The sequence below is a fragment of the Empedobacter falsenii genome, assembly GCF_013488205.1.
GTDB classification, from domain to species: Bacteria; Bacteroidota; Bacteroidia; order Flavobacteriales; family Weeksellaceae; genus Empedobacter; species Empedobacter falsenii_C.
This window is the reverse complement of the sequence record NZ_CP040908.1, coordinates 3400413-3458083: the sequence shown is the minus strand read 5'-3', so window position 1 is coordinate 3458083 and position 57671 is coordinate 3400413. Positions and strand designations below refer to the sequence as shown.

Genomic DNA, 57671 nt, shown 5'->3' with positions numbered 1-57671 from the left:
TTCTCTAAACCAGTTGGAACAGTTGATTTGGTTGAATCTCAATTTGGGTTCCATATCATCAAAGTTGATGAAGCGAAAAACAAAACAGCTTATCAAGTTGCGAATATTGTAAAAACAATCGAGCCTTCTAAAGCGACAACAGAAAAAGCATTTACAAATGCAAGAACATATGTTCAGAATGTTGAGAAAAAATCATTGAATGATTTCAAAAATATCGCGAAAAAAGGTGGTTATTTAAATAATACAACTGAAGGAATCGAGCGTTATGCTGCGATTGGTCAAGATATTCCAAACGATCAGGATGGAGATATCTTAAAATGGGCTTTTGACAAGAAAACAGAAAAAGGAGCAACAAACTTGTTTACATCTTCTACAGGAGATTATATCGTTGTTCATTTAGTTGAAAAATTTGACAAAGGTTTGGCGCATCCAAGTGTTGTTCGTCAATATGTAGAGCCAGTTTTGATGCACGAAAAAGTTGGTAAATTAGTAGACGAGCAAGTTGCAAACGGTGGATTGAATGCTTTTGCATCTAAATTTGGAGCGAAAAAAGGAAATGCTACGGTTAACTTCTCTAATTCTAATTTAACTGGAATTGGTTTAGAGCCTAAAGTTGTAGGAGCTGCGTTTGGTGTAAAACCAAATCAATCTTCTAAAGCAATTATTGGTAATGCAGGTATTTTCTACGTAATTCCTTCAACTCAACAAATTCAAAAGAATCAAAAAGGTTCAATGATTTTGGATAATTTAAACCGTCAATTACGAGGACGTTTCCAACAAACATTGTTACAATCATTGATTCAAGCTGCTGATGTGGTTGATAACCGCGATAGGGCTTTACGTTAAGATTTAAAAAATTTCTTATAATAAATAAAAAAACCGCTCGAAGAATTCTTCGGGCGGTTTTTGTTTTATATTTAAGGATAAATTTGATTTATGAAAATAATAATAAGACTAACTTTTTTTATCATTTGTTTGATAGGTTTTGGACAAAATAAGAATCCTGTAGGAGAGTTTGAAAATAATCAGTTCAAAATTAAATTTAATGATGATAATACATTCAACTATACAAGTAAGTATTTTCAAGATCCGATTGGAAATATTCTTCAAGATAAATATACTGAATCTGGAAAATGGATTTCAAGAGGAGATACAATTATACTAAATCAAGATTTAGCTGAAAAAAGTTATGGACATTATGATTTTATAGAAGATGAGATTGACGAAAAAGGTAAAGTGTATTTTAAATTTAATCTTATCAGAACAAAATATAATAAAAATGATGAAATTTTATCTATTGATACATTACAAATAGAAAAGTTAGATTTAGCAATTAATAATAATGATAAAAAGAATAGACTAAGAATTTCTAATCGTCCAACAACTACATGTGCTTTTGCTGGATATATACCTAAAGAATTAATAACAGATAAACGAATTTTTGAATTTGATAAAAAAGATAGTTTAATTCATAAGATTTATATTGGAAGTTATGAATTAAAGAAAACTGAAGAATATATAATTAATAATCCCAATTCGAATAGTTTTGTTTTAAATGTTTATCAAAATATTTATGAGAATGCAATGATAAGAAATCAAAAATATTTGATGTTAAATAAAAATACAATTCTAATCGAACAGAAACCAAATGGAAAATTTAAAAAGGGAGGTATGTATTTTGAGTATTATCAGGTAAAGAGAAATAAATAATAAAATCGTCAATTACAAGGACGTTTCCAACAAACATTGTTACAATCATTGATTCAAGCTGCTGATGTGGTTGATAACCGCGATAGAGCTTTACGTTAAGATTTAAAAAATTTCTTATAATAAAAAACTCCCAAGCTGTAAAGTTTGGAAGTTTTTGGTTTATGGAGATTGATTATTTATTCTTTTTCAATTTCTGATAAAAAAGATTGAATGGAATCCATTTTATCTTTAGTTGTTATGATTTTGAAGAAAATAATATCACGATCATCATTGTCTTTAGAAATTTCAATTTTATGATAAGAATCTGCTTCGGATAATTCAAACCATATATCTTTATCAAAATTAGTTTGAAAAAGATTATATTTGATTAAATCTAAATCCTTTTGAAAACTAAATTCTTGTTTAAGGAGTTTGATAAATTCATTAAAATAAGTTGAATATATCCAAAAATTATTTTCTTCCATACTAATAGATTATCTTACCTATCAAACCCATTCGGATATTCGCTTTTTACAAGCTCTATTTTCGCCTCTACAGCTTTTTGTAAATCTTCTTGATATTGGATTAATCTTTCTTGCAAAGTTGGATTAGTCGCTCCTAAAATACGCGCTGCCAAAATTCCTGCATTCTTCGCCGCATTTACAGCAACTGTTGCAACTGGAATTCCATTTGGCATTTGCAAAATAGATAAAATCGAATCCCAAGCATCAATAGAATTTGACGATTTAATTGGAACACCAACCACAGGAAGCGGCGTAATAGATGCAACCATTCCTGGTAAATGCGCAGCACCACCAGCTCCAGCTATAATGACATTTATTCCACGTTCGTGTGCCGTTTTCGCATAATCAAACATACGTTGTGGCGTACGATGCGCTGAAACAATTGTTAATTCGAAAGGGATATTTAGTTCTGTTAATAGATCAGCAGCTTGTTTCATGATAGGCAAATCGCTATCACTTCCCATTATAATTCCTACCATAGTTGTTACTTTTTTGCCACGACTTTCACCGTTGCATTTACTTGTTTTATGTTTTGTTTTAATTGTTCTAAATCATCGTTCACTAAGGTAACGTGTCCCATTTTTCGACCTGGTTTTGTGATAGTTTTTGCATACCAATGTAAAAATGTTCCTGGAATCGTCAATAATTCTTCAATATTTTCGATTTCGGCTTGTCCAGTTTGTCCTTCAGCGCCAATCAAATTGACCATTGCAGAAGTTGTAAACAATTTTGTAGAACCAAGAGGCAATTGCATTAAGGTTCTTAACATTTGATCGAATTGTGATGAATAAGCTGCTTCTATTGTTGAATGTCCAGAATTGTGAACGCGAGAAGCGGTTTCGTTTACCCAAATCGATTGATCTTTATTCAAGAATAATTCGACTGCGAAAACTCCTGGAGATTTCAATGCTTTTACCACATCACGCGCAATTTGTTCAGCACGATCAGTGATTTCTTTCGGAAGTGTAGAAGGCATCAATAAATAATCTAACAAATTATATTCTTCGTTGATGACAAATTCTACGGTTGGATAAGTGACAATATTTCCTAAATGATCGGCAACGGTAACAACCGCGATTTCGCGATCTAAATCAGCTGGCGTTTCGAAAATTGAAGGAGCTTGTAGCATTTTGTCTAAATCAGCTTCAGATTTTAGGAATTGAACACCTTTTCCATCATAACCATCTTTTCGAGATTTTTGAAAAATCGGATAATTGATGTCTTGTTTCGATTTTAAATCTTCCCAATTATCTAATCCAAAATAAGGCGCAGTCGGAATATTATTATTGACATAAAATTCTTTTTGAATTCCTTTGTCTTGAATAATAGCTAAAGCTTCAGGATCTGGAACAACGCGTTTTCCAATTGATTTTAGATAACGCAACGCTTCAACATTTACGTGTTCAATTTCAATTCCGATAGCATCTAAATCTTTTCCAAATGCAACAACCGTTTCATAATCTTTGAAATCGCCTTGTACAAAATGATGTGCATGTAGTGCGCAAGGTGCATCAGCAGCTGGATCTAAAATACTAATCTCGCAAGGATATTGCAATGCATTTTGCAAAAACATGTATCCCAATTGTCCTCCTCCTAAAATTCCGATTTTTATCATATTGCGAAGTTAATGAATAATATAATTTCTATTTTTACGAGAATTAAAAAAGTATTGACGAGATGTTAACAAAATGGAGTAGAATTTTATTTTTTGTATTTGCTGGAATTTATTTAACGAGCAAGAGTTTTTATCAATATTTTGTGTTTGATATGTTGTCGCATTACTCTATTTATGCGCTGATTATTGCTTTTTTCTTGTGTTTGATTCATAATTATGCTATCAGAAAAGAGGAGAAAAAGAATATTTTTTGGTTGATTCCTTTGGTTGCAATTCCAATTATTACGTACAAGAATCTTGGGAATTTTTATTTTGGAGATAATGCAAAAGGAGAAAAATCGAATTTTAAAATTACTTCAATTAATATTTTTTCTCAGAATGAAGAATTTCAACATCTAAAAGATTATTTGGCTAAAGAAAAAAGTGATGTACTTGTTTTACAAGAATTAACGCCAGCTTGGCAAAAACATGTAGAGTTTATCCGAAAAGAATATCCATATTATAAAGAAGAGGTAAGAAATAACAATTTTGGAATTGCGATTTATTCTAAAATACCGTTTACAAAAGTGTCTACAAAAAATTATATTGATGAGATGCATCCGTCTATTTTAGCGGAAATTATTGTAGACGCTAAACCATTAAGCATTTTGGCAACGCATCCTGTTCCGCCTTTACCAAATCAGGCTCGTTTTGAAAGACGAAATAAACAATACGAATTGATGAAGCAGGAAATTGATGCTTTATCGAATGAAAATATCATTTTAGTTGGAGATTTGAATTCTACGGTTTATTCACCGAATTTCAAATTGGTGCAATCAGATAAAATGAAAGATGCTCGTTCTGGTTTTGGATTGAATAATTCTTGGAATGCTTTCATCCCAATTTTCCGCACAAATATTGACCAATGTTGGGTTTCAAAGAACATAAAAGTTACCAATTTTTATCGTGGAGATGATATAAAATCGGATCATTTTCCGATTGTTGCAGAACTTAAGATAGAATAAGAACAAAAAATCTGTAGACAAGTGTCTACAGATTTTTTTTATGAAAATAAACTTTGAATAAATGTTTGTAAATCAGCTTCTTTTTCTAAACCAATTTTCTGTTTTAAACGATATTTTGCCATACGTACCGTTTTCGTTTCTACTTTCATCACATTTGCGATTTGTACATTATCCATATTTAGATACAAATATGCGGCATATTTCATGTCTTGATTAGTTAATTTACTTTTAGAAACTTCGCTTAGTTTATTGAAAAAGTTTGGATGAACTTCTTTTATAATATTTTGTATTTCATTAAAATCATCATCCATTAGACGCTCGTCTTTCAAGATTCGATCAAGATTTAAGGCTTCTTTGTCTTTTATTTTTTCTTTCAGTTCATTCAAGAAAGAATTCTTCTGTTTTAATTGCAAAGAAGTTGCTAAAGCTTGCTTGTTCAATTGTTCTTGTTGTAAAGCTAGTAACTCTTGTTCGGCTTTAATACGAGCCTTTTCTTGTTTTTCAAGTTCTAAATTTAGTTCGGCTTCGTATCGTTCGGCTTTTAGTAAATCTGTTTTCTGTTTGTTTGATTTTAGCTTATAATACAACATATACATTAAGAAAATCACACCAGCAATCGCAAGCAAAATAATACCTATATAAAGAAATTTCTGTTTAGAATAAATTTGATTCTTTTCTTCTAATTGTTTTATTTGCTGATTTTTTTGCTCAGTATTATAAAAAATTTCTAAAGACTTTGTATTGTTATCAAATTGTTCTTGATCATTTTGCTGAATAAATTCTTTTACTTTTCGTTCGTATTCTAAGGCTTTATCTAATTGATCTAGATGTTCATATGTGATTGATAAATTATTAAGAATGATGATTTTATGAGCAGGAAAAATTTTGTTATCATTCATTGCTAATTTTTCTGCTTTTAGAAAGTAGTTTTTTGCAGTTTCAAATTCCTCTCTTTTAAAATAACTATCTCCAATATTTATGTAAATTAAAGCAACTATATCACTACAATTTGGAGAGTTTTTACCAATGTTCAGCGCTTGCATCGAGTATTTTAAACTCTCTTCATGAGGATATTCTTTAGAAGTTTTAATTATACTACTACTTTTATTAAGATAATGTACAACCAAACAACGATTTCTTACACTTTCTTCCTTTATTAATAATGCATATTTGTAAGCGTTATTATAGCTGGTAACAGAAGAATCTAGAAACTTTTTGTTATTAGTATCTTCAAATTGTTTCTGATAATAGTATCCCAGATTATTAAATGTAAAATTAATTTGAAGATTATTTTTTCCTAATAAAGCATGCTTGTTTGCATTAATAACGTCAGATCTAAATCCAGATTCTAGTGATTTACGTAGTTTATTACTAAACCTAAGGAAATACATTTGAGTAAGTATAAAATTTTCATTTTTATGTTTACTCATTTCATTAATACTTTTATTAATGGATTTTAAAAATAATTCTTGTTGATTAATTTTATCATAATATTGAGCATAACCATATTCAACAAAGGCAATATCCACCTTATTTTTGTTTTTCCTAGCTAATGCTTTAGCTTTTTCTAAAGCTTCAATACTTTCAACTTCTTTTTTTATACTTCTATAATAATCTGCAAGCAATACATAACCTATAATCTTATTATGTATATCATCGCTTTTTAATAAATTATTATCAATAATTGATTTTGCATTTTCATAATCTTTGCTATACAAATAGGTGTAAACCAATTGTTGATCTTTGTTAAAATCACTTTGTGCCTTGGTATATTGAGTAAGTAATACAAGGAATAATATCCATATCTTTCTCTTCATTTTTTCTAAATGATCAACTTTTTATTATAATTCTAAGGATTGAATAAATTTTTGCAAATCAACATCTTTTGATAAACCAATCTTTTGTTTTAAACGATATTTTGTCATACGAACGGTCTTGTTCTCAACTTTCAATAAGTTAGAAATTTGTTGATTATCCATATTTAAATAGATGTAAGCTGCATAATTTAAATCTTGAGCAGAGAGTTTATTTTTAGATATTTCGTTCATTTTCTTGAAAAAATTAGGATGAATATCTTGTACAATGGTTTGTAATCCATTGAAATTATTATCAGTAAGACGTTCGTCTTTTAAAACTTTATTGATATTGAAATTTTGATCATCTTTTATTTTTTCTTTTAATTCACTGATGAAAGAATTTTTATGATTTAATTGCAATGATGTTGCTAATGCTTTCTTTTGTAATTGTTCTTGTTGTATATCAAGTAATTTTCGTTCAGCTGTTAAACGAGCTTTTTCTTCCAACTCTAATTTTAAAGTTAAAGCTGTTTCTTGTTTTTCAGCTTCTAATAAATTGGTTTTTTGTTTGTTTAATTTTTGTTTGTAAATGAACATATAAACCATTAGCACAATTCCAATTATTGAAATACCAATAAGAGATAAATACAAAATGCGTTGTTTTGAAAAGATTTGATTTTTTTCTTTTAGTTGTTTAATTTCTTCATTTTTGCGCTCAAAATTATAAAAAGCCTCTAGTACATTACGTTTATTTTCATACGCTTTTTCATACGCTTTTTGTGTATAAATCAATGATTCTTTATTGAATTTTAGAGCTTTTGTAGGTTCATTATTTTTTTCATAAAAATTTGAAATTAGTTTTACAATTGTATTAATTGTACTGATGTCTCTTAAATTACGTACAGATTTGACAATTTCATAAGCTTTCAAATAATATTCTTCAGCTTGTTTATTGTTTCCATTATTTTCACTGATTTCAGCATATGTTGAATAACAAGTAGATTTTAAATCAGGATTATTAATTTTACTTGAATAATCTAAAGCTATTTTAACATATTTTTCGGCTAAATTATACCGCTCATTTTTGTCTAAATTTCTATAAGGGTATGTGTTTATTAAAGAAGCTAAATTATTATAGGTAATAGAAGCGGCTTTAATAGGAACTATATCAATATTATTTTCATTAATGTAACTTAAATTTATTTCAGCATTCTGAAAAATTTTCTCTAAATCCTTAGGGTTATTACTTTTCTGATATTTATGATAATACATTAATGTAGTTGCTGAATAAGCAGATAATAATTCTAAAAGAGATTTACTTTTTCTTGCATAAAAAAGTGCTTTAGTAATATAATTATTATATTCTTCAGAGAAGACGCCTGTCCTAGAATGAGTCATAGACATCAAAAGATAGATCTTTGATCGTAATATGTTTTCGTTAGGATAATTTGTAAGTGATTTTAAAGCATTATTCGAATAATAGATTGTTTTATCATACATACTATTCAATAAATACAATTTTGCAAAAGCATAAGATGTATATGAGTCATCTAACTTATCAACTGTTTTATCAGCTATTTCTTTAGCTAAATTAGCATATTTTAAAGCATTGTCGTAATCATCTTTATTTGCATAAAGATTAACAAAGTTTATATAGATAATTACTTTATTTAGTTGATTATCATTATTTCGTTTTAGTAAAATATTTAATTCTTCTTCAGCATCATTAAATTTTCCATCAATAGTGTTTTTTTCAATGTTATTAATGCTTTTTTGAATATCATTTTGAGCAAAAACGGGAAAAATTCCAATGAAAAGGATAAAAAAGGATAAAAAAGGTTTTAAAATTTGCAGTTTATGATTCATAAATTTGCAGTTTTGGTTTTAGGTAAAGAGTTTAAAATTAATGAGTAAAGATACAATAAAATAGTTTGTAGACAATTCGTAGACGCTTTTTTTTGTCTGTAGACATTATGAGGCGTCGATTTTTTTGTGAAAACTAATTTCTACTGTTTCTTTGCTTCAGATTTAATAACCAATAAATCTAATTCATACCAACTAGACCAGTTGATTTTTATTAAAAGTCAATCAATCTATCTTCTATTACTAAACCCAAAAAAACCTTCGGCATACCAACCAGAAGGTTTTTTTATGCCCGAAAGTTTCTAAAGATAATCAAAAATGAAGAAATTTTTAAATTTCAAAAAAAAGATTACCTTTGAAATTCAATCGAAAGGGGTGCTTCTTTACAAGAGGCTGAGATTATACCCAAAGAACCTGGGCAGGTAATGCTGCTAAGGGAACTGGTACTTCACCAAATTACATTCGCGCGTAAATTATAAAAGTGTAAGATGGCTCCTTTCATAATATTTTTTAAAATTAATTATGAAAAGGTCGATTTTTTTATTGTCATTATTTGGTGCATCTATTCTTTATGCACAAGAAAAAGATTCTATTCAAAAAGAAGAAATTCAATTAGGAGAAGTTTCAATTGTCGAAAAACTTCCGATTACAGTTGAAAAGGTAACTGATAAAATGTTACAAAAGAAGAATTTGGGGCAAGATGTTCCAACTTTGTTAAATTCTGCTACGTCTGTTTCTATAACTTCCGATACAGGAACGGGAATTGGTTATTCGTCTATCAAAATTCGTGGACTTAATGAACAATCTATCAACGTTACATTAAATGGAATTCCGCTTAATAATCCTGAATCTCAAGGTGTTTTTTGGGTGAATATGCCAGATTTGGCTTCGTCAACAAGTTCTATGATGATTCAGAGAGGAGTTGGAACTTCATCAAATGGAATGGCTTCTTTTGGAGCAAGTGTTAACATCGAATCTCAAAATCCGTCTACCGTTCCTTTTGCAGAAACAAATGTTTCTTTCGGAAATTATAAAACGCAAAAATATACAGTTCAGGCTGGTACGGGAAAAATACTAAACAATAAATTGAGTATTGATGGACGTTTTTCTAAGATAAATTCGGATGGATATGTAGACAGATCTTGGTCAGATTTAATCTCTTATGATTTTACAGCTCTATATGAATTGAATGAAAAAACAAAGTTTAGATTTCAGAATATGTTTGGAAAAGAACAAACGTATCAAGCATGGAGTGGTGTAGATGCCGAAACTTTGAAAAATGATAGAACATATAATTCTGAAGGAGAGATTTTAGACGAAAATGGAAAAGTTGAAGGTTTTTATAAAAATCACACTGATAATTATCGTCAAAATCATTATTTTCTTTCGTGGTTACAAGATTTTGGGAATAATTGGAAATCAAATTTAACAGTTCATTATACAAAAGGTAAAGGTTATTACGAGAGCTATAAAAATAATCGCGGTTTGAAACGCTATAAATTGGATTATTTAACTTCAGATAAAAGAAATTTAATCAATCGAGAATATCTTGATAATGATTTTTATGGTTTTAATCTTGAAGTTGAAAATCAAAAATTAAACAATTTCAAAGTGTTTTTCGGATTATCTGCAAACGAATATGATGGCGATCATTATGGAAATGTCTTATGGGTAAAAGGAACAGATTTTAAGGATAAGGATTTCAAATATTACAACAATCGTTCTGTAAAAAAACAATTGGCTGCATATGCGAAAGTATTGTATCAATTGAATAAGTTTGAATTGTTTGGTGATTTGCAATATCGTTATGTTGATTATGATGCGAAGTATTTGCCAAATGGAGAAAATTATGACGAAGATTTTAGACCATTTTCGGATAAATTCAATTTTGTGAATCCAAAAGCTGGGTTAAATTTTAAAATTAATTCTTCAAATGTGATGTATGCTTCTTATGGAATTTCGCATCGTGAGCCACTTCGTGTAGATTATGAGAATAATGGCAAGCGTCCGACGGCTGAATTTTTACAAGATTATGAATTGGGTTATAAAAAGTCAGGACAGTTATCATTGAGCGTAAATGTATATTATATGGCGTACAAAAATCAATTGGTCCCAACTGGGAAATTGAATGATGTAGGAACGCCGATTCGCGAAAATTCAGGAAAAAGTTATAGACGAGGAGTCGAATTTGATGCAAACTATAAGATTATTCCGAATCGTTTGAATGTTTTTGGAAATATTACGTTTAGCGAAAACAAACATGATAATTACAAAGAGGAAGTTTGGAATGTTGACGGAAGTTCTTCTGTGAAAGAGTACGGAAAGACAAAAATTGCGCTTTCGCCAGATGTGATTTCTGCTTTCGGTTTTGAAGCTGTTCCTTTCAAAAATGTATTGATTAATTTGACGAATAAATATGTTGGTGAACAATATTTATCAAATACAGAACCAGCAGATGGAAAATTAGATAGTTATTTAGTTTCGGATCTTTTGATTCGATATTCGCCAAAAGTAAAAGGAATTAAAAACCTTGAATTTTCGTTTTTGATTAATAATTTATTTGATGTTAAATACGAATCGAATGGTTATTATTACGAAGGTGGATATTATTTCCCTCAAGCCGGAATTAATGTTTTGGGCGGAGTTGGAATTCGTTTATAAAAAGTTAAAAGCTCGAGATACTTCTCGAGCTTTTTTATTCTTCAATATAATCAAGAGGAATATGCCAAATTTCATTTTTATTTTTTTCTCGAAAGAAATCTAAATGTCCAATTTCATCCAATCCATATTCTTTAGGAATGATATTCAAACGTTTTTTCTTCGCATTCTTCAAAACTAATTGTGCAAATAAATCTACAGATTTTGGCGTTGCCATAAAATCATCATCCAAACTAATGATTAAAACAGGTTTTGTAATTTCATCATACAAATTATGCGTTTCATCTGCATAACCTAAAATCGAAGTTTCATTCAGAATTAACTTTCGCCAATCTTTCGCAATTCCAATTGGAATTGGTTCACCCATTCCAACCTTTTGAGAAGGAAAAAATCCGTAAAAAGCAGATAAAATAGGAATTGCAATACGAAAAAAGAAATTTACTTTTGGTTTATCTTTTTGATGAAAATTTTTGATATAACCATATTGAGAACCAATCGTTACAATTTTATCATAAACTTTGTAAGCGCGTGTCAAACCAATCATAATTCCACCGATACTATGACCAATTAAAAACTTTTCGTGATAGGGATAAAATTCTTCGATATATTGTGTCAAACCTAGAAAATCTTTATCTGCCCAATCTGTAAAATGCGCTTCAAAATCTTTTAATTTTTTTGGTTTAGAGTCGCCGATTCCGCGATAATCATACGTGAAAACCAAATATCCCTTATTAGCTAAATACGTTGCGTATTTAGCATAAAAAGTTTGTTTAACACCAATTGCAGACGAAATGACAATGATTTTTTTGGTTGCATTGTTTTCGCCAAAAGAGGTTACGGCAATTGGATATTTGTCGGAAGTTTCTAGTATGAATTTTTTCATTCTTTTTATTTGATAAGATAAAAATATACCTTTACAAGGTAAATCAATCTTATGAAAAAAATTATTTTAATTCTATTAATCTTATTCTCTTCAAAAATTTTTTCTCAACAATTAAAACCTGATAATGTGATTGGTTTTTGGAAATTACAAGAATCTGGCTTTTATGAAAATGGCAAAAAAGTGTCTAAAGAATTTGATGATTGTCGGTTAATGAGAAATTATACAATTTGGGATAATGGATATGCTATTTATAATTATGTAGAAGGAAATAATGGCAATTGTTTTCCTAGTGAGCCTCGATTAACATTGTGGCGAATTGTTGATAATAGAATTCAATTTTACATTGATGATTATATTTTTGAAGATAGAATTGTGAAAATTAATCAAGATAATACGATAACTTTTGAAACATATATTGATAAAAAAATTGTAGATTCAGATAAAGAATTCGAGAAAATAGCAAACACAATCAGTTATGATATTTTACGTAAACAATAAATAAGGAAAATAAGTTTTCAGGTTTATTTTTTATATTCACTTTACGTCATTCAAAATCTTTATTTTTACCAGATAATTATTGAACCGAATGAAAAATATATTCAGCCTATTTTTAGTATCAATTTTATTTCTTTCAATTTTTTCGTGCAAAGAAGACGATTCATTGGCAATATCGCAAGATCAATTATTGCGATCTGGAAAATGGCAATTGAAAGAAATTAGAGAAACGAAAGGAAATATAACGACAACAGACAAACTATTGGCTTGTGAACGTCAATCTATATTAGATTTTTCGGATGTTAAGAATTATAATTCTAACATGTATAAAACCGAAAAAGGGAATTGTGTGCAAGAACAAACGACAGGAACGTATGTGTATAATACGTCTAAAACAAAACGTTTGTTGACAATGGAAACAAAAGATACAACGTACAATTATTATGTGAAGCAGTTAGATCCAAAATATTTGGTTTTGCAAGATACGTTGAGCAAAGTTGATACGATAAAGCTTCGTTTGCAAGTTTTTGAAATTGTAAAATAATAAAGAAAAATACCTTCCATTTTGGAAGGTATTTTTTTATTCGAACATTTTTCGAGTAATAAAATCTTTATCTAAACTCCAAGCGCGTGCGGGAGAATATTCACGTCCATAATAAATGATTTGAATATGTAATTTGTTCCACAACTCTTTTGGAAATATTTTTTTTGCATCTTTTTCTGTTTCCTCAACATTTTTTCCTTTTGTCAATTTCCATAACTTCATCAAACGATGAATATGTGTGTCGACAGGAAAAGCTGGATGACCAAACCATTGCGACATCACAACCGAAGCAGTTTTGTGTCCAACGCCAGGTAATTCTTCTAATTCTTCAAAACCTTCGGGAACTTCTCCATCGTATTTTTCGATTAAAATTTCGGATAATCGTTTGATATTTTTGGCTTTTGTGTTTGATAAACCAATCTCACGGATATAATATTTTATTTCATCTACTTCTAATAACGACATTGCTTTTGCATTAGAAGCTTTCGCAAATAATTCGGGTGTTACTTGATTCACTTTTTTATCTGTTGTTTGGGCAGATAATAAAACGGCGATCAATAATGTAAAAGCATCTTGATGGTCTAATGGAATTGGTGGAACTGGATATAATTTTTCCAATTCATCAATCACAAATTGGATACGTTCTTTCTTTAACATCATAAGTTCTGAGACTTTTTGTGTAAAAATAGAAAATCAAATTTATTTAAAAACTAAGAATCAATTTTAACACTTTTGTTCATAAATTTATCGAAGATTTTTAGATATAACAAAAGTGTTAAAAAATATATTTATTGTTCTTTTCTCATTCTTCTTTTTTTGTTTTTCGAAAGGACAAGATTCTTTGCAAAAGTCATTAGAAAAACGATTAGTAGAATTTTCAAATCAACGTAAAGAGGATTCGATAAAAAGAATTGAATTAGAGAATAAATTTGCAGGAATACAAATAACTTCTAAAGAAAAGGAATCACTATTAAAAGAGTTGAAATTCCTAAAAAGTAGGGATTCTATTGTTACAAAACGATATAAAGACAAAATTGATTCTTTAAGATTAATTAATAAAGGAGTTCCAGTTGTACCTTTTCACGATACGTTGTTTATTGTATATAGAGGGGTTGGAGGTTTTACAATGAAAGAACGCGCTCGTTCTATTGAAGAAAAAATTATAGAATTAGCAAAATCATATGATTTTAACAAAGACTCAATAAAAGTATCAAGCGATGAAAATCAATATTTAATCTATTCTGATGAAGATATAATAGCAAGTGTTGGTTTGCAAGATGCTTTATGGGAGAATACTTCTTTAGATAAATTATCTGATAAGTATGCTAATGTAATAGCGGATTCTATAGAAAAACACCGTTCAGATGTTAGTTTACCAACTTTGGCTAAAGGAACTTTATATGCAATATTGTTAATTTCTGTTGTAAGTTTTTTAATTTTTTTAATAAATAAAGGTACATATTGGCTAAAACTAAAACTATTTAGAAATAAAAGAAATATTTTATCTCCATTTACTAAAAAGAAGTTTAAGTTCTTTAACGAAAATAAACAAATAGAGTACTTGTGGTTTTTAGTAGGAATAATCCGCTGGCTTATAATTTTGATTTTAATATATTTAGCAATTCCTATTTTATTCAATTTTTTTCCTTCTACTCAAGGTTATTCAGCTGTTTTTCTAGAAAATCTGCTTACACCGCTTAAAAAAATAGCAAGAGCAGTCATTGATTATTTACCAAATCTATTAACAATCACAATTATTATTATAATATTTAGATTGATTTTTAAATTTTTAGATTTCATTTCTGAAGAATTGGATTCTGGTAGATTGACAATTAATGGATTTTATAAAGAATGGACAAAACCAACCTATCAAATATTTAAAGTACTTCTTTTGATATTTATAATGATTGTTATTTTTCCATACTTACCAGGAGCTAAATCTCCTATTTTTCAAGGTGTATCTGTGTTTGTTGGTATTTTAGTGACATTTGGTTCGGCTGGTGCATTAGGAAATATCATGTCGGGTTTGATGTTAACATATACTCGTGCTTTTTCTAATGGAGATTATGTCAAGATTGGTGACGTTACAGGAGAAATCATAGAAAGAAATTTATTAGTAACCAGAATACGTACCATTAAAAATGAGATAGTTTCTGTCCCGAACTCTACAGTGATGAATAGTCATACAACAAATTATAGTACAGATTCTTCGAATAAAGGTTTAATTATTTATACAGAATTCGCATTAGGTTATAATATTCCAATTGAAAAAGTTCATGAAGTCGCTAAAAAAGCAGCGTTAAAAATACCTGAAATTAAGAAAGATCCAGCTCCTTTCGTGTTTCAATTACGTTTAGATGATTTTTATATCACTTATCAAATAAATGCGTTTATTACAAATGCACATAATCAAGAAGTCATTTATTCTAATCTAAGAAAAGCTTTAGTTTTAGAACTAAACGAAGCAGGAATTGAAGTATTATCGCCACATTTTATGGCTTATCGAGATGGAACAGAACCTCAATTTATCAAAAAAGATATATAAAATAGGAATAAATAAAGAAGAATTTTTAAGCGACTTATTTTGGCGTTGTATAGCATTACATTTGTAGTATAAATAAAAGATTAATTAGTTAAATCAGTTATGATTCAAGATTTAATCATTATTTTTACGAGAAGTTCTAAAGATAAATCAAGATGTTAAAAATAGGAGATAAAGTTCCAGATTTTAAAGGAATTGATCAAGATGGAAACGAAGTTTCATACCAAGATTTTGCAGGAAAAAAATTAGTCGTTTTCTTTTATCCAAAAGCAAGTACACCAGGTTGTACAGCCGAAGCATGTGATTTGCGCGATAACGAAAATGCGTTGAAAGCTCAAGGTTATCATTTGGTTGGAGTAAGTGCAGATTCTGTGAAAAGACAAAAGAATTTTGCAGAGAAAAATAATTTACCTTTTCCTTTGCTTGCAGATGAAAATCACGAAATTTTGAATGCTTTTGGGGTTTGGGGACCAAAGAAATTTATGGGACGCGAATTTGATGGAATTCATCGTACAACTTTCATCATTGATGAAAAAGGAGTGATTACAGATGTAATCGAAAAAGTGAAAACAAAAGAACACGCAAAACAAATTTTAGAAAAATAAAAAATAATATAATGAGCGATTTAGACAATAAAAAGAAAGCGTTACAGCTGATCTTAGATAAGATGGACAAAGCTTACGGGAAAGGAACTGTAATGCGTATGGGAGATTCGGCTGTTGATGATAAAATAGAAGTAATTCCTTCTGGATCTTTAGGATTAGATTTAGCGTTAGGAGTAGGAGGTTATCCTCGCGGACGTGTTATAGAAATCTACGGACCAGAATCTTCTGGTAAAACAACATTGACTTTACATGCTATTGCTGAAGCCCAAAAAGCTGGTGGTATCGCTGCTTTTATTGATGCAGAACATGCTTTTGACCGTTATTATGCTGCAAAATTAGGTGTCGATGTAGAAAACTTAATTATTTCTCAACCAGATAATGGTGAGCAAGCGTTAGAAATTGCAGATAACTTAATTCGTTCGGGAGCGATAGATATTATCGTAATTGACTCTGTTGCGGCTCTTACTCCAAAAGCGGAGATTGAAGGTGAAATGGGAGATTCTCGTATGGGATTACAAGCGCGTTTGATGTCGCAAGCTTTACGTAAATTGACAGGAACAATCAATAAAACGAAATGTACAGCAATTTTTATTAATCAATTACGTGAAAAAATTGGGGTAATGTTCGGTAATCCAGAAACAACAACTGGTGGTAATGCCTTAAAATTCTACGCATCTGTACGTTTGGATATCCGTCGTTCTACTCAAATCAAAAATGGAGATGAGGTAATCGGAAATCATTCGAAAGTAAAAGTGGTTAAAAATAAAGTTGCACCTCCATTCCGTCAAGCAGAATTTGATATTATGTACGGTGAAGGAATTTCTAAAGTTGGAGAAATTTTGGATATGGGTGTTGAGAAAGGAATTGTAAACAAATCTGGTTCTTGGTATTCATACAACGATAGCAAATTAGGACAAGGTCGAGATGCTGTAAAAGAAGTATTGAAAGATAATCCTGAATTGGCAGAAGAAATTGAAGCTAAAATTGTCGCATTAATCAAAGGTGAGCCAGTAGATGGAAAACCTTCTATTGATAATCCAGCTGACGAAGCAGAATTATTTGCTGAAGATTAATTCGAAAGAATTTTTATATAATGATTTTTAAGCTCTGAGGAAACTCAGAGCTTTTTTGTTATCTTTAAAATTCACTAATATTTATGTATGAGAAAAATATTTTTATTTGGTTGTATTTTATGCTTTTTTAATTCTTGTTACTCACCAAAATATGCATTAACAGATGTATTATTAAATCCAGATAAGAAATTAGTTCATCTTGACAAAACCTTTTTATTGGTTAAAAATAATTTTCCATTTAATGCTGTAAAATTTAATGAAAAGGTTGATAATGATTTCAAATCTCTTTTTGGTTCTCAATTATATCTTCAACAAAATTTTATAGATTTTGATGTAAATGATTTTAAATATCAATTGACGGAAGATGAATTAATTTTAATAAAAGAACAGACAAATAAAGATTATTTATTACTGTTGAAAACATTATTAAAGCCTGCTTATAAAAATGGTAAAAAAGATAATTCAATGAATAATAATCAGGTGAAAAGAGAGTATCATATTATTCTTGAAGCTTATGATTTACAAAATTTAGAAAAGATTTATGCGAAAGAATCAGGATCAATTTTAGAGTTTAAACATGAAGGAGTTTCGGCTTCTACTACTTCAGATGTTCAATTGGAAAAGACTTTTCAGCTTTTATTTAATGATTTTAAAAATTTTATCAATAAATAATGAGGTTATTAAAATAAAAAACCACTTCTGCAGAAGTGGTTTTTTATGTTGAATTTATTTCAACATCGCATATTGATTATGATGAGAATCTGAAACGAGTTCAGATTGACATACTAGAATTTACTCCAACATATATTTCAATTTGTAGCCAAACATTCCACGATCTTTGATCATATCAGCAACACCTTCTGGGCATTCATTTTCCCAATCTTGTTCGGCATTGGCGATTTTTTCTAAAATTCGGCGAGAATAAGAATCTAAATAACCTCTGTTGTAATTCAAAATATCTTGAACTCTTCCGTTATACAAGAAATATTTGTACAATTCGTGCACGCTATCACTTACTTGTAGATTTTTCGACGTCAACAAAATATCTTTTTCTTTGTCTAAATATGGATACAGATAAACTTTTACATTTTTCTTGAATAATTTTCCGAAAGCTTCCATAATTCCGCCTGGTAAATCGGCATAGTATTGCTCATTGAAAATTTCGACCAAATTATTAACACCCATTGCTAAACCAACTTTGGTTTGATTTCGGGTGAATTTCGAGAAATAATCAACCAATTTATAATATTCAGAAAAATTAGAAATGATAACATTGTAACCTAAACTACCAATAATATCAGCGCGATCTAAGAAATCACGTTCATTCAATTCCCCTTCAAAACCAGAAGCAATCAAGTTAGAAAGTGTAATCTCAAATAAAATTTCGGTATTATCTGTTCGAACATCATCTTCCTGTTTGAAAATTTCTAAACCACCTTTGAACATATCCATATTTACATTCATAAAAGGACGGAAAGAGCCACGAACAGCGAAGATATTTTTCTTGTATAATAAATCGGCAGGTAAAATATTTTTTCCTTGTGGATTGAAAACCGCAACATCAGTCATTCCATTTTTAACCAATTGAAGCGACATCAAACGATTATCAACATATTTGAATTGTGGACCACGAAAGTTAATCATGTCAATTTCTAACTGATCTTTATCCAATGTATCGTACAAAGATTTGATTAATTTTCGAGGATTATCGTAGTAATAATAAGCACCGTAAATCAAATTAACACCCAAAACACCTAAAGTTTCTTGTTGCAATTGAGCTGTATTTTCTTTGAATTTTACGTGAAAAATAATTTCGTTTGCTTTTTCTTCTTCTGCATTCAATTTGAAACGTAAACCAATCCAACCTTGACCTTCATTTTTCTTCGAATAATCAATTGTTGTCACTGTATTTGCATACGTAAAAAATGCTTTTTCTTTGTAGTGATCGTGTATTAGACGCTCTTTCATCAATTCCATCTCATGATCCAGCATTTTTTTAAGGCGAGCTTGTGTCACATAACGACGATTTTCTTCTACACCATATATCGAATCGGACATTTCTTTGTCATAAGCACTCATCGCTTTTGCAACAGTACCCGAAGCAGCACCTGCGCGATAAAAAAAACGAACGGTCTCTTGACCAGCACCAATTTCTGCAAAAGAACCGTATATTTTCGGATTCAAATTGATCTCTAAAGCTTTTTGTTTAGGAGTAAGAACTTGTTCTAATGCCATATTTTAATTTCAAATAGTTTGTGGTAAATTTACCAAATCATTATGGCTAAATCAAATATAAAAATACATTTTTTAGGAACTGGGACTTCGCAAGGAATTCCGATTATTGGTAGCGATCATCCAGTGTGTTTGTCAACAAATCAAAAAGATAAACGTTTGCGTTCTTCTTTGTTGTTAGAAAAAGATGGAAAGGTTGTTACGATAGATAGTGGACCAGATTTTAGACAACAAATGTTGCGTTATAATGCGCAAAGGTTAGATGGAATCCTGTATACACACGAGCATAATGATCATGTTTTAGGATTGGATGATATTCGTCCGTTGGTTTTCAAATCGGGAGAAGATATGAATGTCTATGGTTTGAAACGAGTTTTGGATGAAATACATAATCGATTTCCATATATGTTTGCTGAACATAAATACCCTGGAGTGCCTACGGTGATTGAAAATGAAGTTGAAACGGAACAATTTTCGGTTGCCGGATTCAACATTCAACCCATAAAAGTGATGCATGGTTCATTGCCTATTTTAGGTTATTTGATTGATGATAAAATAGCGTATTTGACAGATGTAAAAACGGTTCCTGCTGAATCTCTTGAAAAACTTCGAGGCGTGGAAATTTTGATTATAAGTGCATTACGAGTAGAGCAAGAGCATTTTTCACACATATTGTTGGATGAAGCGATTCGTTATTCAGAGTTGATAGGAGCCAAGAGTACATATTTTACACATATTTCGCATCATTTAGGATTTCATGATGAAGTAGACAAAGGATTACCAAAAGGTAAACATTTGGCTTACGATATGTTAGAAATTAATCTGTAAAAAGTTTAAAAAATAGTTGGAAAAATAAATAAAGTAACACTATATTTGCAGTCCATAAAGGCTCGGATGGCGGAATTGGTAGACGCGCACGACTCAAACTCGTGTTCCTTTGGAGTGTGGGTTCGATTCCCACTCCGAGTACTAGATTAAAGCCCGAAACAAATGTTTCGGGCTTTTTTATGATCTACACTTTCCTTTATGTATAATTTTTACATCAAACTTTCTGCCTCTGTCATCTATAAAAGTAGTTTCATTTTCATAAAATTCAGGGAGCTTGTAATGAGATCGATCTAACCAGCCTCCATTTGGCCAATTAACCTCCTGAAGATGATTGTTTTTAGCAGTTATTGTTAATTGGTATATTTTGGTTTTCTCTCTCGTTTTTATGCGGACTTTTGCACAATAGGTTCCATCTTCAACGTTGTCATTTAAATTATGCGAATCTGAAATTGACGAGCACCCAAAAATTAGGGTAAAACAAAAAAGTAAAACTGTTATTTTCATAAATTGTCTATTTAATCTTGATTTAACAATCAGATAATATTTAGTTAAGCTGTTCAAAAAAATCTTGAAGTAAGTTTGCTGTAACAAAATCCTCATGTGTTAATTTATATCATTTCTCAAAATTACTTCTCTTTGCGGGAAGTTTTTTTGTTTTTTATAAATTATCATTTTATTTCTATAAAATGATTGACTAAATAAGATGACTCTTTCTTTAAAAATAAATATTTTTTCAGATGTTAATTATTTTTCAGATATAAAAAAACCTCTATAATAGAGGCTTTAGTCGTTTTATAAAGAAGTGGTGACATTTTTATTTGTAATAATATACGGCTTTGCACAATTTGAAGAACTGGTTGTGATGGTAATTGTACTTACAGCAGACCTGTATTCTTCATCTCCCAATACTCCACCATTTACACCTGTTTTTGGTTTATTTTTTATAGTATAATACATATTAAAGGTATTATTCAATGCAGCACCGTTAGAGATAGGAGTGAAAACAATATATGGATCTTGTGGAGAAAGGTTAATTCCGTTCTCTTGGTAAATATATTGGAAAGTTCCAACTCCTGGAATCGTATATAAATACTGGTTAGGTGTTACTTTTTCATATTTTCCACTTGAATTCATTGTCATAAAAGAAAATGATGAAGTATCAATATGATCCATACTTGGGGTTGAAACGGTATGAGTCATTTCTTTTAAGTCTACTACAGATGTTGTAGGCGTACCTTCGTATCTTTCAATGTATTCATCATTGTTATAGGCCGTGTCATTGATTAATGGATGACCTATAATAGTTGGAAAATTATTGCATACATTACTATATGCATCATTTATTGCATTTGGAGAATAGGGTAATGCAATATTTACATTTCGAACCAATTGATTTTGGTAATATAAACCAGTCGATCCGGTAATAGCCATTTTTAAAGTAGTTGGCGCTTTCCCATTGAAATTAAGTGAGCTAAATCCAGATGTAGTTGTCGCATTATAAGAATTAGGATCATAATAATTTCTGATAGCATGACTAGCTGTGTTTTTCGCACTTATTCTGAATTGTTCATTTTTTGCAATTGTATTTCTACCTGTGTTTGTTTCTATAATAACATCTACAAAATAAGATTCGATAACTTCATTGATGGTTGTTCTATCGGGATTATAATATTCTCTTTTACCTTTTCTGAACTGTAAATGAGCTTTGCGATAACCAGTATTTTTAATATCTTCAGTATATACTCCGCTTCGAATATTAAAAGGATTAAAGCCAGAAATTTTTCTAGTTCCATGCCCTCCATTATTATTAGCTGCTAAAGAAGCTCCGTTTGTAACACCATTTGCAGTACCATCACTGGAAACTTGTGTATTTACTGTATACAATACTGGATAACCTCTTGAATTATCAGAATTTGTCGTATTCTGAATCCATTTAGGCGAATTGGCACTTCCCCTAATTGTAAAATAACTTGCTTTGTTCCTGTTAGATGAGTCACCTTGGTAGGATAATTCTGTGAAATTTGAAGAGCCTGACTGTGGGTTAACACCGTCATATACATTAGATCCACTTACGGTATACAATCCATTTCGCCATTCATTTGTTTCTCTCCTTACCCGATGGAAATTACCAAAACTGTCAAAACCGAAAGCTAAATAACCATTGGTAAAACCAGAGGTATTGTTATTACCATTTGTTCCTTTAGAATACGTATAACCTAATCCTGCACCACTGGATCCCATTGAAGGGGTAGTTGTAGAGCCATCAAAAAGGACTAATGCTATACCATCAGCTTGGTTGCTGCCCCCCCATTGGAAATATTCGAAATCAATGTTAAATCCTCTATTTGTATTAAAGTTGATTCCGTTTAATTCAATTCCATTAAATTTACTTCTTTCTGCTGGAGTTAATAATATTCCTTTTGTTTGGGTTCCGTTAACGGTTGCATTTACAGATACACCTGTACTTCCGTTAATTAAATTATAACTTCCACTGGTTTGAAGTGAATTACTATAAGGAAAAGTTTGTGCATTTAATTGCAAACAGATTCCTGTTAATAGTGTTAATGTTAGTAAGTTTTTTTTCATATTATTTTAGTTTTTAGGAACAAAAACAATATTCATAAAAGTCTTGTCTGTAGCAGCACCGTTAACTTTATAACTTAATATTCCACTTGAATTGATGGATACATCATAAAAAACTGATTTATCGTATCCTGTAACAACATAATCCAAATCTCCTGAAGAACTATATACAGGAATAGTAGCAATTGTTCCTGTAGGTCCATAATTTACATTTGTTTCAGTTCCTGTATTTGTAAATTGTTTTTTATAATTCTCATATATATTATATGTTCTTGCAGTAGTAGTATATGAGGTATCCAATATCATACTTGGTGCATAAAACCATTTTAATTGAGAAGGAGTATTGCTTGCTGCTTTTACAGAATACCAGGCTCCGCCAGAATAAATGAACTCTTGAGCTGTTTTTGAAGGAATTTTAAATGAATTATAAGAACCTTCAAAATTTGTATCATTATAAATAACAATACGTTGTCCATTCTGTATGTTGCTTCCTACTGGAGCAGTAGTAGAAAATACAATTGTAAAATTTGCGGTACCTCCTGTGATTTTGTAAAATGCATTTTTTATATCTAACGTTGCGGTTGAACCTGATATAGCAACAGAAGATTCTCTTGTAGCGAAGCTACCATTGACATCTAAGGTAGTTTTAGGATCATTTGTATTGATTCCTACCTGTGCTACAGAAAGCACAGAAACACTTAATAAAAGTGCAGAAAATAAGGTCTTTTTCATAATGAATAGGTATTAGATTGTATTATCTCTATGTTAAAATAGAAATATAGTGTGATACTGTAAATTTTAAAAGTTTAAAAATTTACTACTCTTTATTTTGGAGAAAGTGGATTGGTTTGGTCATGATTGGTCGGTTTTAGTAAAAAGTTTGACAAATATATGTAAAATATTAAACAAGTTATCTGATTATTAAATATTTAACATTTTATAAAAGTAGATGATTAAATTATTTATAGACCTATAAAAACAATACCAAGCTGACAGCCATGATAAACATCCCAAATACAATTCCGTAAGTAGATAATTTTTTTCCTGCATATTCCTTTGCTGTAGGAATTAATTCGTTAATACAAATATAAACCATCATTCCTGCTACACCTGCGAAAATTGCTCCAAAAATAGATTCATCGAAAAACTGCAATAAAATAAAATAGCCAATTAATGCGCCAATAGGTTCTGTTAACCCAGATAAGAATGAGTATAAAAAAGCTTTTTTTCTGTTTTTTGTTGCGTAGTAAATTGGTATGGCAACAGCAATTCCTTCAGGAATGTTATGAATCGCGATGGCTGATGCAATCGAAATTCCATAAGTAGGATTTTCTAATGCAGATAAAAATGTTGCCAGACCTTCAGGAAAATTATGAATAGATAAAGCTAAAGCTGAAAAAATTCCTAAACGTAAAAGTTTTTGATCATGAGTTTCAGATTGTTTTTCATCGGGATGTTGATGAGGTAAAATTTTATCAATTAAAATAATAATCACTATTCCGGTAAAAAAACCTAATAAGGTATAGGTGTAACCCAATTTTTCTCCAAAGACAGAAGATAATGATAGTTTTGCTTTCGTTAGAATTTCAACAAAAGATACGTAAAGCATCACGCCAGCAGAAATTCCGAGCATCATTCCTAAAAATTTTGGATTGAATTTTTTGTAAAGTAAACATAAAATGCTACCAATTCCGGTGCTGATTCCCGCAAGAAAAGTTAAACTAAAGGCAAATATCAAAGGGTTTGAAAACATTAATTTAAATAAGTTAGATTAATCTAACAAATGTAAACTTTTCTTTGCTTTGAATCAAAATAAATTAACAACAGAATAATTTTTCAATGTAATTTATCAGTTGTTATCTTTTATGAAAAGGATAAACTTATTTTTGTTCCGTTAGTTTTAGACAAATGGAACTTTTAGACAAAAATATTCAAAGCGATTTGTATCGCTCAACTTTAGAATTGATTTCTACCTTTGGACTTTCGAGTTATTCGACAACAATTATTACTACACTTGTATTGTCGATTGCTATAATTATCATTTTATATGTGATTGATTTTTTATTGAGGAAAGTGTTATTGTTAGTTTTGACGAATGTCATTCGTAAGAGTAAAACAAAAGTTGACGACTTACTGGTCAAAAATAAAGTCTTGCAATTTGTTACACATATTGTCCCGATAATTGTAGCCCAAGAAGCAATTCCTTTAATTTTTAAGGGATTTCCAAATTGGATAAAAATTGCGATGCAGATAACAGATGTAGCGTTGGTTGTCGCTATAGGCTTGCTGTTTAGTGCTGTGTTTAAAACATTCAGAGATTTTCTTCGAAGCAAAAAGTCGTTTGCAGACAAGCCAATAGACAGTTATCTGCAAGTGATGAACATTTCATTATTCTTTGTTTGCGGTATTCTTATATTTTCGATTGTAACCGGAAAATCACCACTTACATTTTTAGTTTCATTGGGTGCAGCTTCAGCAATTTTGATGCTAGTTTTTAAAGATTCAATTTTAGGCTTTGTGGCAAGTATTCAGGTGTCCATGAACGATATGGTTCGAGTTGGAGATTGGATTGAGATGACAAAATATGGTGCAGATGGAACGGTAATCGAAATTAATTTAGGGTCTGTAAAAGTTCAGAATTTTGATAAAACCATTACAACTATTCCAACTTATGCACTGGTTTCAGATTCGTTCCGTAATTACAGAGGAATGCAAAATGCAGGAGGACGTCGAATAAAACGTTCAATTAATATTAAAATGAATTCGATTCGTTTTGTGACAGAAGAAGAAATAGAGGAGCTGAAAAAGATTAAAATGTTATACGACTTTATTGTTGACCGTTCAAATGAGATTGAACAATATAATCGTTCAAATAAAGTAGATCCGACAGTGTGGGCAAATGGAAGACGAATGACAAATATAGGTTTGTTCCGACAATATATTAAGACTTATACGTACAACAGTCCAAAAATTAGAAAAGATTTGATGTTCGAGGTTCGTCAGCTCCAACCAACAGAACATGGATTGCCGATAGAATTGTTTATGTTTACAAATACAACTGTCTGGAATGAATATGAAGTCATCATGGCAGATATTTTTGATCACATTATTGCAGTTGTTCCATTTTTCCATTTGGAGATTTTTGAATCTCCATCTTCAAACGATATGCGGGAAATAGCAGAAGCATTGAAAGAAAGTTAAAATCCAGGCAAAGAAGCTAAACATTAATGTTCAGCTTCTTTGTTTGGATTTGGTTTCTCCATCAAATTAAACATTAATTTTCTTAGTTTTTGGTACATGAAGGATGTCAATAAGATTAAAATTCCTAAAACAATGAATGAAACGATTCTAAACACGTTACTCATTTCCCAGACATCAACTAGGTAAAGTTTTAAAATAATCAATCCAAATAAAATAATTCCAACAATAGGAAAACCTTTTAGTTGATTCTTCAACCCGAAATAAATCATTCCAAATCCTAAAACAGCCCAAATAATAGGCAGTAATATCATTCGGAAAATATCTGCTTGATGAGTAAAATTCGCTGAAGCTTCATCAAGTGTTATGAGCATAAACGCATTATATTTCTCAAAACTAATGACATAAACCAAGATAAACATCGTTACAATTTGTAGCACTTTAGAGTTCTTGAAGTCTTTATTTTTTACAAGTAAATAGATGATATAGGCTGTCGGGAATAAGTAAGTTATGTAAATGAAATAACTGCTTATACTAAAATTTTCGCGATAAGTTAATGATGGTATTTCGGCAAAAAGCGGTAAAAGTAAGACACAAAAACCGGCCGAAATTTGCAGAAGAAGTTGTAGTGTATTGCCTAAATTGAACTTTTTGCGCAAAGCTAAAATGAATGCAATAAAGAACAAGGTGTAAATCAAAACATAACTTATCATCAGCATAAAGTTAAAATAAGGTTCAATCTGGTAAATTAATTCGAACAGAATTCCTGTATACATCAATAAAAGAGATGTCGAAACGAAAATAAATTTTGAATGCGTTAATTTGAAACCTAAAAATTGTTCTTCTGTTTCAAAATCTTTCATCAAATAAATATTTGCAATCGAACAAACTAAAGCAATAAAACTTGTGCTGAAAACAGGATTGATAATAATTGGTAAACGATTGTTACTGTCAATATAATCAAACCAATTGATACTTAGTGCAATAAAAAAGAAAGGAAATAGCGCAATGAAAAATATTTTGAAAATGTTTTGATGACTTTTTTTCCAAAGAAATAATAACAAAGTTGATTCTATTGCAAAACATACGGAAACAACATTGGCCTCAAATTCTAATCCAATTGCTGTTGTGATTAATGAAATGCTTAATCCAATGAACGTATTTTGTAACAAAGCCTGCTTTGATGATTTGTAAATGTATAAAGCTCCCAACGCAGTCATCAATCCAAATATAAAAGCAATCAAACCGTTATGATCTCCAACTTTAAAATAATAAACAGCAGAAATTAAGATGGTCGAAAGAATGGTATTAAAAATGAATAAAAGACAATTCCAGACCGAGAATTCTTCTTTTTTTAAATAATTGATGAAACTTGTTATAGTAAATATAATATAAAGTAGCGCAAAGAATAAAAATTGTACGTTAGATTTGGAATGGCTAATCCAGGCAATACTGTAAATAAAAGTGAACGAAAAAGCAATGAACGAAATAACTTGCCAGTTTTTTCGCCAGGACATATACAACATACTAAGATTTAGAATAACCAGATAGCCAAACAGAAACACGAAGTTACTTTCGCCTGTACTGATCATTAGCGGAGCGGTAAATCCACCAATAATAGAGAAAATTGCTACTACTTGACGATTGTACAACATTGCCATGACAATAGAAAAAACAGTGACAATTGTGAGTAATATAAAAGTAATGTTTTGAGAAAATAAATGATATTCACGAAAAGCAATGGTTAGTGTAAAATATAAAACGGTTAATCCACCGCCAATCAAGATAGAAGAAAATATGTCGAAGTTTTTCCTGATTTTATGAGCGGTTCCGATAATTCCTAAACCAAGAACTAAACCAATCATTACGCGGAAAGTTTCGTTGATCCAATTTTGATCGATGGCATATTTTACAAAATAACCAATACCAAGAACCAAGGTTACAATTCCGAAAATTGTCAAAAAATTGTCTTTAATAAAGGCAATAGCATTATGAAGGTTTTTATCAAAGTTACTTTCATCGGGTTGAGGATGTGATTGCGTTTTTTCAATTAATTCTTCGAGATCAGATTTTTGTATAGTTTCTTTTTGATAAGAAATTGGCTCAGGTTGAGGTGTGATTTTTTCTTCAACAACTTCTGGTTTTTGAACAATAGGTTTGGGATCAGGTTTTGTTTCCTGAGCATTTAATTGTTCTTGTAAATGTTTTATTTTGGCATCTTGATAATCAAGTTGTTTCTTCAGTTGTGTTACTTTGTTAAACAAAATCACAAATAATGTAAGTATGATGATGGCAATGAAAAAATCCATAGTCTGTTTTTTAGGTAAATTGAAGTTAAGCTTTTTTTCAGAATGCTTAAAATTTAATTCCATATATACCAAAATCATTCTGTTTTCGTTATTCTACAAAATCTTTATTTTTGCCCAATGTTTAAAAAGCTAAGTACATTATTGTTTTTTGCGCTATCGTCTTCGATCTTTGCGCAAGATGGAACGCGTGTTTACGAGTTTTTGAACATTACAACCTCTCCGCGTCAAGCTGCTTTGGGTGGAAATGCGGCGACTTCTTGGGATGCCGATCCTAATTCATCTCTTTGGAATCCTGCATTAATGAATCGTGATATGCATGGTCAGTTTGGAATTAATTATGTGAATTATATTGCAGATGTAAACTTTGGTACATTTTCGACTGTTTACGAAATTGATAAAGAAAATTTTGTCTCTGTTCATGGACAGTATGTCGATTATGGAAAATTAATTGGGACCGATGAAAATGGAAATGTAACAGGAAATTTCAAAGCAAATGATGCGGCCATTACTGTCGGTTATGCTCGAGTTTTAGGCGATTACTGGACAGTTGGAGCAAATTTAAAATATATTAACTCTACAATCGAATCGTATAAGTCATCGGCTATTGCAGGTGATGTAGGTCTTTCTTATCATGATTTCGATAAAAATATCAATGTATCGTTAGTTGTTCGTAATATTGGGGGGCAACTCCAAACGTACAACGGGAAGAAAGAAGATATGCCAACGCAAGTCAATTTAGGAATTTCACACCGTTTGGAACATGTTCCGTTAGAATTTACGTTTTCTTTGCACGATTTGCAAAAGTTTGATATTTCACAACCTTACAATAAAAATGGTCAAGAGGTTTCAGCCGGACGGAAAATAATCGATCATGTTTCAGTTGGGGCAGAGTTATTTCCGGAATCGGATTTTAATATGCGTTTGGGATATAATTTTAAACGAGGAAATGAATTGGCCGCAGAAGGAGTGCGTTCATTATCTGGTTTAACATATGGTTTTGGAATTCGTATAAATGCTTTTCGATTCGAGTTTAGTCATGCGAATTACCACAAATCTGGAGGTTCTAATCACTTTGGTTTGATTCTCAATTTAGACCGAATTATTCAAGGTCGAGATTATTGGAGAAGTAATCCTTGGTTATAAAAACTTTTCAAACAACTATAAAATCTTATCTTTGTCTTCAATTCTATATAGATGAAAGAAAATTTAATTATTGCAATCGACGGATATTCTTCTACAGGAAAAAGTTCGATGTCAAAAATTATTGCAAGAAATCTTGGTTATACACATATTGACAGTGGCGCAATGTATCGCGCTGTGACTTTGTATGCATTTCAACATCAGTATATTGTCGATAATAAAATTGATGAGCAAGCATTAATAATCAATTTATCTGACATTAAGATAGAATTTAAACAAGATCTTATAACTCAAAAGAATCTTACCTTTTTGAATGGTGAAAATGTAGAAGCTGATATTCGTACGATGGAAGTTTCTAAAATGGTTAGTCCAATTTCTGAGATTCCTGCTGTTCGCGATTATTGTGTAGCGCTTCAACAGCAAATGGGAGAAAAAGGAGGTATTGTGATGGATGGTCGCGATATTGGGACAACAGTTTTTCCAAATGCAGATATCAAAATTTTTGTTACAGCTTCACCAGAAGTTCGTGCGCAACGTCGCTTTTTAGAATATCAACAACAAGGGAAAAATATTCCATTAGATGAGGTTCTAAAAAATGTGAACGAAAGAGATTATATCGATTCTCATCGCGAATATTCACCACTTCGTAAAGCAGATGATGCAATAGAAGTTGATAATTCGAACATGAATTTAGAAGAAACGGTGAATAAAGTGATGGAGATTATCAATTCTAAAAAATAGAATCCTCTGTTGCGGTTGTAAATTCTTCCAGAAATTTCATTCCTCGGTAGGAGTTTCCTTTTAAGTTTAATTTAGGACTCCAAACTGAAACAATGTAATATTTGGGCATAATTGCAACAATTCCTCCGCCAACACCACTTTTTCCAGGTAATCCAACACGAAAAGCAAATTCACCAGATTCATCATAGAAACCGCAAGTTTGCATAATAGCGTTGATTCGTTTTGTTTGACTAATGTTTAAAACTTGATAATCATCAAATAAGTTTTTTCCTTTATTAGCCAAAAAAGAAAAAGTTTTACTCAACTCCATACACGACATTTCAATCGAGCAGATATAAACATACAAATCCAGAACATCTTCTGGAGAATTATGAATGTTGCCCAACGATTTTATAAAATTTGTCAAAGCTGTATTACGATAAGCGGTAGAAAACTCACTTTTTGCAATTTTATCAGAATATTGAATAGAATAATTACCAGAAACCTTTTTGATAAAATTTAAAAAATATGCTTTCGGATTATCGCAAATACCAATTAAGATGTCGCAAACTACTAAAGCGCCCGAATTGATAAATGGATTTCTAGGAATTCCTTTGTCAGTTTCTAATTGCAATAATGAATTAAATGGCGTTCCCGAAGGTTCTACATCAACTCTCTCCCAAATTTTCTCGCCAGTTTCTCTATAAACTAAAGCCAAAAGCAACACTTTTGAAATACTTTGAATCGAGAATTTTTCTTCACAATCACCAAATCCAAACTGAAGTTGATCCGTAAACAATAAAGAAACTCCAAATTTCTCACCGTCTATTTTAGATAATTCAGGTATATAGTTAGCTGTTTCTCCCAAATTCTCTTCTTCAATTACTTTTAGGTAAATGTTATTTATTATCTCAAAATATTCTTTTTCTTTCGAAATCATCGCGCATATTATATATAGTATGAATGTAAATCTATTTTACATGTTAAACAAAATTAAAAATTTATTTATTTTTTTGAATAAACCATTTTCGCTTTGAGACAATTCCTCCCGAATAGTTCCTTCAAAAGTATCCATTTTGCTTTTCTTGAACAAAAGAAAAGCAAAACGTCTAATCATTTTATGAGTTTAAAAGGTATTCTTGAGTAATTAACAAGTTTAATTTTCCTGTCGTTTCGAGCTTGTCGAGAAATCTATCTCGTTATAATTTTCTGCGGTAAAAACGGGCTTTTATCTTTTAAAACCTCGTATCTCACTTCTCATATCTAAAAAAAACAAAAAATATTTCCCATCATACCAATCACTTAAGAGAAGAATGTAAAATAAATGTAAAGTTGGTTTGGAAAAACGAATAATGCAGGCGTATATTTGCAACCTCAATACGAAAGACGAGTAGTATTGAAATTGACATAGGGACTTATATAGCGACAAAAATTATTTAAAAATAAATTTGCGAGTTTAGAAATAAGTTTTACCTTTGCAAACCGATTCCGAAAGGAGTTTTGGAGTGAAGGTGAAATTGACTTGTTGAAATAAAAATTTATCAAAATAAAATTTGTTAGTTAAAAAATAAGTATTACCTTTGCAACCGCAAATACCGAGAGGGTTTGCTAAGATGAGAAGTTCATTTGAAATTATAAAATATACAGAAGAAAAAAATAGCCGAATAAAACGAAGTCAATCCTTTAATAATAGAGCTATAGGAAATTCGAAGTTGTAAAAACATAGGTAGCAATACCAAAAGAAAAATTACAATGGAGAGTTTGATCCTGGCTCAGGATGAACGCTAGCGGGAGGCTTAACACATGCAAGCCGAGGGGTATAGTTCTTTCGAACTAGAGACCGGCGCACGGGTGCGTAACGCGTATGCAACTTGCCTTACTGAAAAGGATAGCCCTTCGAAAGGAGGATTAATACTTTATAACAGATTTAATGGCATCATTAGATTTTGAAAGATTTATCGCAGTAGGATAGGCATGCGTAAGATTAGTTAGTTGGTGAGGTAACGGCTCACCAAGACGATGATCTTTAGGGGGCCTGAGAGGGTGAACCCCCACACTGGTACTGAGACACGGACCAGACTCCTACGGGAGGCAGCAGTGAGGAATATTGGACAATGGGTGGAAGCCTGATCCAGCCATCCCGCGTGTAGGATGACGGCCTTATGGGTTGTAAACTACTTTTATCTGGGGATAAACCTACTTACGTGTAAGTAGCTGAAGGTACCAGAAGAATAAGCACCGGCTAACTCCGTGCCAGCAGCCGCGGTAATACGGAGGGTGCAAGCGTTATCCGGATTTATTGGGTTTAAAGGGTCCGTAGGCGGATTAATCAGTCAGTGGTGAAATCTCATAGCTTAACTATGAAACTGCCATTGATACTGTTAGTCTTGAGTGATGTTGAAGTTGCTGGAATGTGTAGTGTAGCGGTGAAATGCTTAGATATTACGCAGAACACCAATTGCGAAGGCAGGTGACTAAACATAAACTGACGCTGATGGACGAAAGCGTGGGGAGCGAACAGGATTAGATACCCTGGTAGTCCACGCCGTAAACGATGGATACTTGCTGTTGGATTTTCGGATTCAGTGGCTAAGCGAAAGTTATAAGTATCCCACCTGGGGAGTACGTTCGCAAGAATGAAACTCAAAGGAATTGACGGGGGCCCGCACAAGCGGTGGAGCATGTGGTTTAATTCGATGATACGCGAGGAACCTTACCAAGGCTTAAATGCAATTTGACAGATCTAGAAATAGATTTTTCTTCGGACAGAATGCAAGGTGCTGCATGGCTGTCGTCAGCTCGTGCCGTGAGGTGTTAGGTTAAGTCCTGCAACGAGCGCAACCCCTATCATTAGTTGCCAGCGTTTAAAGACGGGGACTCTAATGAGACTGCCGGTGCAAACCGCGAGGAAGGTGGGGACGACGTCAAGTCATCACGGCCCTTACGTCTTGGGCTACACACGTGCTACAATGGTAAGTACAGAGGGCAGCTACTTGGCAACAAGATGCGAATCTCAAAAACTTATCTCAGTTCGGATTGGAGTCTGCAACTCGACTCTATGAAGCTGGAATCGCTAGTAATCGCATATCAGCCATGATGCGGTGAATACGTTCCCGGGCCTTGTACACACCGCCCGTCAAGCCATGGAAGCTGGGGGTACCTGAAGTCGGTGACCGTAAAAGGAGCTGCCTAGGGTAAAACTGGTAACTAGGGCTAAGTCGTAACAAGGTAGCCGTACCGGAAGGTGCGGCTGGAACATCTCATATTTAGAGAACGACGAATTTTCTTCTATTGTAAGAAGATTGATTTTGATTCGGCTTTTTATTCTGTAGTATTATATAAATATATTAGAAGTTAGATATTAGAATTGAGAACTTAGATAAATCTAAATACTCATATCTCAATACTAAAATCTTACAACTAAAAAGACCACTCTTTAAGAGTATTAAAGAGTCTCATAGCTCAGCTGGTTAGAGCGCTACACTGATAATGTAGAGGTCGGCAGTTCGAGTCTGCCTGAGACTACTAATATAGTAAAGAGGGGGATTAGCTCAGCTGGCTAGAGCGCTTGCCTTGCACGCAAGAGGTCATCGGTTCGACTCCGATATTCTCCACGAAGCGATAAACGAAGTTCGAACTTCGAAATTCGTTTAAAGCAGAAGAGTTCATTGACATTATTGAAAAAAAACATACAATCAAAACAGATTTAGAGATAAATCAAAGTTTATATAAGGTATACAATTAATCAAGAAAACGAGTAAGATTAACATAACCGCTCAATAATATGACGGTTAAATCGAGAAAAAAGTTACAAAGGGCGTACGGCGGATGCCTAGGCTTTGAGAGGCGATGAAGGACGTGATAAGCTGCGATAAGCTACGGGGAGCGGCACATACGCATTAATCCGTAGATTTCCGAATGGGACAACCCGGCATGTTGAAGACATGTCACTCACGTAAGTGAGAGCGAACGTTGGGAACTGAAACATCTAAGTACCAATAGGAAAAGAAATCAATTGAGATTCCGTAAGTAGTGGCGAGCGAACGCGGATTAGCCCTAAAGACTTTATAATGATAATAGAATAACCTGGAAAGGTTAACCGTAGAGGGTGATAGTCCCGTAAATGAAATTTTTATTAAGTTGATAACGAGTAAGGCGGAACACGAGAAATTCTGTCCGAATATGGGAGGACCATCTTCCAAGGCTAAATACTCCTCAAAGACCGATAGTGAACTAGTACTGTGAAGGAAAGGTGAAAAGCATTTCGAATAGAAAGTTGAAATAGAACCTGAAACCGTACGCCTACAAGCGGTCGGAGCTCTTCGGAGTGACGGCGTGCCTTTTGCATAATGAGCCTACGAGTTAATGTTGCTGGCAAGGTTAAGCACTTCAGGTGCGGAGCCGTAGCGAAAGCGAGTCTGAATAGGGCGCTATAGTCAGTAGTATTAGACGCGAAACCTTGTGATCTACCCATGGGCAGGTTGAAGCTTTGGTAACACAAAGTGGAGGACCGAACCGGTTGACGTTGAAAAGTCTTCGGATGACCTGTGGGTAGGGGTGAAAGGCCAATCAAACTGGGAAATAGCTCGTACTCCCCGAAATGCATTTAGGTGCAGCGTTTAGTTAAGTATATTAGAGGTAGAGCTACTGATTGGATGCGGGGGCTTCACCGCCTACCAATTCCTGACAAACTCCGAATGCTAATATATGTTTCTAGGCAGTGAGGGCATGGGTGCTAAGGTCCATGTCCGAGAGGGAAAGAACCCAGACCATCAGCTAAGGTCCCCAAATATATGCTAAGTTGAAAAAACGCGGTTGGATTGCATAGACAGCTAGGATGTTAGCTTGGAAGCAGCTATTCATTTAACGAGTGCGTAACAGCTCACTAGTCGAGCGATCCGGCATGGATAATAATCGGGCATAAGCATATTACCGAAGCTATGGATTAGTACAAAAGTACTACTGGTAGGGGAGCATTCTAACGGCGCAGAAGTCATCTGGTAATGGATGGTGGAGCTTTTAGAAAAGAAAATGTAGGCATGAGTAACGATAAAATAAGTGAGAAACTTATTCGCCGTAAGACTAAGGCTTCCTCAGCTATGCTAATCAGCTGAGGGTTAGTCGGGACCTAACACGAACCCTAACGGGGTAGTGGATGGCAAACGGGTTAATATTCCCGTACCTGCACTCAATAAAAGTGACGAATGATTGTAGGAGGTGCGTACTGACGGAATAGTACGTTGAACCTACGTAAAGTAGGGATAGTACACGAAGACTTCGGTTAGAGTGATAATCCTCTGAAAATTGTTCCAAGAAATAGCGAGATGTGCAGCCCGTACCGTAAACCGACACAGGTGGTCGAGGAGAGTATCCTAAGGCGCTCGAGCGATTCATGGTTAAGGAATTAGGCAAAATAGACCTGTAACTTCGGGAGAAAGGTCGCTGACAGCAATGTCAGCCTCAGTAAAAAGGCCCAGGCGACTGTTTATCAAAAACACAGGACTCTGCAAAATAGAAATATGACGTATAGGGTCTGACACCTGCCCGGTGCTGGAAGGTTAAGGAAGGAGCTTAGAAGTAATTCGAAGGTTTTGACTGAAGCCCCAGTAAACGGCGGCCGTAACTATAACGGTCCTAAGGTAGCGAAATTCCTTGTCGGGTAAGTTCCGACCTGCACGAATGGTGTAACGATCTGGGCACTGTCTCAACCATGATCTCGGTGAAATTGTAGTATCGGTGAAGATGCCGGTTAATCGCAACGGGACGAAAAGACCCTGTGAACCTTTACTATAGCTTTGTATTGACTTCGGGTAAATAATGTGTAGGATAGGTGGGAGACTATGAAGCAGTATCGCTAGGTATTGTGGAGTCATTGTTGAAATACCACCCTTTATTTACTTGGAGCCTAACTTCTTTATAGAAGGACAGTGCATGGTGGGTAGTTTGACTGGGGTGGTCGCCTCCAAAAGAGTAACGGAGGCTTTCAAAGGTACCCTCAGCACGCTTGGTAACCGTGCGTAGAGTGTAATGGCATAAGGGTGCTTGACTGTGAGACCAACAAGTCGATCAGGTGCGAAAGCAGGACATAGTGATCCGGTGGTTCCGTATGGAAGGGCCATCGCTCAAAGGATAAAAGGTACTCCGGGGATAACAGGCTAGTCTCCCCCAAGAGCTCACATCGACGGGGAGGTTCGGCACCTCGATGTCGGCTCGTCACATCCTGGGGCTGGAGAAGGTCCCAAGGGTTGGGCTGTTCGCCCATTAAAGTGGCACGCGAGCTGGGTTCAGAACGTCGTGAGACAGTTCGGTCTCTATCTGTTGTGATCGTTAGAAGTTTGAGCGGAGTTGACTCTAGTACGAGAGGACCGTGTTGAACAAACCTCTGGTGTATCAGTTGTGCCGCCAGGTGCACCGCTGAGTAGCTACGTTTGGAAGAGATAAGCACTGAAAGCATATAAGTGCGAAACTCGCCGCAAGATTAGACTTCTTTAAAGGGTCGTTGTAGACTACAACGTTGATAGGCTATAGATGTAAAGGCAGTGATGTCATAGTCGAGTAGTACTAATTACCCATAGACTTTTTCTTAAAAAGTACAACGAATCAAAGATAATGATAGCAATATCAAAAATAAAAAAGATTAAATACTAAGATTGATTTAATCGTCATAGAGAAGGTTAGTTAATCTTATTTGGATTAATGTAGTAATACCAAAAGATTGTATATACGAAATTCGAAACACGAAAAACGAATTTCGAACTCAATAATGTCAAGATATACTAGGAACTAAAACCTATTTAAAAATATTAGGGTGACTATAGCTGCAGGGCTCACCTCTTCCCATTCCGAACAGAGAAGTTAAGCCTGCCTGCGCCGATGGTACTGTTACTTACGGGAGAGTAGGTCGTCGCCAGTTTTTATTAAAAGCCTCAAGATTATTTTCTTGAGGCTTTTTTTATGTTTATACTTTTTGTAAAATGTACAATGTAGAAAGTATTAAGTAAAATGTAAGTTTTACGTCTAACGTATCTCTAAACTATGTTTTATAAAACAAGAAGCTTCTTCTTGATAAAAAGGAAGCTTCTTTTTTACAACTAACTCAGGAACTTATTACTCACAACTCGAAAACACCCCTAAATCCGCTCAAGAGGATAGTTTTTTATTTTATAAGCTTAAATCTTACGTCTTATAACTTATCACTCAAAACTTACTACTAAAAGATTCTTCACTTCGCTATCGCTTCGTTCTGAATGACAGTTTTGCTTTTACATTTACTAGTTCAAACTACAATATTTACCAACAAAATTGTTTACAAGGATATATTGACCATTTATTGATACTATCATCAAAATTTATTTTGTAATAATTATAATATTTTTTATTCTTTATTTTTATTCTCTTGTTTGCATTAAGAAATGTAAGGTCAGTGTACCGATGTCTTTTTACTTTTAAAATTTTTATATTTGTGTCTTCTTTAAAGTTGGTATAATCAAGAACTGTATCATTGTTTATATTAAGTTTATCACCTTTTAACATTGTTTCTCCCATTACTAAAAACATAGAATCTTTAAAATTAACTGTTCTATTCTTTTCTTCTAAATAATCTGAAAATTTAATAAATGTAGAATCAGTATTTTTATAACCCTCATTATAAGAATAGATACTATTATAAGCTTTTACATTAGAACAACTATAAAAACAGATTATTAAGAGAATTACACTAATTAGTTTTATGCATTCCTTTTTCATAGTAAGTAGGGTTTTATGATGCGTTTTAATAACATTTTTCATTCTATCAGTTTGTTCTGGAGTTAATTTTATTCTCAATTCTTTCTATCTCTCTTGCTCTAGATATTTGACTTATAACCATTGATTATCATAAATATATGAATTAAAAAGAATTACACATGCAAAAAAAAGACCAACAAAAGTTGAGCCTGTATTTATCCAAAATAAAATGAATCTCTATCATTCAAAAAGTTGAAATGCTTTCGAGTTTTATCTTGTTCTTCTTTATCAATTTCAAATTGTAAAATTTCAGGATGATTGTTAATCGTTTTCAAATCTTGTCCCAATGTATCAAATAAATGCGAATCGCCTTGATACTCGAGATTATAGCCATCTACGCCAATTCTATTTACGCCAGCAACAAAAGCCATATTTTCGATTGCTCGTGCTTTTAGAAGTGAAATCCAAGCTTCACGACGCGCTTTTGGCCAACTAGCGTTGCAAAGTATCAAATCGTACGGATCTTTTTCTGTATTGCGAATCCAAACAGGAAATCGTAGATCGTAGCAAACAATAGGACGAATTTGCCATCCTTTATAATCTATCGTTACAATTTTATCTCCAGCAGAATATACGCCAGCTTCTTTTCCGTAACTAAACAAATGTTTCTTATCGTAAATGTAAATAGAGCCGCTTGGACAGATGAAATAAAATCGGTTATAGTATTTATCGTTTTCATGCGTAGAAATGCTTCCAGCAATCGCAGAATTTAATTCTTTGGCTTTATGTTGCATCCATTCGAATGTTTCTCCAAAAGGTTTTTGACCAATTTTTTCTACATTCATCGAAAATCCCGAAGCAAACATTTCTGGTAACAATATAATATCAGTTTGATAATTGGCTAATAATTCATCTAAATAAGCGTGATTAGCTTTTACATCTTCCCAGATTACATCGTATTGTATTAATGATATTTTAAGTTTATTTTGAATTTCCATTGTTAATAAATTTTTGATCTAATTTTGGTTTATTAGATTGATTGATGATGTAATACATAAAGATAAATATAAAAAAACCAATAAACGAACCACCAACTGTATCAATCGCGAAATGGCGTGACAAGTAGATTCTAGTAATTGCGATACTCGGAAAATGCAGTGCAAAAAATAATTGTAACCATCTGTTTTTGGTTAATAAACATAAAGTCATCGAAATTATTGCGGCTGTTAATGAATGTCCCGAAGGAAAAGTTGAAGCCATTTGTATCGCATAATCTTTGACTAGAATAATGTCTATTTTTTTCTGTGTAAAATAATATCCAGGACGTAAAACTTGTTCGAAATAGACATTCTTAAAAAAGACACTAATTGTTGTTGCAACTGCTCCAGAAGCTAATAAATAATAAAAATATCTTCGAGTTGTTTTCCAAAATAGATAACCAAGAAGTATAAAAAATAAATAATAGGTTCCGAAATCGGTATAAAAAACAAAGAGTTTATCGAGATAATGATTGCTGTATTGATTGAAATGCAGATGTAATTCGTCGCGTCCATAATATTGCGTCATAGCAATTGCAGCAAAATTGTAGATAAAAAATACGACAAAAAATGGCCAAATTCTTAGAAATAAATCTTTTTGTTGATTCATTTGAGTTGGGTTTTTAAATAACATTTATGATGATATTCTAAAATAAGTTTAGAATGAAATACTTCAAATTTAGGCAAAAAAAAACTTGACTAAATAGCCAAGTTTTAAAACGTTTTAATATTGTTTAAAAAAATTATTTTACTTTTTCTACGATTGCTTTGAAAGCTTCTGGATTGTTCATCGCTAAGTCAGCTAAAACTTTACGATTTAATTCAATTCCAGCTTTGTGGATAGCTCCCATAAATTTAGAGTAAGACAATCCGTGTAATCTTGCTCCAGCGTTAATTCTTTGAATCCATAACGCACGGAAATTTCTTTTCTTTTGACGTCTATCGCGGTAAGCGTATACTAAACCTTTTTCTACTGCATTTTTAGCAACAGTCCAAACGTTTTTTCTTCTTCCGTAATATCCTTTTGCAAGTTTTAAAACTCTTTTTCTTCTAGCTCTTGACGCAACTGCGTTTACTGATCTTGGCATAATTTTTAATTTTTTTGTAGTGGGCGAGATTGCTCTGCTTTAAGGCCCATCGACAGGGTTAATAATGAATTAATAAACCAAATAAGAACACGTTCTTATTTTAATCTTAATTGTTGTTTTACTGAATGAACATCAGCTTGATCAACTAAACCAGTTTGAGTTAAATTTCTCTTTTGTTTAGTCTCTTTTTTTGTTAGGATGTGGCTTTTAAAAGCGTGTTTTCTTTTAATTTTACCTGTTCCTGTTAATTTGAAACGTTTTTTCGCTCCAGATTTTGTTTTTAATTTTGGCATGATTACAAATATTTAAAATTAAAACGTTTTTTATTTTTTGTAAGATGATAAGAACCTAATTATTTCTTAGGTCCCATCATCATAATCATTCTTTTACCTTCAAGTTTTGGCATTTGTTCTACTTTTCCAACATCTTCCAATTCTTGAGCTAAACGTAACAATAAGATTTCTCCTTGATCTTTAAAGATAATAGAACGTCCTTTGAAGAAAACATACGCTTTCAATTTCGAACCTTCTTCTAAGAAAGATCTTGCGTGACGTCTTTTGAATTCGTAATCATGATCATCTGTTTGAGGACCGAAACGAATTTCTTTTACGACAACTTTCTGCTGTTTAGCTTTAAGTTCTTTTTCTTTTTTCTTTTGTTCGTATAAGAATTTTTTGTACTCTACGACACGACAAACAGGTGGAATGGCTTTTTCACTGATCATTACCAAATCTAAACCTTGTTCTTCTGCAAGTTCTAAAGCTTTAGCTATTGGATATACACCAGGTTCTATACCTTCTCCAACAACGCGTACTTCTTTCGCGTCAATCTTATCATTGATCTTGTGTTGATCTTCCTTAATTACTCTGGCTGGACCTCTGCCGCCTTTTCTTCTAATTGCGATAGTTATTCTGTTTTAAATTATTTTAATTTGATTTGTTCTTTCATGAAGTCGATAAACGCTTGAATCGTCATCTCTCCTAAATCACCTTCTCCGTGTCTTCTTACAGAAACTGTACCGTTTTCTGCTTCTTTTTCACCGATGATTAACATGAAAGGAATTTTACCGATTTCGGCATCACGGATTTTTTTACCAGTTTTCTCGTTTCTACTGTCAATCAGTCCGTTAATTTCTTCTTCGGCCAGCAAATTTAATACTTTTTCTCCATATTCCACATATTTTTCGCTAATTGGTAAAATTGTGAATAAATCTGGTGTTAACCAAAGTGGTAAATTCCCTGCTGTATTTTCTAACAAAATGGCAATGAAACGTTCCATAGAGCCGAATGGCGCACGGTGAATCATTACTGGTCTGTGTTTTTCGTTGTCTGCTCCAGTGTAAGTTAAATCAAAACGATCTGGTAAATTATAATCCACTTGGATTGTTCCTAATTGCCATTGACGTCCTAATGCATCTTTCACCATAAAGTCTAACTTAGGTCCATAGAATGCAGCTTCGCCATATTCTACAACTGTTGGTAAACCTTTTTCTGCTGATGCTGTGATAATTGCTTGTTCAGCTTTTTCCCAGTTTTCGTCAGATCCGATGTATTTTTCTTTATTCTCTGGATCTCTTAATGAGATTTGAGCCGAATAATTATCAAATCCAAGATTTGTAAATACATATAATACTAAATCAATTACTTTTTTGAATTCTTCTAATAATTGATCTGGTGTACAGAATAAGTGAGCATCATCTTGAGTAAATCCACGAACACGCGTTAAACCGTGTAATTCTCCTGATTGTTCGTAACGATAAACTGTACCAAACTCTGCATAACGTTTTGGTAAATCGCGGTACGACCATTGAGATGTTTTGTAAATCTCACAGTGATGTGGACAGTTCATTGGTTTTAACAAGAATTCTTCTCCTTCGTTTGGCGTTTTAATTGGCTGAAAACTATCTGCACCATATTTTGCATAGTGACCAGAAGTTACATACAATTCTTTTTGACCAATGTGTGGAGAAATTACCATTTCGTAACCCATTTTTTGTTGCTCTTTCAATAAGAAGTTTTCTAATTTTCTTCTCAAAGCAGCTCCTTTTGGTAACCAAAGAGGTAAACCTGCACCAACTTTTTCAGAGAAAGCAAATAAACCTAATTCTTTCCCTAATTTACGGTGATCACGTTTTTTTGCTTCTTCTAATAACTCAAGATATTCTGTTAAATCTTTTTGTTTTGGGAATGTAATACCATAAACACGAGTCAACATCTTGTTTTTCTCATCTCCACGCCAATAGGCTCCCGCAACATTCAAGATTTTTGCAGCTTTCACAATTCCAGTGTTCGGAATGTGTCCACCACGACATAAATCTGTAAAATTATCGTGAGTACAGAAAGTAATATCTCCATCATTTAAGTTAGAGATTAATTCTGTTTTGTATTCATTGTCTTTATACGTTTCTAATGCTTCTGCTTTCGAAACTGAATATAATTTGAATTCAGCTTTTTTCTTTGCATTCTCTAACATTGCTTTTTCTACTTTCGCAAAATCAGCTTCTGTAAATTTATCCTCACCAAAATCAACATCGTAATAGAAACCTTTGTCAATCGCAGGTCCAATTGTTAATTTAGCATTTGGATAAAACTCTAAAATAGCTTGCGCTAATAAGTGAGCAGATGAATGCCAAAAAGCTTTTTTACCCATTTCATCATTCCAGGTTAACAATTTGATCGTTGCATCTGTGGTGATTGGGGTTGTTGTTTCAACTTGTTGATCGTTTACTATAGCCGAAATTACATTACGTGCTAAACCTTCACTAATGCTTAGCGCCACGTCCATAGGAGTTACGCCACTCTCATACTGTTTTACACTTCCATCTGGAAGAGAAATGTTTATCATCTTACTTTTAGAATTTGTACTAAGATGCAAAATTACGAATTTTCTGTAAGTTGACGAAATTTTTGAAGAGTTGATTTTAGCTAAAATATTAAGTAAATAGTTGAGCTATTGTTTTGAATGAAATTATCTTGTTTTAGATAAAACTTATATTGAATTATTTTTTTATAAACTTTAAAATTTCGTTCGATTCTTTTGTTTTAATATAATAGATTCCAGCCGCTAAGCCTTGACAATCAATTGTTATATTTGATTGATTATTAATGCGAACCGATTGTATAATTTGTCCAACTGAATTGTAAATAAAAAGTATATTATTTTGAGCATTTAATTGAGTTTTATCAACTCCAATTATAATTTTATCATTCGTAATGTTTTCTGATTTTAACCAGATAAAAGGTTTTGATTCAATTGATTTTGTACTTAAATTCTCATGAATTTTAAATTGCATCACAATAGGTAAATGATCGCTCATATTGTACAAATTAGTTCGCAAAGTTTGTGAGTAGATACCTGTACAATCAGAATCTTTAACATCTTTATTCAAGCAATCTCCATTATTTCCATATGCTTTATAACTATCATTTACAAAAGAAAAACGTGTGCTTTTTTTGAAGTTTTCGCTCATCATAATAAAATCAAAACGATCATCCAAACCGCCACTTGCTCCTGCATTAGTTCCGCTTCCAAAACCTATGTTAGAAACGCGTGTACTTTGAGTGTGTAAATAACTAAAAGCTGGATTATCTTGCCAACTTCCAGGCGCATTGAGTGGATCAATCATCAAAATAGCATTTGCTGGATTGATGATTTCTTGATATGCTGGTTCTGATGAATTATAAAAATTAAAATCTCCAGCAAAAAGAACATATGTATTAGGTTGTGTTAATTTTTTCAAAGATTTTGTGACTTCTTGCACCATTTCCAAACGCATTTGACGATTTGCAGGTCCTGTACTCGATTTTAGATGCGCAACAAAAACTTCTAAATGAATAGGATCGTTTGAAGTAATATTTAATTGAAAAGAATATTGATTGATGTCACGATAAACTGTGGGGATTTTTTGTTGATTAACTAACGTCAATTTGCGTGTGTTATAAAAAACCATTGTTTGTAACGGATCATCTAATTTTGTTGTGTCAGCTACAAAAAGTGCGCGAGCAAATTTATCCGGTTGATTTTGCAAAGATGTATTTAAGATTAAATCAGCGCCATTTTCTGTTACTAATTCACAAATCATAAATAAATCTGGTTTGTATTCGTCTAAAATATCTCTTAAGATCAATTGACGATTTTGAGGAAGTGAATTCGGAAATTTGAACACATTATAAAACATTGTATTTAATGTTTCTTGCGAAAAAATAGAAACCGAAAGGATTAAAAATAAAAGGAGTAAATTTTTTTTCATGTCAATTGATTTTAGTTTTACACTTCAACTTTTTTTAAATCTAAGGGATTAATTTAGAATGTCTTAAAGTTAATTATTATCAATTGAATAAAAAATTTTATTTCTTTTAATTAAAAATATAATTGGTTTAATGTCAAATAAAAAATCCAGTTCTTTTCGAAACTGGATTTTGAAATATTTTATGAACGTGCTCGTCTGAAATATAAAAACAAAGTTAGTAATCCGAAGACGATGTTTGGTATCCACGAGGCGACTAGTGGAGACACGTATCCTTTTTCGGAAAACGTAGACGTTGTTTGAGAGAAGAAAATGTAGACAAACGCTAACGAAATACCAACTGCAAGGTTGATTCCGATTCCTCCACGACGTTTTTTAGATGAAAGCGATAGAGCCAAAAGTGTCAGAATAATAGTTGAAAATGGACCGCTTAAACGGTTATTTAATTCATTTTCGTATGTATTTACATTGGCAGAACCTTTTGCTTTTTGTTTCTGAATAAATTCATTCAATTCGAAGGTATTCATTGTTTCAGCAACATATTCTTCTGGTAAAATTTCGTCAGGAGAAGCTGGCAACTTCAAATTTGTATTGGCTTCGTAATTTAACTTTTCTGTTTTATCCTTGTTAATATCACGCGTGTAAACACTCATTAATGCATAAGTAGAATCTTTATCATTCCAATTAAAACTTGAAGCAATGATTTGTTTTTTCAACTCAGTCGAATCAAATTTTTGATACATAAAAGAACTTCCTAACTTTTCTGTTCTGTCATAACTATCAACAAAAACAAATTCGTCAGGAGAAATTTGCGAACCGATACGTTGTCGTTTATAATATTCTTCCTTGTCGTTATTACTCAATAAATGGGTGTATTGGTATTTATTTTTTTTAATATTTGCCCAAGGCAAAACCACATTTCCTACTACCAAAGCAGAAACAGCTAAAAATATAGCAACCCAAATATATGGAAGTGTAAATCGATAAAAACTAATACCACCCGAAAGTACACCTACAATTTCGGTTTGCATCGTCAGTCGTGATGTAAAATAGATCACAGTGATAAAAACGGCAATTGGTAAAAAGGTGTTAATAATCCAAATAGACCAATAAGGGTAAAATTGGGTTAAAGCCGAAAAAGCTGTAGAACCACTATCATTAATACGTCCTAATTTTTGACTAAGATCGACAATAACGGCGATAGTAGACAAAATCAAAACCATGAAGATAAAGGTTCCGATAAAGTTTCGGATGATGTATTTATCAATTATTTTCAAACTACAGACGTTGTTTTAATTGTGGAACAATTTGTTCTTTCCATTGAGCGAAATCTCCTGCTAAGATATGCTGTCTTGCAACTCTTACCAAATCTAAATAAAACGCAAGGTTGTGAACAGATGCAATTTGTTTTCCTAACGCTTCGTTGGCATTGAACAAATGACGAACATAGGCTTTTGTGTAATAACTATCCACATAGCTTGTTCCGTTTTCGTCTAATGGTTCGAAACAATCTTTCCATTTTGCATTTTTCATATTCATAACACCATTCCAAGTGAATAACATTGCGTTACGCGCGTTACGTGTTGGCATAACACAGTCGAACATATCAACTCCAAGAGCAATACATTCGATGATATTCCAAGGTGTTCCAACTCCCATTAAATAACGAGGTTTATCTTGTGGAAGAATTTCGGTTACGATATCCGTCATTTCGTACATCACAGGTTCTGGTTCACCAACAGATAATCCACCAATTGCATTTCCTTCTGCACCGAAATCTGCAATATATTTTGCTGATTCTTGACGCAAATCTTTGAAATCATTTCCTTGTACAATAGGGAAAAGCGTTTGTTTGTGATCGTAATATTCAGGATTATTGTTTAACCAAGTTCTACAACGCTCCAACCAACGATGTGTGACATGCATCGCACGTTTTGCATCATGATATTTTGCTGGAATTCCTGTTAATTCATCAAAAGCCATAAAAATATCAGCTCCGATATAACGCTGAATTTCCATTGATTTTTCTGGCGTAAACATGTGGTAAGAACCATCGATATGCGATTTGAAACGCACACCTTCTTCAGATTTTTTACGACTTGTTGCCAAAGAATACACTTGGAATCCTCCAGAATCTGTCAAAATTGGTTTTTGCCAATTCATAAATTTATGTAATCCACCCGCTCTGTGCAAAATATCAGTTCCTGGACGCAAATACAAATGATAAGTATTTCCAAGAATGATTTGGGCTTTAATATCTTCTTCTAATTCACGTTGGTGAACAGATTTTACTGTACCAACCGTACCAACTGGCATAAAAATAGGTGTTTCGATTTTACCATGATCGGTTTCTACAACACCAGCTCTTGCCTTAGAAAATTCGTCTTTTTTATCGATTGAAAATTTCATAGTGTGCAAAGATATTAATTGTTTAGCTTGTTGCGAGTTGGTTTCGAAAAAAATAACAAAAAAATAAGGATAAAGTTGCCTTTACCCTTATTTAGAAATTTTATGAAATGATTATTTTGTAAAACGTAATGACATTTTGCGATCAGAAGCTCTTTCTGCGTCAGAAGCTGTTTCAGCTACTTTTGCAAATTCTTCTCCGTAACCTTCGGCAGCAATAACTTGTGCACCAACACCACGTTTTGTTAATTCAGCTTTTAAGTAATCTGCTCTTTTTTGAGAGATTTCTTTGTTTTTCGCATCATCACCAACTTTATCTGTGTATGCTCCAAGTTTAATTTTTGCAGTTGGATATTTTTTCAAAATTGCAGCAACATTATCTAATTGAACGTCAGAACCTGGCTCTAATTGATCAGTTTTACCAAAAACGAAGTTAACATTATCAAAGTTGAACCATTTTTCTTTCAATTGATCTTCTGTCATTGTTGCAAAATCTGGCGCTTTGATAAATTTGATAATTTGATCTTCTAATCCATTTGCATATCCTTTCAATGCAACACCATCTAAATCGATATCAGATAATTCTTTCGGTGCAGCGTTTAGAGAATCCTCATTCAATGAATCAACCACAATTTCAGTTTCTTCTGTAACAACTGTTTTATCTTCGTTCTTATTGCATTTTTTTAATAAGAAAAAGGCCGCTAAAGCAACTAAAATTAATGGAATTAACCATTTCCAAAAACCTCCACCACCATTGTTGTTATGAGTTTCTGCGTAAGCATCAACTGGTGCTACATAAGGTTTTTCTTCTGGTTCTACATCAACTACTTTTCTTGTTTCTGTAATAGTTTCAGTTACATGATCTTTTGCAACATCTATTGTTTCAGTGATTTTAGGCGCATCATTAAACATTGTTCCTAAACCTAAAGCTCCAAGTCCTAAACCAGTTGGAATTAATCCTAAAATTTTATCTTTAATTCCTCCTAAAGATGAAAAGAAATCAGCTTCTGTTACATTGTTAAATTCGGCTTCTTTTCCAATGGATCCAAAAGTTGTTAAAGCTGTTAAGTCTAATAATTTTGAAGATGAACCTGTCGAAATTCCTGCATATTCAGCAATTTTAGAAACGATTGGTTGCGCATTCGAACCAAAAATAACATTGATTAATTCTTTAATCGTGTCGGGTGTTTCTTGTTCTGTCGAAATATTTGCTAATCCACGAGAAGCACCAAAAGATTTGATGGTATGAAATAAGCCTGTAGTAGAATTCTTTTTTTCTAAAACACCTCCTAAAAGAATAGGAATGAATGCATTGATTGCTTTAGAAATTCCCGATTCATTTTCACCTAATTCTGATGAAGTTTTCGAGATCAAATCTGGGGTAATATACCCTTTTACTAATTCAATAATGTTCATAGATTTTAATTTTTAATTATAGCCTTTTTTTAAGTTGTAATCTGTTCTTAACGAATATTGTACCAATATTCATATTTATTAAAATTAGTTAAAAAAAATGATAATTTTTCTATTTTTTTGAAAAGATGTTAGATTGGAACTAATTTTATCAACTGAATTACTAATAAAAAAGAATAATTATGCAAGAGCAAGACAAAGTAGATAGTTTGCAAGATGTAATAACAACTCCATTTAAGGATTTAGAAAACTTTACACAATGGTTATTAACGAAAGGTTCTGAGGTTGGATGGAGCTTAGTTTCTGCTTTATTAACCTTAATAATTGGTTTTTGGGTAACAGGTAAACTTGTCAAGTTAATCGAAAAAAGAATGGTTGCACGAAATGTCGATTTATCAATTCGCACGTTTTTAATTCCAATTCTTAATATATTGTTCAAAGCTATTGTATTAACTTTTGTTGTAGGGCGATTAGGTTTTAATGCTTCTGGTTTTGTTGCAGCTTTAGGAGGTGTTGGTTTAGCAGTTGGTTTAGCTTTGCAAGGTTCTTTGTCGAATTTTGCAGCAGGAATTTTAATTATTCTTTTCAAACCTTTTAAAGTTGGAGATTATATCGTATCGCAAGGAAATGAAGGAAGTGTAGAGTCGATAAATTTACTAAATACAGTAATTGCAACTGCAAAAGGACAGATCATAACTTTGCCAAACGGAAATTTATTTAACAATCCAATTACCAATTATTCTGTAAAAGAATATCGTCGATTAGATGTAAATGTTGGTATTTCTTATGATGATGATTTTGACAAAGCGCGCGAAGTTTTGTTGAATGTTTTAGAGAAAAATGAATTGGTTGATGATACACAATCTAAAACGGTTGAGATTCTAGAATTTGCTGCAAGTTCTGTGAATTTGGCTGTGCGTTGTTATGTGAAAAATAGTGATTATTGGACGGCTTATTGGCAATTGTATCGTGCGGTGAAATATGCGTTAGACGACAATAATATCTCGATGCCTTATCCACATACAGAAATGATTATTAAAAACGAATCGAATTCGTCAACAATTCCTTTCGAGAACAAAGATTAATGAAGTATTTACTTACCATATTATCAATTTTTTTGTCTGTGCATCTTTTTGCGCAGACCGAATTAATTGAGAAACATCTCAATTCTGATTTCTATTCCACTCAATTCACGGGATTTTATTTGTATGATCCAATCACGAAAGAAGAAATTTATAATTATAACGGAAACAAATTTTTTATTCCAGCATCTAACACCAAAATTTTTACGTTGTATACAGCGATGAAAATGTTGAACGATTCTATTCCTGCATTCAAATATCAGTTGATTGGTGACGAATTGCATATCGAAGGAACTGGAGATCCAACTTTTTTGCATCCAAAATATAAAAATACACGAGCGTTAGATTTCCTGAAAAATAATGGTTCTAAAATTGTTTTTCATTGGAATAATTTCGACGAAGAATCTTTTTTACCAGGTTGGACTTGGGACGATTTTAGAAAAGATTATGCACCAGAAAGAAGTCAGTTTCCGATTCATGAAAATTTAGTTTCGATTTCGAAAAATGGAAGTTCAATCAAAACATTTCCAACATATTTTGAAGAATTGACAGAAATTAAAGAAATGCCAGAACCGAGGAATTTCTATGACAATAAATTTTATATCAGTAATAAAAAACGAACAGAAAAAGTTCCTTTTATTGTGAATGAAACGGTGATAGAAAAATCGTTGTCGCAAATTTTGGGAAAACCTGTTGATATGGTCAAAACGCCAATGGTTAATAATCCGAAAGTGTTTTATAGTCAGAAATCAGATGATGTTTACCGCGAAATGATGGAAAATAGCGATAATTTTTTGGCAGAACATTTATTGATTTTAGCTTCGAGTACTTTGCCAGGAAAATTAAGCGCTTCTGAAACGATTACTTTCTCAAAAAGATATTTGTTAAACGATTTAAAACAACAACCAGAATGGTTTGACGGTTCGGGATTATCGCGTTATAATTTGTTTACGCCACAAAGTTTTTCGCAAGTTTTAGAGAAAATGTACAACGAATTTCCAGAAGAACGTTTGTTTTCTATTTTCCCAATCGGAGGAAAAACGGGGACAATCAAAAATAGATATAAAGATTCGGCGCAACCTTATATTTATGCCAAAACAGGAACATTGAACAATAATGTAACGTTGAGTGGTTATTTGAAAACAAAATCTGGAAGAACGTTAATTTTTAGTTTGATGAATAATAATTCGATCAAAGATTTATCTTGGATTCGAAATGAGAACGAAAAACTTTTGAGAATTGTTAGAGATAATTATTAAACATATTTGAAATAAAAAAGCCTTCCGATTTCGGAAGGCTTTTGCTTTATTAGAAAGACATCTTTACGGTGTCGTTATTTCCTGTTAATACTTTCGTGTCTTTTTTGTTTTTGACATCAAAAGTTACAATGTTTTGTTGATCGTTAAAAATATCTGTCAACAAAGCCACTTTTAGTTCTATCGAGCTGATATCAGAAATTTTATCAAACTTAAAGAAAACTCGTGTCGATTTATCATTTACCTGATAACCGTAATAAGAAGTTCCTAAAGCTTTACCATTTACTTTGACATCAACTTTACTGTTTACATACGCTTTCAACTTGTTCTCAAAGTTAGATTTGTTCGAAACATCAGCACCAACTGCTTTTTCCAACTGATTGGTAAATGTACGCGCGGTTATGTTTAAAGTTCCGGTTTCTTGTTCGTAATCAACCTTGATATTTGCTGTATGAAAATCTTGGGCACTTAGGTTAAAAGCTACTAAAACCAAAAGCAAAGAGAATAGATATTTTATATATTTCATTTTATTTCTTAGTTTGTACAAGTCTATTTCAAATCGAGTGCCAAAGATTCTTAAAATTTAAAAGAAAGCTTTAGCGACTTGTTAATAACGAAATTAGAATAAAAAAATTATAAATCACATAAAAATATAAAAAGAGTATTAATAACTTAATACTCTTTTCTATGAATTTATTCTAAATTTTTAAGCAAACCAAACATGGTAAGGAATTCTACTTAAAATACAAACTAAACCAATAATTGCAAAGACTGCAACGCTCATTGGTACAGTTGTAGATCGTTTTAATTTTGCATTAGCAATTGTCATAAAAACAACACCTGCAATCATCATCATAGGGTGTTCAACAAAAGTTAATCTTAAGCCAGAATCTTTCATTATTCCTGATGGTTCTAAAGCAGAAAACATCATAATATAGTAGACTAATCCAAGTAATAATTGAACGTGAAAAGTAATGGTTGTAAATAACCCGATTTTTTTAATCGTTGCGTTTGTATCTTTTTTAGAAATCGCATAAATTAATGTTGAAATCACAAAGATAACGCCCATCAAAATCACAAGATAAGCCCAGCCACTATGAAATTGTTTGATAAAATCCATTTTTCTAATTTTAGTTTTTCAATACAAAAATAATAAACCTTTTTACATAAATACTATTTGATGATATTTATGTGTTTTCAGAACAGTTTTTTAGATTAATCAAAATCTCGTAATTTCGCGCAAAATATATCCGAAATGGGAAAAGATAAAATCAGAAGATTTAACGAAAATAAAACTTTTCAGAATGTTGTTCAACCAACACGAGAAGAGGCGATTAATGAGTTTGCATTAAAAGGAAATTGGAACAAAGAATTTTTCAAGAACGATAATCCAATTGTGTTAGAACTTGGATGCGGAAAAGGAGAATATACAGTTGCAATGGCGCGTCGTGACAAGGATCGTAATTTTATCGGAGTAGATATTAAAGGATCAAGATTTTGGCGTGGTGCTAAGACTTGTTTGGATGAAGGAATAGAAAATGCTGGATTTCTTCGAACTCAAATCGAAATTATCGATCATCTTTTTGCAGAAAATGAAGTGAGCGAAATTTGGATTACTTTCCCAGATCCACAGATTAAATACAGAAGAACAAAACATCGTTTGACAGATCCTGAATTTTTGAGACGTTACAATACAATCTTGAAACCAGAAGGAACAGTAAACTTGAAAACGGATTCTGAATTTTTACATGGGTATACACATGGTGTTATTCACATCGAAGGTCACGAAGTGATTCGTTCTACACACGATGTTTATCATCCAGATCATTCGGATATTCCTGCAATTGTAACTGAAGTACAAACATATTACGAATCGAAGTTTTTGGAAGAAGGTAAAAAGATTACCTATATAAAGTTTCAATTAAAATATTAATAAAAAATCCATCGACAGATGGATTTTTTATTTAAAATAAATTTCATAAAGATTTATTAATCATATATTTGTTGTAACACTAATATGATTTTATGAAAAATAAATTTTTATTCCTTACACCTTTTTTATTCCATGCTATTTTTTCTTTTGGGCAATCCAAAGAAAACTTCATTTTTGCGACAATGGAGACAGATAACGCAATTCTTTTACAAAAAAATTATGCAGATTCAATTGATATAATATCTTCGAAAGATAATTTATCTGCAATTTATTTTCATCCTGCAATTGCTGAAAGTTTGCACGGAAAATTTGCGCATGGACATGGTTATGTTTTTAGAAATACGAAAGAAGATGCACTTGAATCACTTGAATCACTTCAAGAAAAGTTATCTCAGAAAAAAGCTCCTTTCAATTATACAATAACAGAACAAGCCTTTATTAACAAGGTTTTGAACGATGTTGATGTGAAAGAAATTGAGAAAACAATTTTGATGTTAGAAGGTTTCAAAACGCGTTATCATACACGACAAGAAGCAAATGATGCGGTTCTTAAATTGAAAAATGTTTGGGAAAAAATGATTGTTGATGCAGGGAGAGTAGATGTCGCCGTAAAAATCGTTGATCATGTGAATACACCAATGAAATCGTTGATTTTGACTTTTTCTGGAAGTGAAAAGAAAGATGAATTTGTTATTATTGGAGGTCATGCCGATTCTACTGTTGGTTGGGTAGCAGACCAAACTTATGCGCCAGGAGCAGATGATAATGCATCGGGAATTGCAACAATTACAGAAGTTTTGCGTGTATTGTTAAAAAATAATTTTAAACCGCAACGAACTACCGAAATTATGGCTTATGCAGCAGAAGAAATAGGTTTGGTAGGATCGAAAGAAATTGCGCAGAAATACGCTTCGGAGAATAAAAATGTAATAGGTTATGTACAATTTGATATGACTAATTACAAAGGTTCTGCAAAGGATGTTGTGTTAATGACTGATTATTATTGTGATGCAAACCTTAATTCTTTTTTGATGCAATTGATGGACGAATATAATAAAACGGGTTTACATCAATTTACATACGATACGTCAAAATGTGGTTATGGATGTTCAGATCATGCGAGTTGGTCGGAAAATGGTTATGCGGCGACTTTACCTTTCGAGTCTAAAATGGGAGAAGATAATCCTAATATACACACAACCGGAGACACTTATGCGTTTATGGGAAGTACATCTATGCATGCGGCGAAGTTTACAAAATTAGGGATAGAATATATAGTTGAAGCTGCTAAAACCTCGACTTTAGGTACAAATGATATTGATGAAAATTGGTCTAAAATTTATGTTTCAAATAAAATATTAAATTATCAACTAAATTTTAAATCACCAATTTCGATCAAAATAATTGATGCAACAGGACGAATGATTAAAACGATAAATACAGAAAATTCTAACGGAAGTGTAAATCTTTCTAATTTATCTACAGGATTTTATGTTGCAAGATTTCAAGATGAGAATGGAAATAGTGTTTCGCATAAATTTGTGATGAAGTAATTTCATTATAAATAAAAAACAAAAAGCAAGCTGAAAAAAGCTTGCTTTTATATTTTTGAAATTTATCTAAATCTTAGTCATTCAAACTTTGTAGGTAAGAAACCCAACCTAACGTTTGGTATTCTTTTGCCGCAGTTTTTACATCAGCAGCTTTGTAAATTCCACGACCAACAATCATAAAGTCTGTGTGGTAATTTTTGAAAACTAATTCTGGCGTATTATACTGTTGTCCTTTGCTATCTCCAGTCGAAGAAATATTAACACCAGGCGTAAACAATAACAAGTTATCAGGAATTTGGCGTTGTGCAACAGCTCCTAAAACATTTCCAGATTGTTCCGAAACATTAATTGCTTTTGTAAAGTAATAATCATCAGTCAATGTTCCTTTCGAAGACATTTCAACAATTGTGATAACTCCGGTATTTTCGAAAACTTTTAATGATTCTAAACCTCCAATTGGATGAACAGTTACTAAATCTGCCCAATCAGAAATTTTGTAAATCGATTTCTTAAATTGTAATTCTTGCGTATTTCCAATATCTCCAAACTTGCGATCTTCGAATAATAAGAATTCTTTTTCACGTGCGATTTTTTTCAACTCAACAATTAAGTTATCCGAAAAATCTTGAATAATATCTGAATGTAATTTTAACGCAACAATATGATCACCAACCTTTTTAGCGAAATCTGTAATTTCTTCAGAAGTAATTAAATCTGCAGAAGCAATTAAGTTAGATTGTTTTTTCAATGCTAATTCAACCAAACGTTTTCCAACTGGATGTACAATTTTTTTGTTTTCCAATGCAATACGTTGTTTTGCAGGAACCGCTTCTGGAGGTAGAGCTAAAAAGTCTTTGATTTTTTTCGCTTCATCATCACTTAAACGGTGATATTTATGTAAAATATCGATTACCTCGTGAATTGTAAATAACGTTTTCACATTGTAACCTTGTTCTTTCAATTTTTCAGATCCACCTTGCGCACGATCTAAAACAACCACCAAATCTTTTACACGTAAACCTTCGCGCTCAACTTGATCAATTGTTTCTAATAAAGATTGTCCAGAAGTAATTACATCTTCGACCAAAAGACAAGATTGTCCTTCCGCAAAAACACCTTCTACCATACGTTTAGTACCGTAACCTTTGTTTTCTTTACGTTTGATAATCAAAGGAATATTCGATGTTAAACTCATTGTAGTCGCCATTGGCAAAGCTGCATAAGGCACACCACAAATCAAGTCGTATTCTACATCTTCAACTAAATCTAATAAGTTATTTGCTAAAGTTTTTAGTAATTGTGGACTCGAAGCTAAAGGTCTTAAATCGACATAGAAAGGAGATTCTATACCACTTTTTAAAGTAAAATTTCCAAATTTTATAATTCCCAGCTCATAAGCTTTCAATAAAAAATCTTCTCTTGGTTGCATCTGTGTAATGTTTGAGCAAAGTTAATAGGTTTTTGAGTCATTTATGGCATTTTCACGAAAATTAATTTTAAGATGAATAAAAATTGAATATTTATACTGATTTGATTTATAATTTGTTCGAAAAGTGAAATATTATAAATTCTGAAATAATTTTTCTAATTAAGAAACATTCAATTTGGAGCCGTTTTAGATGAAAACTTCATAAAATAACTTTACTTTTGAAATCTATACAAACACAAATGAAAAAATATATATTCGCTAGCATCGCTTTTGTAAGTATGTTGGTTTCGGCACAAGAAACGCCTTTCAAATTCAAAGAATTAGTTAATAATTCTGCACTTCCTATTATTTCGCAAGGAAAAACGGGAACTTGTTGGTCATTTTCGACAACTTCTTTTTTAGAATCGGAAGTGAAACGTTTGACAGGAAAAGATGTCGATTTATCGGAAATGTATAATGTACGTTTTACTTACCCTGTAAAAGCTTATAATTATGTATATCGCCAAGGAAAAGCGCAATTTAGTGAAGGAGGTTTGTCGCATGATGTGTTAAATTCGGTTCGTAAAAATGGATTAGTTCCAAACGAAGTTTATGCAGGTTTTGCGAATGGAACAGATGTAAAACATAACCACGAAATGTTGGTAAAGGATTTGAAAGTTGGATTAGATTCGATTGTAAAAAATCCTAAAAAATATTTAACAGCAGATTGGAAATCAAAATTTGATCAAAAATTGAATGATAAATTAGGTGTTCCTCCGACAAAATTCAAATTCGAAGGAAAAGAATATACGCCACAAGAATTTGCAAAATTTTTGAAAATTAATCCAGATGATTATGTCACATTAACATCTTTTCAGCAAGCGCCATATTATTCACAATTTATTTTACAAGTGCCAGATAATTTTTCAAATGGTTCATATTATAATTTACCGTTAGATGAATACATGAAAGTCTTGGACGAAGCGTTATATAAAGGATATACAGCAGCTTTTGATACAGATGTTTCTGAAAAAACATTTTCTAAAAAGTATGGAATGGCAATTTGGCCTTCAGAAGGTTTAGAATCAGATTATTTTGTTCAGATTTTACCTGAAAAATGGGTGACGGCTGATGAGCGTCAAAAAGGTTTTGAAGATTATTCGACAGAAGATGATCATTTAATGCATATTACGGGAATTTTGAAAGATCAATTGGGAAATCAATATTATGATGTCAAAAATTCTTGGGGAACAACAGATTTAGGAAATAATGGACATATTTATATGTCGAAACCATTTTTCAGAATGAAATCAATTGCTTTTACAGTGCACAAAGATGCGTTGTCAAAAGAAGTGAAAAAGCAATTAGGTATAAAATAAAACCACTCACAAATGAATACATTAGAACAAGCGATTGAAAAGTTAGATTATAAAGGTTATTTGGATGTAGAAATCCCAAAAGGAACCGATTTGATTGCGGAAATCAATAAATTACGCAAAGAGAAAAATGCGGTGATTTTAGCGCATTATTATCAATCTGGAGAAATTCAGGATTTAGCAGATTATTTAGGCGATTCGTTACAATTGGCGCGTGCAGCTGCAAAAACTGAAGCTGATATGATTGTTTTTTGTGGTGTTCATTTTATGGCGGAAGCCGCAAAGATTCTGAATCCGTCTAAAAAAGTGGTTTTACCAGATACAAAAGCAGGTTGTTCTTTGGCAGATTCATGTTCGGCAGAAGGTTTACGTGGTTTACGTGAGCAACATCCAAATGCGATTGTGGTAAGTTACATCAATTGTGATGCGGGTGTTAAAGCAGAATCAGATATTATTGTCACTTCTTCGAATGCGGAAGCGATTATTAATTCGTTGCCAGAAGATCAAGAAATTATTTTTGCACCAGATCGTAATTTAGGTCGATACTTAAATCAAGTTTGTAATCGCAAAATGATTTTGTGGGATGGAGCTTGTATCGTACATGAAGCGTTTTCATTGGAACGAATTGCACAACAAATGGCAGATCATCCAAATGCAAAATTAATTGCGCATCCAGAAGCGCAAGAAGATTTATTGAAGTTTGCACATTTTATTGGTTCAACTTCTCGTTTGTTAGATTATGTGGTAGAAAATGATGCACAAGAATTTATTGTGGCAACGGAAGAAGGAATTTTACACGAAATGCAAAAACTTGCGCCGAATAAAACATTAATTCCTGCTTTGGTTC

48 protein-coding genes, 3 tRNA genes and 3 rRNA genes (2 of these 54 cut by a window edge) are annotated in these 57671 nt (G+C 32.2%); 26 read left to right on the top strand and 28 right to left on the bottom strand.

Annotated elements, in window-relative coordinates; translation table 11 throughout:
• Together FH779_RS16160 and FH779_RS16155 are read left to right on the top strand one after the other, a co-directional pair.
• A protein-coding gene (locus FH779_RS16160) for a SurA N-terminal domain-containing protein (protein ID WP_180905438.1) crosses the window boundary here: on the top strand, nt 1-846 show its 3' end. 1314 nt of this gene lie to the left of the window's left edge; 846 of the gene's 2160 nt are visible here — the last part of the coding sequence; the start codon falls outside the window, past its left edge; it ends in the stop codon at nt 844-846.
• Between the two features lie 90 nt (nt 847-936).
• Nucleotides 937-1710, top strand: a complete 774-nt coding sequence (locus FH779_RS16155; protein ID WP_180905437.1) for a hypothetical protein — start codon at nt 937-939, stop codon at nt 1708-1710.
• Nucleotides 1711-1886: 176 nt separating this feature from the next.
• Here the strand turns inward: FH779_RS16155 and FH779_RS16150 are convergent, their stop codons facing one another.
• From FH779_RS16150 to FH779_RS16140, 3 genes are read right to left on the bottom strand one after another with little or no spacing between them, the layout of a single operon-like run.
• Nucleotides 1887-2174, bottom strand: a complete 288-nt coding sequence (locus FH779_RS16150) for a hypothetical protein (protein ID WP_180905436.1) — start codon at nt 2172-2174, stop codon at nt 1887-1889.
• 14 nt (nt 2175-2188) lie between these two features.
• Nucleotides 2189-2692, bottom strand: coding sequence for a 5-(carboxyamino)imidazole ribonucleotide mutase (gene purE, locus FH779_RS16145; RefSeq protein WP_180905435.1), 504 nt, complete (start codon nt 2690-2692; stop codon nt 2189-2191).
• 5 nt (nt 2693-2697) lie between these two features.
• On the bottom strand, nt 2698-3828 hold the full coding sequence (locus FH779_RS16140; RefSeq protein WP_180905434.1) for a 5-(carboxyamino)imidazole ribonucleotide synthase: 1131 nt from the start codon (nt 3826-3828) through the stop codon (nt 2698-2700).
• A 62-nt stretch (nt 3829-3890) separates the two neighbouring features.
• On the opposite strand from FH779_RS16140, the gene FH779_RS16135 reads away from it, so the two are divergent.
• A complete protein-coding gene (locus tag FH779_RS16135) occupies nt 3891-4832 on the top strand; it encodes an endonuclease/exonuclease/phosphatase family protein (protein WP_180905433.1) in 942 nt (313 codons plus the stop codon).
• 38 nt (nt 4833-4870) lie between these two features.
• On the opposite strand, the gene FH779_RS16130 is transcribed toward FH779_RS16135, so the two are convergent.
• The gene (locus FH779_RS16130) at nt 4871-6649 is read right to left on the bottom strand and encodes a tetratricopeptide repeat protein (protein ID WP_180905432.1); all 1779 of its coding nucleotides are present in this window, start codon (nt 6647-6649) and stop codon (nt 4871-4873) included.
• A gap of 24 nt (nt 6650-6673) precedes the next feature.
• Entirely contained in the window at nt 6674-8494 is a 1821-nt protein-coding gene (locus FH779_RS16125; protein WP_180905431.1) for a hypothetical protein, read from the bottom strand.
• A gap of 519 nt (nt 8495-9013) precedes the next feature.
• Between FH779_RS16125 and FH779_RS16120 the strand changes: the two genes are divergently transcribed.
• On the top strand, nt 9014-11152 hold the full coding sequence (locus FH779_RS16120; protein ID WP_180905430.1) for a TonB-dependent receptor: 2139 nt from the start codon (nt 9014-9016) through the stop codon (nt 11150-11152).
• Nucleotides 11153-11186: 34 nt separating this feature from the next.
• Here FH779_RS16120 and FH779_RS16115 read toward each other — a convergent pair whose 3' ends face one another.
• Nucleotides 11187-12032 carry an alpha/beta hydrolase family protein gene (locus FH779_RS16115; protein WP_180905429.1) on the bottom strand — a complete coding sequence of 282 codons (846 nt, stop codon included), beginning with the start codon at nt 12030-12032 and terminating at the stop codon, nt 11187-11189.
• Nucleotides 12033-12083: 51 nt separating this feature from the next.
• Between FH779_RS16115 and FH779_RS16110 the strand changes: the two genes are divergently transcribed.
• Nucleotides 12084-12530: a lipocalin-like domain-containing protein gene (locus tag FH779_RS16110; RefSeq protein WP_180905428.1), complete on the top strand. Its 447-nt coding sequence runs from the start codon at nt 12084-12086 to the stop codon at nt 12528-12530.
• 88 nt (nt 12531-12618) lie between these two features.
• The gene (locus FH779_RS16105; protein WP_180905427.1) at nt 12619-13071 is read left to right on the top strand and encodes a lipocalin-like domain-containing protein; all 453 of its coding nucleotides are present in this window, start codon (nt 12619-12621) and stop codon (nt 13069-13071) included.
• Nucleotides 13072-13107: 36 nt separating this feature from the next.
• Here the strand turns inward: FH779_RS16105 and nth are convergent, their stop codons facing one another.
• Nucleotides 13108-13728, bottom strand: a complete 621-nt coding sequence (gene nth, locus FH779_RS16100; RefSeq protein ID WP_180906877.1) for an endonuclease III — start codon at nt 13726-13728, stop codon at nt 13108-13110.
• 115 nt (nt 13729-13843) lie between these two features.
• Between nth and FH779_RS16095 the strand changes: the two genes are divergently transcribed.
• From FH779_RS16095 to FH779_RS16080, 4 genes are all read left to right on the top strand, one after another.
• Nucleotides 13844-15616, top strand: coding sequence for a mechanosensitive ion channel family protein (locus tag FH779_RS16095; protein ID WP_180905426.1), 1773 nt, complete (start codon nt 13844-13846; stop codon nt 15614-15616).
• A gap of 146 nt (nt 15617-15762) precedes the next feature.
• Nucleotides 15763-16218, top strand: a complete 456-nt coding sequence (bcp, locus tag FH779_RS16090) for a thioredoxin-dependent thiol peroxidase (protein ID WP_115002189.1) — start codon at nt 15763-15765, stop codon at nt 16216-16218.
• An 11-nt stretch (nt 16219-16229) separates the two neighbouring features.
• On the top strand, nt 16230-17291 hold the full coding sequence (gene recA, locus FH779_RS16085; RefSeq protein WP_180905425.1) for a recombinase RecA: 1062 nt from the start codon (nt 16230-16232) through the stop codon (nt 17289-17291).
• A gap of 87 nt (nt 17292-17378) precedes the next feature.
• Nucleotides 17379-17963 carry a hypothetical protein gene (locus FH779_RS16080; RefSeq protein WP_180905424.1) on the top strand — a complete coding sequence of 195 codons (585 nt, stop codon included), beginning with the start codon at nt 17379-17381 and terminating at the stop codon, nt 17961-17963.
• 120 nt (nt 17964-18083) lie between these two features.
• Here the strand turns inward: FH779_RS16080 and FH779_RS16075 are convergent, their stop codons facing one another.
• Nucleotides 18084-19526, bottom strand: coding sequence for a TonB-dependent receptor (locus tag FH779_RS16075; protein WP_180905423.1), 1443 nt, complete (start codon nt 19524-19526; stop codon nt 18084-18086).
• 42 nt (nt 19527-19568) lie between these two features.
• Here FH779_RS16075 and FH779_RS16070 point away from each other — a divergent pair, with 42 nt between their 5' ends.
• Together FH779_RS16070 and FH779_RS16065 are read left to right on the top strand one after the other, a co-directional pair.
• Nucleotides 19569-20351 (top strand): MBL fold metallo-hydrolase, encoded by a 783-nt coding sequence (locus tag FH779_RS16070; protein ID WP_180905422.1) that lies wholly within the window; start codon nt 19569-19571, stop codon nt 20349-20351.
• Nucleotides 20352-20411: 60 nt separating this feature from the next.
• Nucleotides 20412-20492, top strand: a tRNA-Leu gene (locus tag FH779_RS16065).
• A 36-nt stretch (nt 20493-20528) separates the two neighbouring features.
• Here FH779_RS16065 and FH779_RS16060 read toward each other — a convergent pair.
• The 4 genes from FH779_RS16060 to zupT form a co-directional block, all read right to left on the bottom strand.
• On the bottom strand, nt 20529-20855 hold the full coding sequence (locus FH779_RS16060) for a hypothetical protein (RefSeq protein ID WP_180905421.1): 327 nt from the start codon (nt 20853-20855) through the stop codon (nt 20529-20531).
• 288 nt (nt 20856-21143) lie between these two features.
• On the bottom strand, nt 21144-22937 hold the full coding sequence (locus tag FH779_RS16055; protein WP_180905420.1) for an L-type lectin family protein: 1794 nt from the start codon (nt 22935-22937) through the stop codon (nt 21144-21146).
• A gap of 6 nt (nt 22938-22943) precedes the next feature.
• Nucleotides 22944-23666 (bottom strand): hypothetical protein, encoded by a 723-nt coding sequence (locus FH779_RS16050; RefSeq protein WP_180905419.1) that lies wholly within the window; start codon nt 23664-23666, stop codon nt 22944-22946.
• Between the two features lie 238 nt (nt 23667-23904).
• A complete protein-coding gene (zupT, locus tag FH779_RS16045) occupies nt 23905-24687 on the bottom strand; it encodes a zinc transporter ZupT (RefSeq protein ID WP_180905418.1) in 783 nt (260 codons plus the stop codon).
• Nucleotides 24688-24842: 155 nt separating this feature from the next.
• Here zupT and FH779_RS16040 point away from each other — a divergent pair, with 155 nt between their 5' ends.
• Complete coding sequence (locus FH779_RS16040) at nt 24843-26135, top strand: mechanosensitive ion channel family protein (RefSeq protein WP_180905417.1); 1293 nt, start codon at nt 24843-24845, stop codon at nt 26133-26135.
• Between the two features lie 23 nt (nt 26136-26158).
• Here the strand turns inward: FH779_RS16040 and FH779_RS16035 are convergent, their stop codons facing one another.
• On the bottom strand, nt 26159-28441 hold the full coding sequence (locus FH779_RS16035) for a DUF2339 domain-containing protein (protein WP_180905416.1): 2283 nt from the start codon (nt 28439-28441) through the stop codon (nt 26159-26161).
• 117 nt (nt 28442-28558) lie between these two features.
• Between FH779_RS16035 and porQ the strand changes: the two genes are divergently transcribed.
• Nucleotides 28559-29584 (top strand): type IX secretion system protein PorQ, encoded by a 1026-nt coding sequence (gene porQ, locus FH779_RS16030; protein WP_180905415.1) that lies wholly within the window; start codon nt 28559-28561, stop codon nt 29582-29584.
• Nucleotides 29585-29635: 51 nt separating this feature from the next.
• Nucleotides 29636-30322: a (d)CMP kinase gene (gene cmk, locus FH779_RS16025; protein WP_125350732.1), complete on the top strand. Its 687-nt coding sequence runs from the start codon at nt 29636-29638 to the stop codon at nt 30320-30322.
• Here cmk and FH779_RS16020 read toward each other — a convergent pair.
• Nucleotides 30312-31241, bottom strand: coding sequence for a glutaminase (locus FH779_RS16020; RefSeq protein WP_180905414.1), 930 nt, complete (start codon nt 31239-31241; stop codon nt 30312-30314). The genes cmk and FH779_RS16020 overlap by 11 nt on opposite strands.
• An 809-nt stretch (nt 31242-32050) precedes the next feature.
• Between FH779_RS16020 and FH779_RS16015 the strand changes: the two genes are divergently transcribed.
• From FH779_RS16015 to rrf, 5 genes are all read left to right on the top strand, one after another.
• Nucleotides 32051-33567: ribosomal RNA gene (locus FH779_RS16015) — 16S ribosomal RNA — on the top strand.
• A gap of 185 nt (nt 33568-33752) precedes the next feature.
• Nucleotides 33753-33826, top strand: a tRNA-Ile gene (locus FH779_RS16010).
• Between the two features lie 15 nt (nt 33827-33841).
• Nucleotides 33842-33915 (top strand) — tRNA-Ala (locus tag FH779_RS16005).
• A 187-nt stretch (nt 33916-34102) separates the two neighbouring features.
• Nucleotides 34103-36886: ribosomal RNA gene (locus FH779_RS16000) — 23S ribosomal RNA — on the top strand.
• Between the two features lie 219 nt (nt 36887-37105).
• Nucleotides 37106-37214, top strand: a 5S ribosomal RNA gene (gene rrf / locus FH779_RS15995).
• The 16S, 23S and 5S rRNA genes sit together here with 2 tRNA genes alongside, the layout of an rRNA operon.
• Nucleotides 37215-37591: 377 nt before the next feature.
• Here rrf and FH779_RS15990 read toward each other — a convergent pair.
• The 11 genes from FH779_RS15990 to FH779_RS15940 form a co-directional block, all read right to left on the bottom strand.
• Entirely contained in the window at nt 37592-38089 is a 498-nt protein-coding gene (locus FH779_RS15990) for a hypothetical protein (RefSeq protein WP_180905413.1), read from the bottom strand.
• Between the two features lie 152 nt (nt 38090-38241).
• A complete protein-coding gene (locus FH779_RS15985) occupies nt 38242-39024 on the bottom strand; it encodes a nitrilase-related carbon-nitrogen hydrolase (protein ID WP_180905412.1) in 783 nt (260 codons plus the stop codon).
• Nucleotides 39008-39673: a phosphatase PAP2 family protein gene (locus tag FH779_RS15980; protein ID WP_180905411.1), complete on the bottom strand. Its 666-nt coding sequence runs from the start codon at nt 39671-39673 to the stop codon at nt 39008-39010. Before FH779_RS15980 ends, FH779_RS15985 begins: the two co-directional genes overlap by 17 nt.
• Nucleotides 39674-39806: 133 nt before the next feature.
• A complete protein-coding gene (gene rplT, locus FH779_RS15975; protein WP_038337134.1) occupies nt 39807-40151 on the bottom strand; it encodes a 50S ribosomal protein L20 in 345 nt (114 codons plus the stop codon).
• A gap of 95 nt (nt 40152-40246) precedes the next feature.
• Complete coding sequence (gene rpmI, locus FH779_RS15970) at nt 40247-40444, bottom strand: 50S ribosomal protein L35 (protein ID WP_038337133.1); 198 nt, start codon at nt 40442-40444, stop codon at nt 40247-40249.
• A 59-nt stretch (nt 40445-40503) separates the two neighbouring features.
• The gene (gene infC / locus FH779_RS15965; RefSeq protein WP_236688239.1) at nt 40504-41013 is read right to left on the bottom strand and encodes a translation initiation factor IF-3; all 510 of its coding nucleotides are present in this window, start codon (nt 41011-41013) and stop codon (nt 40504-40506) included.
• A 59-nt stretch (nt 41014-41072) separates the two neighbouring features.
• Complete coding sequence (gene thrS, locus FH779_RS15960; RefSeq protein ID WP_180905410.1) at nt 41073-42995, bottom strand: threonine--tRNA ligase; 1923 nt, start codon at nt 42993-42995, stop codon at nt 41073-41075.
• Nucleotides 42996-43149: 154 nt separating this feature from the next.
• Complete coding sequence (locus FH779_RS15955; protein ID WP_180905409.1) at nt 43150-44400, bottom strand: hypothetical protein; 1251 nt, start codon at nt 44398-44400, stop codon at nt 43150-43152.
• Nucleotides 44401-44579: 179 nt separating this feature from the next.
• On the bottom strand, nt 44580-45674 hold the full coding sequence (locus tag FH779_RS15950) for an LptF/LptG family permease (RefSeq protein ID WP_180905408.1): 1095 nt from the start codon (nt 45672-45674) through the stop codon (nt 44580-44582).
• Between the two features lies 1 nt (nt 45675).
• Nucleotides 45676-46806, bottom strand: a complete 1131-nt coding sequence (tgt, locus tag FH779_RS15945; RefSeq protein WP_038337127.1) for a tRNA guanosine(34) transglycosylase Tgt — start codon at nt 46804-46806, stop codon at nt 45676-45678.
• Nucleotides 46807-46917: 111 nt separating this feature from the next.
• Nucleotides 46918-48219: an OmpA family protein gene (locus FH779_RS15940; protein ID WP_180905407.1), complete on the bottom strand. Its 1302-nt coding sequence runs from the start codon at nt 48217-48219 to the stop codon at nt 46918-46920.
• A gap of 179 nt (nt 48220-48398) precedes the next feature.
• Here FH779_RS15940 and FH779_RS15935 point away from each other — a divergent pair, with 179 nt between their 5' ends.
• Nucleotides 48399-49301 carry a mechanosensitive ion channel family protein gene (locus tag FH779_RS15935; RefSeq protein WP_180905406.1) on the top strand — a complete coding sequence of 301 codons (903 nt, stop codon included), beginning with the start codon at nt 48399-48401 and terminating at the stop codon, nt 49299-49301.
• Nucleotides 49301-50557, top strand: a complete 1257-nt coding sequence (locus FH779_RS15930; protein ID WP_180905405.1) for a D-alanyl-D-alanine carboxypeptidase/D-alanyl-D-alanine-endopeptidase — start codon at nt 49301-49303, stop codon at nt 50555-50557. Before FH779_RS15935 ends, FH779_RS15930 begins: the two co-directional genes overlap by 1 nt.
• Nucleotides 50558-50606: 49 nt before the next feature.
• On the opposite strand, the gene FH779_RS15925 is transcribed toward FH779_RS15930, so the two are convergent.
• A complete protein-coding gene (locus FH779_RS15925) occupies nt 50607-51080 on the bottom strand; it encodes a DUF6702 family protein (protein ID WP_180905404.1) in 474 nt (157 codons plus the stop codon).
• Nucleotides 51081-51260: 180 nt separating this feature from the next.
• Entirely contained in the window at nt 51261-51674 is a 414-nt protein-coding gene (locus FH779_RS15920) for a hypothetical protein (RefSeq protein WP_125349592.1), read from the bottom strand.
• A 135-nt stretch (nt 51675-51809) separates the two neighbouring features.
• Between FH779_RS15920 and trmB the strand changes: the two genes are divergently transcribed.
• Nucleotides 51810-52487: a tRNA (guanosine(46)-N7)-methyltransferase TrmB gene (gene trmB / locus FH779_RS15915; protein ID WP_038337121.1), complete on the top strand. Its 678-nt coding sequence runs from the start codon at nt 51810-51812 to the stop codon at nt 52485-52487.
• Nucleotides 52488-52579: 92 nt separating this feature from the next.
• On the top strand, nt 52580-54040 hold the full coding sequence (locus FH779_RS15910) for a M20/M25/M40 family metallo-hydrolase (protein ID WP_180905403.1): 1461 nt from the start codon (nt 52580-52582) through the stop codon (nt 54038-54040).
• Between the two features lie 73 nt (nt 54041-54113).
• Here the strand turns inward: FH779_RS15910 and FH779_RS15905 are convergent, their stop codons facing one another.
• On the bottom strand, nt 54114-55469 hold the full coding sequence (locus FH779_RS15905) for an orotate phosphoribosyltransferase (protein WP_125349589.1): 1356 nt from the start codon (nt 55467-55469) through the stop codon (nt 54114-54116).
• A gap of 239 nt (nt 55470-55708) precedes the next feature.
• On the opposite strand from FH779_RS15905, the gene FH779_RS15900 reads away from it, so the two are divergent.
• Nucleotides 55709-56827, top strand: a complete 1119-nt coding sequence (locus FH779_RS15900) for a C1 family peptidase (protein ID WP_038337115.1) — start codon at nt 55709-55711, stop codon at nt 56825-56827.
• A 12-nt stretch (nt 56828-56839) separates the two neighbouring features.
• Nucleotides 56840-57671, top strand: the 5' portion of a protein-coding gene (gene nadA, locus FH779_RS15895; protein WP_038337116.1) for a quinolinate synthase NadA. It continues 173 nt past the right edge of the window; only the first 832 of its 1005 coding nucleotides appear in the window; the start codon lies at nt 56840-56842; its stop codon lies beyond the right edge, outside the window.

Coding starts and splice junctions, on each gene's coding strand:
- FH779_RS16155 (WP_180905437.1), top strand. CDS start 937: ATGAAAATAATAATAAGACTAACTTTTTTTATCATTTGTTTGATAGGT.
- FH779_RS16150 (WP_180905436.1), bottom strand. CDS start 2,174: ATGGAAGAAAATAATTTTTGGATATATTCAACTTATTTTAATGAATTT.
- purE (WP_180905435.1), bottom strand. CDS start 2,692: ATGGTAGGAATTATAATGGGAAGTGATAGCGATTTGCCTATCATGAAA.
- FH779_RS16140 (WP_180905434.1), bottom strand. CDS start 3,828: ATGATAAAAATCGGAATTTTAGGAGGAGGACAATTGGGATACATGTTT.
- FH779_RS16135 (WP_180905433.1), top strand. CDS start 3,891: ATGTTAACAAAATGGAGTAGAATTTTATTTTTTGTATTTGCTGGAATT.
- FH779_RS16130 (WP_180905432.1), bottom strand. CDS start 6,649: ATGAAGAGAAAGATATGGATATTATTCCTTGTATTACTTACTCAATAT.
- FH779_RS16125 (WP_180905431.1), bottom strand. CDS start 8,494: ATGAATCATAAACTGCAAATTTTAAAACCTTTTTTATCCTTTTTTATC.
- FH779_RS16120 (WP_180905430.1), top strand. CDS start 9,014: ATGAAAAGGTCGATTTTTTTATTGTCATTATTTGGTGCATCTATTCTT.
- FH779_RS16115 (WP_180905429.1), bottom strand. CDS start 12,032: ATGAAAAAATTCATACTAGAAACTTCCGACAAATATCCAATTGCCGTA.
- FH779_RS16110 (WP_180905428.1), top strand. CDS start 12,084: ATGAAAAAAATTATTTTAATTCTATTAATCTTATTCTCTTCAAAAATT.
- FH779_RS16105 (WP_180905427.1), top strand. CDS start 12,619: ATGAAAAATATATTCAGCCTATTTTTAGTATCAATTTTATTTCTTTCA.
- nth (WP_180906877.1), bottom strand. CDS start 13,728: ATGTTAAAGAAAGAACGTATCCAATTTGTGATTGATGAATTGGAAAAA.
- recA (WP_180905425.1), top strand. CDS start 16,230: ATGAGCGATTTAGACAATAAAAAGAAAGCGTTACAGCTGATCTTAGAT.
- FH779_RS16080 (WP_180905424.1), top strand. CDS start 17,379: ATGAGAAAAATATTTTTATTTGGTTGTATTTTATGCTTTTTTAATTCT.
- FH779_RS16075 (WP_180905423.1), bottom strand. CDS start 19,526: ATGGCATTAGAACAAGTTCTTACTCCTAAACAAAAAGCTTTAGAGATC.
- FH779_RS16070 (WP_180905422.1), top strand. CDS start 19,569: ATGGCTAAATCAAATATAAAAATACATTTTTTAGGAACTGGGACTTCG.
- FH779_RS16060 (WP_180905421.1), bottom strand. CDS start 20,855: ATGAAAATAACAGTTTTACTTTTTTGTTTTACCCTAATTTTTGGGTGC.
- FH779_RS16055 (WP_180905420.1), bottom strand. CDS start 22,937: ATGAAAAAAAACTTACTAACATTAACACTATTAACAGGAATCTGTTTG.
- FH779_RS16050 (WP_180905419.1), bottom strand. CDS start 23,666: ATGAAAAAGACCTTATTTTCTGCACTTTTATTAAGTGTTTCTGTGCTT.
- zupT (WP_180905418.1), bottom strand. CDS start 24,687: ATGTTTTCAAACCCTTTGATATTTGCCTTTAGTTTAACTTTTCTTGCG.
- FH779_RS16040 (WP_180905417.1), top strand. CDS start 24,843: ATGGAACTTTTAGACAAAAATATTCAAAGCGATTTGTATCGCTCAACT.
- FH779_RS16035 (WP_180905416.1), bottom strand. CDS start 28,441: ATGGATTTTTTCATTGCCATCATCATACTTACATTATTTGTGATTTTG.
- porQ (WP_180905415.1), top strand. CDS start 28,559: ATGTTTAAAAAGCTAAGTACATTATTGTTTTTTGCGCTATCGTCTTCG.
- cmk (WP_125350732.1), top strand. CDS start 29,636: ATGAAAGAAAATTTAATTATTGCAATCGACGGATATTCTTCTACAGGA.
- FH779_RS16020 (WP_180905414.1), bottom strand. CDS start 31,241: ATGATTTCGAAAGAAAAAGAATATTTTGAGATAATAAATAACATTTAC.
- FH779_RS15990 (WP_180905413.1), bottom strand. CDS start 38,089: ATGAAAAATGTTATTAAAACGCATCATAAAACCCTACTTACTATGAAA.
- FH779_RS15985 (WP_180905412.1), bottom strand. CDS start 39,024: ATGGAAATTCAAAATAAACTTAAAATATCATTAATACAATACGATGTA.
- FH779_RS15980 (WP_180905411.1), bottom strand. CDS start 39,673: ATGAATCAACAAAAAGATTTATTTCTAAGAATTTGGCCATTTTTTGTC.
- rplT (WP_038337134.1), bottom strand. CDS start 40,151: ATGCCAAGATCAGTAAACGCAGTTGCGTCAAGAGCTAGAAGAAAAAGA.
- rpmI (WP_038337133.1), bottom strand. CDS start 40,444: ATGCCAAAATTAAAAACAAAATCTGGAGCGAAAAAACGTTTCAAATTA.
- thrS (WP_180905410.1), bottom strand. CDS start 42,995: ATGATAAACATTTCTCTTCCAGATGGAAGTGTAAAACAGTATGAGAGT.
- FH779_RS15955 (WP_180905409.1), bottom strand. CDS start 44,400: ATGAAAAAAAATTTACTCCTTTTATTTTTAATCCTTTCGGTTTCTATT.
- tgt (WP_038337127.1), bottom strand. CDS start 46,806: ATGAAATTTTCAATCGATAAAAAAGACGAATTTTCTAAGGCAAGAGCT.
- FH779_RS15940 (WP_180905407.1), bottom strand. CDS start 48,219: ATGAACATTATTGAATTAGTAAAAGGGTATATTACCCCAGATTTGATC.
- FH779_RS15935 (WP_180905406.1), top strand. CDS start 48,399: ATGCAAGAGCAAGACAAAGTAGATAGTTTGCAAGATGTAATAACAACT.
- FH779_RS15930 (WP_180905405.1), top strand. CDS start 49,301: ATGAAGTATTTACTTACCATATTATCAATTTTTTTGTCTGTGCATCTT.
- FH779_RS15925 (WP_180905404.1), bottom strand. CDS start 51,080: ATGAAATATATAAAATATCTATTCTCTTTGCTTTTGGTTTTAGTAGCT.
- FH779_RS15920 (WP_125349592.1), bottom strand. CDS start 51,674: ATGGATTTTATCAAACAATTTCATAGTGGCTGGGCTTATCTTGTGATT.
- trmB (WP_038337121.1), top strand. CDS start 51,810: ATGGGAAAAGATAAAATCAGAAGATTTAACGAAAATAAAACTTTTCAG.
- FH779_RS15910 (WP_180905403.1), top strand. CDS start 52,580: ATGAAAAATAAATTTTTATTCCTTACACCTTTTTTATTCCATGCTATT.
- FH779_RS15905 (WP_125349589.1), bottom strand. CDS start 55,469: ATGCAACCAAGAGAAGATTTTTTATTGAAAGCTTATGAGCTGGGAATT.
- FH779_RS15900 (WP_038337115.1), top strand. CDS start 55,709: ATGAAAAAATATATATTCGCTAGCATCGCTTTTGTAAGTATGTTGGTT.